Origin of the sequence: Alicyclobacillus sacchari (genome assembly GCF_004366795.1) — a bacterium.
Taxonomy (GTDB): domain Bacteria; phylum Bacillota; class Bacilli; order Alicyclobacillales; family Alicyclobacillaceae; genus Alicyclobacillus; species Alicyclobacillus sacchari.
Genome location: NZ_SORF01000003.1, coordinates 172,310 through 229,980, shown reverse-complemented (window position 1 = coordinate 229,980; position 57,671 = coordinate 172,310). Strand labels below are relative to the sequence as shown.

56 protein-coding genes and 1 riboswitch (2 of these 57 running past the window's edge) are annotated in these 57,671 nt (G+C 56.5%); of the genes, 27 read left to right on the top strand and 29 right to left on the bottom strand.

What is annotated here, in order from left to right; genetic code table 11:
- On the bottom strand, positions 1–858 hold the 5' portion of the coding sequence (locus C7445_RS04790; protein ID WP_243834949.1) for an MFS transporter. The gene continues 327 nt to the left of window position 1, outside the view; 858 of the gene's 1,185 nt are visible here — the first part of the coding sequence; the start codon lies at positions 856–858; its stop codon lies off the left edge, out of view.
- Between the two features lie 198 nt (positions 859–1,056).
- Between C7445_RS04790 and C7445_RS04785 the strand changes: the two genes are divergently transcribed.
- The gene (locus tag C7445_RS04785) at positions 1,057–1,674 is read left to right on the top strand and encodes an NUDIX hydrolase (protein ID WP_134158891.1); all 618 of its coding nucleotides are present in this window, start codon (positions 1,057–1,059) and stop codon (positions 1,672–1,674) included.
- A gap of 44 nt (positions 1,675–1,718) precedes the next feature.
- Here C7445_RS04785 and C7445_RS04780 read toward each other — a convergent pair whose 3' ends face one another.
- Positions 1,719–2,474, bottom strand: coding sequence for a pirin family protein (locus C7445_RS04780; protein WP_134158890.1), 756 nt, complete (start codon positions 2,472–2,474; stop codon positions 1,719–1,721).
- On the bottom strand, positions 2,462–3,418 hold the full coding sequence (locus C7445_RS04775) for an alpha/beta hydrolase (RefSeq protein ID WP_134158889.1): 957 nt from the start codon (positions 3,416–3,418) through the stop codon (positions 2,462–2,464). The genes C7445_RS04780 and C7445_RS04775 overlap by 13 nt, the downstream gene beginning before the upstream one ends.
- 352 nt (positions 3,419–3,770) lie before the next feature.
- Here C7445_RS04775 and C7445_RS04770 point away from each other — a divergent pair, with 352 nt between their 5' ends.
- The 6 genes from C7445_RS04770 (at position 3,771) to C7445_RS04745 (ending at position 12,168) form a co-directional block, all read left to right on the top strand.
- Complete coding sequence (locus C7445_RS04770; protein ID WP_134158888.1) at positions 3,771–5,051, top strand: sugar ABC transporter substrate-binding protein; 1,281 nt, start codon at positions 3,771–3,773, stop codon at positions 5,049–5,051.
- Between the two features lie 72 nt (positions 5,052–5,123).
- A complete protein-coding gene (locus C7445_RS04765; RefSeq protein ID WP_134158887.1) occupies positions 5,124–6,089 on the top strand; it encodes a carbohydrate ABC transporter permease in 966 nt (321 codons plus the stop codon).
- A complete protein-coding gene (locus C7445_RS04760; RefSeq protein WP_134158886.1) occupies positions 6,089–6,979 on the top strand; it encodes a sugar ABC transporter permease in 891 nt (296 codons plus the stop codon). The genes C7445_RS04765 and C7445_RS04760 overlap by 1 nt, the downstream gene beginning before the upstream one ends.
- A gap of 38 nt (positions 6,980–7,017) precedes the next feature.
- On the top strand, positions 7,018–8,043 hold the full coding sequence (locus C7445_RS04755) for a LacI family DNA-binding transcriptional regulator (protein WP_134158885.1): 1,026 nt from the start codon (positions 7,018–7,020) through the stop codon (positions 8,041–8,043).
- A gap of 12 nt (positions 8,044–8,055) precedes the next feature.
- The gene (locus C7445_RS04750) at positions 8,056–9,777 is read left to right on the top strand and encodes a glycoside hydrolase family 13 protein (protein ID WP_134158884.1); all 1,722 of its coding nucleotides are present in this window, start codon (positions 8,056–8,058) and stop codon (positions 9,775–9,777) included.
- A 51-nt stretch (positions 9,778–9,828) separates the two neighbouring features.
- Positions 9,829–12,168, top strand: a complete 2,340-nt coding sequence (locus tag C7445_RS04745) for a glycoside hydrolase family 31 protein (RefSeq protein WP_134158883.1) — start codon at positions 9,829–9,831, stop codon at positions 12,166–12,168.
- 68 nt (positions 12,169–12,236) lie between these two features.
- Here C7445_RS04745 and C7445_RS04740 read toward each other — a convergent pair whose 3' ends face one another.
- Positions 12,237–15,986, bottom strand: coding sequence for a glycoside hydrolase family 13 protein (locus C7445_RS04740; protein WP_243834948.1), 3,750 nt, complete (start codon positions 15,984–15,986; stop codon positions 12,237–12,239).
- Positions 15,987–16,221: 235 nt separating this feature from the next.
- Here C7445_RS04740 and C7445_RS14525 point away from each other — a divergent pair, with 235 nt between their 5' ends.
- Positions 16,222–16,392 carry a hypothetical protein gene (locus C7445_RS14525; protein WP_166668999.1) on the top strand — a complete coding sequence of 57 codons (171 nt, stop codon included), beginning with the start codon at positions 16,222–16,224 and terminating at the stop codon, positions 16,390–16,392.
- A gap of 3 nt (positions 16,393–16,395) precedes the next feature.
- Here the strand turns inward: C7445_RS14525 and C7445_RS04735 are convergent, their stop codons facing one another.
- The 6 genes from C7445_RS04735 to C7445_RS04715 all read right to left on the bottom strand — a co-directional run bounded on the left by C7445_RS04735 (position 16,396) and on the right by C7445_RS04715 (position 21,290).
- Entirely contained in the window at positions 16,396–17,529 is a 1,134-nt protein-coding gene (locus C7445_RS04735; protein ID WP_134158882.1) for a GGDEF domain-containing protein, read from the bottom strand.
- A gap of 89 nt (positions 17,530–17,618) precedes the next feature.
- Entirely contained in the window at positions 17,619–18,623 is a 1,005-nt protein-coding gene (locus C7445_RS04730) for an asparaginase (RefSeq protein ID WP_243834947.1), read from the bottom strand.
- A gap of 86 nt (positions 18,624–18,709) precedes the next feature.
- Entirely contained in the window at positions 18,710–18,847 is a 138-nt protein-coding gene (locus tag C7445_RS14520; RefSeq protein WP_166668998.1) for a hypothetical protein, read from the bottom strand.
- An 89-nt stretch (positions 18,848–18,936) separates the two neighbouring features.
- A complete protein-coding gene (locus C7445_RS04725; RefSeq protein WP_134158881.1) occupies positions 18,937–19,695 on the bottom strand; it encodes an amino acid ABC transporter ATP-binding protein in 759 nt (252 codons plus the stop codon).
- Positions 19,695–20,348, bottom strand: a complete 654-nt coding sequence (locus tag C7445_RS04720; RefSeq protein WP_134158880.1) for an amino acid ABC transporter permease — start codon at positions 20,346–20,348, stop codon at positions 19,695–19,697. Before C7445_RS04720 ends, C7445_RS04725 begins: the two co-directional genes overlap by 1 nt.
- Positions 20,349–20,405: 57 nt before the next feature.
- The gene (locus tag C7445_RS04715; protein WP_166668997.1) at positions 20,406–21,290 is read right to left on the bottom strand and encodes an ABC transporter substrate-binding protein; all 885 of its coding nucleotides are present in this window, start codon (positions 21,288–21,290) and stop codon (positions 20,406–20,408) included.
- A gap of 190 nt (positions 21,291–21,480) precedes the next feature.
- On the opposite strand from C7445_RS04715, the gene C7445_RS04710 reads away from it, so the two are divergent.
- From C7445_RS04710 to C7445_RS04685, 6 genes are all read left to right on the top strand, one after another.
- Entirely contained in the window at positions 21,481–22,398 is a 918-nt protein-coding gene (locus C7445_RS04710; protein WP_134158878.1) for a ketopantoate reductase family protein, read from the top strand.
- A 161-nt stretch (positions 22,399–22,559) separates the two neighbouring features.
- The gene (locus tag C7445_RS04705; protein WP_279586204.1) at positions 22,560–23,672 is read left to right on the top strand and encodes an ATP-binding protein; all 1,113 of its coding nucleotides are present in this window, start codon (positions 22,560–22,562) and stop codon (positions 23,670–23,672) included.
- A 176-nt stretch (positions 23,673–23,848) separates the two neighbouring features.
- On the top strand, positions 23,849–24,070 hold the full coding sequence (locus tag C7445_RS04700; RefSeq protein WP_134158876.1) for a hypothetical protein: 222 nt from the start codon (positions 23,849–23,851) through the stop codon (positions 24,068–24,070).
- Positions 24,071–24,175: 105 nt separating this feature from the next.
- The gene (locus tag C7445_RS04695) at positions 24,176–24,613 is read left to right on the top strand and encodes a spore coat protein (protein WP_134158875.1); all 438 of its coding nucleotides are present in this window, start codon (positions 24,176–24,178) and stop codon (positions 24,611–24,613) included.
- A 17-nt stretch (positions 24,614–24,630) separates the two neighbouring features.
- Positions 24,631–24,867, top strand: coding sequence for a hypothetical protein (locus C7445_RS04690; RefSeq protein WP_134158874.1), 237 nt, complete (start codon positions 24,631–24,633; stop codon positions 24,865–24,867).
- The gene (locus tag C7445_RS04685) at positions 24,864–25,400 is read left to right on the top strand and encodes a spore coat protein (RefSeq protein ID WP_134158873.1); all 537 of its coding nucleotides are present in this window, start codon (positions 24,864–24,866) and stop codon (positions 25,398–25,400) included. The genes C7445_RS04690 and C7445_RS04685 overlap by 4 nt, the downstream gene beginning before the upstream one ends.
- Positions 25,401–25,453: 53 nt before the next feature.
- Here C7445_RS04685 and C7445_RS04680 read toward each other — a convergent pair whose 3' ends face one another.
- The 4 genes from C7445_RS04680 to C7445_RS04665 all read right to left on the bottom strand — a co-directional run bounded on the left by C7445_RS04680 (position 25,454) and on the right by C7445_RS04665 (position 30,000).
- Positions 25,454–25,735, bottom strand: coding sequence for a hypothetical protein (locus C7445_RS04680; protein ID WP_134158872.1), 282 nt, complete (start codon positions 25,733–25,735; stop codon positions 25,454–25,456).
- Positions 25,736–25,869: 134 nt separating this feature from the next.
- Positions 25,870–27,405: a DNA polymerase/3'-5' exonuclease PolX gene (locus C7445_RS04675; RefSeq protein WP_166668996.1), complete on the bottom strand. Its 1,536-nt coding sequence runs from the start codon at positions 27,403–27,405 to the stop codon at positions 25,870–25,872.
- 58 nt (positions 27,406–27,463) lie between these two features.
- Positions 27,464–28,984, bottom strand: coding sequence for an ArnT family glycosyltransferase (locus C7445_RS04670; RefSeq protein WP_134158870.1), 1,521 nt, complete (start codon positions 28,982–28,984; stop codon positions 27,464–27,466).
- Between the two features lie 95 nt (positions 28,985–29,079).
- Positions 29,080–30,000 (bottom strand): L,D-transpeptidase family protein, encoded by a 921-nt coding sequence (locus tag C7445_RS04665; RefSeq protein WP_243834961.1) that lies wholly within the window; start codon positions 29,998–30,000, stop codon positions 29,080–29,082.
- Positions 30,001–30,147: 147 nt separating this feature from the next.
- Between C7445_RS04665 and C7445_RS14820 the strand changes: the two genes are divergently transcribed.
- Complete coding sequence (locus tag C7445_RS14820; protein ID WP_243834946.1) at positions 30,148–30,507, top strand: hypothetical protein; 360 nt, start codon at positions 30,148–30,150, stop codon at positions 30,505–30,507.
- An 84-nt stretch (positions 30,508–30,591) separates the two neighbouring features.
- Here the strand turns inward: C7445_RS14820 and C7445_RS04655 are convergent, their stop codons facing one another.
- On the bottom strand, positions 30,592–31,599 hold the full coding sequence (locus tag C7445_RS04655; protein WP_134158868.1) for an NADP-dependent oxidoreductase: 1,008 nt from the start codon (positions 31,597–31,599) through the stop codon (positions 30,592–30,594).
- 94 nt (positions 31,600–31,693) lie between these two features.
- On the opposite strand from C7445_RS04655, the gene C7445_RS04650 reads away from it, so the two are divergent.
- The 3 genes from C7445_RS04650 to C7445_RS04640 are packed head-to-tail and all read left to right on the top strand — an operon-like array spanning position 31,694 to position 34,309.
- A complete protein-coding gene (locus C7445_RS04650; RefSeq protein ID WP_243834945.1) occupies positions 31,694–32,425 on the top strand; it encodes an ABC transporter ATP-binding protein in 732 nt (243 codons plus the stop codon).
- The gene (locus C7445_RS04645) at positions 32,422–33,171 is read left to right on the top strand and encodes an ABC transporter permease (protein ID WP_134158866.1); all 750 of its coding nucleotides are present in this window, start codon (positions 32,422–32,424) and stop codon (positions 33,169–33,171) included. The genes C7445_RS04650 and C7445_RS04645 overlap by 4 nt, the downstream gene beginning before the upstream one ends.
- A gap of 4 nt (positions 33,172–33,175) precedes the next feature.
- On the top strand, positions 33,176–34,309 hold the full coding sequence (locus tag C7445_RS04640; protein WP_166668995.1) for an FAD-dependent monooxygenase: 1,134 nt from the start codon (positions 33,176–33,178) through the stop codon (positions 34,307–34,309).
- Between the two features lie 19 nt (positions 34,310–34,328).
- Here the strand turns inward: C7445_RS04640 and C7445_RS04635 are convergent, their stop codons facing one another.
- Positions 34,329–35,186: a bifunctional 5,10-methylenetetrahydrofolate dehydrogenase/5,10-methenyltetrahydrofolate cyclohydrolase gene (locus C7445_RS04635; RefSeq protein ID WP_134158864.1), complete on the bottom strand. Its 858-nt coding sequence runs from the start codon at positions 35,184–35,186 to the stop codon at positions 34,329–34,331.
- Positions 35,187–35,266: 80 nt separating this feature from the next.
- Positions 35,267–35,347, bottom strand: a riboswitch (ZMP/ZTP riboswitch).
- 122 nt (positions 35,348–35,469) lie between these two features.
- Between C7445_RS04635 and C7445_RS04630 the strand changes: the two genes are divergently transcribed.
- Complete coding sequence (locus tag C7445_RS04630; protein WP_134158863.1) at positions 35,470–36,630, top strand: aminotransferase class I/II-fold pyridoxal phosphate-dependent enzyme; 1,161 nt, start codon at positions 35,470–35,472, stop codon at positions 36,628–36,630.
- A gap of 241 nt (positions 36,631–36,871) precedes the next feature.
- Here C7445_RS04630 and C7445_RS04625 read toward each other — a convergent pair whose 3' ends face one another.
- Positions 36,872–37,999, bottom strand: coding sequence for an N-acetyldiaminopimelate deacetylase (locus C7445_RS04625; protein WP_134158862.1), 1,128 nt, complete (start codon positions 37,997–37,999; stop codon positions 36,872–36,874).
- Positions 37,996–38,700, bottom strand: coding sequence for a 2,3,4,5-tetrahydropyridine-2,6-dicarboxylate N-acetyltransferase (gene dapD, locus C7445_RS04620; RefSeq protein ID WP_134158861.1), 705 nt, complete (start codon positions 38,698–38,700; stop codon positions 37,996–37,998). Before dapD ends, C7445_RS04625 begins: the two co-directional genes overlap by 4 nt.
- Before the next feature lie 332 nt (positions 38,701–39,032).
- On the opposite strand from dapD, the gene gnd reads away from it, so the two are divergent.
- Positions 39,033–39,929 (top strand): phosphogluconate dehydrogenase (NAD(+)-dependent, decarboxylating), encoded by an 897-nt coding sequence (gene gnd, locus C7445_RS04615; protein WP_134158941.1) that lies wholly within the window; start codon positions 39,033–39,035, stop codon positions 39,927–39,929.
- A gap of 138 nt (positions 39,930–40,067) precedes the next feature.
- Positions 40,068–41,093: a LacI family DNA-binding transcriptional regulator gene (locus C7445_RS04610; RefSeq protein WP_243834944.1), complete on the top strand. Its 1,026-nt coding sequence runs from the start codon at positions 40,068–40,070 to the stop codon at positions 41,091–41,093.
- 11 nt (positions 41,094–41,104) lie between these two features.
- Here the strand turns inward: C7445_RS04610 and C7445_RS04605 are convergent, their stop codons facing one another.
- The 8 genes from C7445_RS04605 to C7445_RS04570 form a co-directional block, all read right to left on the bottom strand.
- Complete coding sequence (locus C7445_RS04605; RefSeq protein ID WP_134158859.1) at positions 41,105–42,550, bottom strand: gluconokinase; 1,446 nt, start codon at positions 42,548–42,550, stop codon at positions 41,105–41,107.
- A gap of 27 nt (positions 42,551–42,577) precedes the next feature.
- Positions 42,578–43,837, bottom strand: a complete 1,260-nt coding sequence (locus C7445_RS04600; RefSeq protein WP_134158858.1) for an MFS transporter — start codon at positions 43,835–43,837, stop codon at positions 42,578–42,580.
- A gap of 327 nt (positions 43,838–44,164) precedes the next feature.
- Positions 44,165–45,082, bottom strand: a complete 918-nt coding sequence (locus C7445_RS04595) for an alpha/beta hydrolase (RefSeq protein WP_134158857.1) — start codon at positions 45,080–45,082, stop codon at positions 44,165–44,167.
- A 116-nt stretch (positions 45,083–45,198) separates the two neighbouring features.
- On the bottom strand, positions 45,199–45,597 hold the full coding sequence (gene dhaM / locus C7445_RS04590) for a dihydroxyacetone kinase phosphoryl donor subunit DhaM (RefSeq protein WP_134158856.1): 399 nt from the start codon (positions 45,595–45,597) through the stop codon (positions 45,199–45,201).
- The gene (gene dhaL / locus C7445_RS04585; RefSeq protein WP_134158855.1) at positions 45,576–46,226 is read right to left on the bottom strand and encodes a dihydroxyacetone kinase subunit DhaL; all 651 of its coding nucleotides are present in this window, start codon (positions 46,224–46,226) and stop codon (positions 45,576–45,578) included. The genes dhaM and dhaL overlap by 22 nt, the downstream gene beginning before the upstream one ends.
- A gap of 17 nt (positions 46,227–46,243) precedes the next feature.
- Positions 46,244–47,233: a dihydroxyacetone kinase subunit DhaK gene (gene dhaK, locus C7445_RS04580; RefSeq protein ID WP_134158854.1), complete on the bottom strand. Its 990-nt coding sequence runs from the start codon at positions 47,231–47,233 to the stop codon at positions 46,244–46,246.
- A gap of 230 nt (positions 47,234–47,463) precedes the next feature.
- A complete protein-coding gene (locus C7445_RS04575; RefSeq protein ID WP_134158853.1) occupies positions 47,464–48,714 on the bottom strand; it encodes an aminopeptidase P family protein in 1,251 nt (416 codons plus the stop codon).
- A gap of 27 nt (positions 48,715–48,741) precedes the next feature.
- The gene (locus tag C7445_RS04570; RefSeq protein ID WP_134158852.1) at positions 48,742–49,149 is read right to left on the bottom strand and encodes a methylglyoxal synthase; all 408 of its coding nucleotides are present in this window, start codon (positions 49,147–49,149) and stop codon (positions 48,742–48,744) included.
- A gap of 120 nt (positions 49,150–49,269) precedes the next feature.
- On the opposite strand from C7445_RS04570, the gene moaA reads away from it, so the two are divergent.
- The 3 genes from moaA (at position 49,270) to C7445_RS04555 (ending at position 51,143) form a co-directional block, all read left to right on the top strand.
- On the top strand, positions 49,270–50,304 hold the full coding sequence (gene moaA / locus C7445_RS04565; RefSeq protein ID WP_134158851.1) for a GTP 3',8-cyclase MoaA: 1,035 nt from the start codon (positions 49,270–49,272) through the stop codon (positions 50,302–50,304).
- A 57-nt stretch (positions 50,305–50,361) separates the two neighbouring features.
- A complete protein-coding gene (locus tag C7445_RS04560; RefSeq protein ID WP_134158850.1) occupies positions 50,362–50,571 on the top strand; it encodes a hypothetical protein in 210 nt (69 codons plus the stop codon).
- A 137-nt stretch (positions 50,572–50,708) separates the two neighbouring features.
- The gene (locus C7445_RS04555) at positions 50,709–51,143 is read left to right on the top strand and encodes a hypothetical protein (RefSeq protein WP_134158849.1); all 435 of its coding nucleotides are present in this window, start codon (positions 50,709–50,711) and stop codon (positions 51,141–51,143) included.
- Between the two features lie 279 nt (positions 51,144–51,422).
- Here the strand turns inward: C7445_RS04555 and C7445_RS04550 are convergent, their stop codons facing one another.
- Entirely contained in the window at positions 51,423–52,229 is an 807-nt protein-coding gene (locus C7445_RS04550; RefSeq protein WP_134158848.1) for a hypothetical protein, read from the bottom strand.
- A 147-nt stretch (positions 52,230–52,376) separates the two neighbouring features.
- Between C7445_RS04550 and C7445_RS04545 the strand changes: the two genes are divergently transcribed.
- Complete coding sequence (locus C7445_RS04545) at positions 52,377–52,619, top strand: hypothetical protein (RefSeq protein ID WP_134158847.1); 243 nt, start codon at positions 52,377–52,379, stop codon at positions 52,617–52,619.
- Between the two features lie 87 nt (positions 52,620–52,706).
- On the opposite strand, the gene C7445_RS04540 is transcribed toward C7445_RS04545, so the two are convergent.
- On the bottom strand, positions 52,707–53,897 hold the full coding sequence (locus tag C7445_RS04540) for a pyridoxal phosphate-dependent aminotransferase (RefSeq protein WP_134158846.1): 1,191 nt from the start codon (positions 53,895–53,897) through the stop codon (positions 52,707–52,709).
- A gap of 61 nt (positions 53,898–53,958) precedes the next feature.
- Positions 53,959–56,007, bottom strand: coding sequence for a transglycosylase domain-containing protein (locus C7445_RS04535; RefSeq protein ID WP_243834942.1), 2,049 nt, complete (start codon positions 56,005–56,007; stop codon positions 53,959–53,961).
- A gap of 150 nt (positions 56,008–56,157) precedes the next feature.
- On the opposite strand from C7445_RS04535, the gene speE reads away from it, so the two are divergent.
- On the top strand, positions 56,158–56,991 hold the full coding sequence (gene speE / locus C7445_RS04530; protein WP_134158845.1) for a polyamine aminopropyltransferase: 834 nt from the start codon (positions 56,158–56,160) through the stop codon (positions 56,989–56,991).
- Positions 56,988–57,671, top strand: the 5' portion of a protein-coding gene (speB, locus tag C7445_RS04525; protein WP_134158844.1) for an agmatinase. The gene runs 204 nt beyond the window's last position; 684 of the gene's 888 nt are visible here — the first part of the coding sequence; it begins with the start codon at positions 56,988–56,990; the stop codon falls past the right edge of the window. The genes speE and speB overlap by 4 nt, the downstream gene beginning before the upstream one ends.

Below are 57,671 nucleotides of genomic sequence, written 5' to 3'. Positions count from 1 at the left end.
CAACATCACGACGAGCGTACCACCGGTTGCCAACGTGAGATATGGACGATATGGCAACCTGCGAATCACCCAGCCTGTGGCCATCCGGCCGACGACCATGGCGATCCAGAAGAGGCTTACGGACAGCGACGCAGCGCTTGCGGATAGGTGCAAGTGATTCGCGAAAATGGCCGGAAAGAAGTTGTTCACACACGATTCAACGCCGACATAGACGAGGATTGCGAACATGAACAGCCCAAAGAGTGCCCATTTCTCGGAACGGCGGGCGATGTCCACGGCTGCTGTCGGCGCGTCGATGGGGCCGCTGTGGTGTTCAGGCTGCGCGATGGGTAAAGCGAACGTGACTACAGCAAGTAGAACGGCGAGGGCGCCGACGACGAAGAAACAGAGGCGCCAGTCGCCGGCGCGGATGGACCAACTGGCCAAAAGCGGCGTGATGACGCAGCCAAGACCAAAGGCGGCTTCGGTGCGACTCATCACGACGGCGCGACTGGAGGGGAACCATTCTATCAGCGATGTCGAAATGGTCGCTTGCAGTAAGGACATGCCAACGCCGTTGATGAATGACATTGCCATGCACAACCAAATAGTCGGCAGTGTGCCAAAGGCGATTTCTGCGATGCCAGTCGCAGCCGCAGCCATGGCAATCGGCGCGCGGTAGCCGGAGGCTTTGACTAGAATGGGGGAGAGTGGGACGCCGATAAGATAACCAATGAACTGTGCAAGGACGAGATCGCTGCCAAGCATGTAAGACGATTGATAGTGGTGGATGAATACCGGTAGTACGCTGCCAAGTGCGACCGTTGCCATCCCGTTCATGAGATACATACCGCACGCGAGCCAAACATAGAGAGGCAACAGAACAACCTCCTTCGTCAAGTTGCAGCAAATTGAAGCACTGAGATTCATCGTACTCCACTCGCGCGAACCGGGCTAGATGAGTCATGGCCGACATATGGGGCCGCGGGTGGCTCTGGACTAGGCGGCATGCTATGGTGACATGTCAGAGGCGGATCTGATGGGTCTGGCACGAAACTGCGAAATGGGAGTGATACGATGGACGAGTTGCTCGATATATTCGACGATCAGATGATCCACACGGGGGCGGCCTTGCGTTCGCAAGTGCATCAGGCCGGGTGGTGGCATCAGACGTTTCATTGCTGGCTGTACGATGACGTCGCCGGCGAGGGTATGCTGCTTCTGCAAAGGCGACACCTAGGCAAGGACACGAATCCTGGCAAGTTGGATGTGAGTTGTGCAGGGCATCTGGCGGCAGGCGAATCGCCAGAAGACGGTGTGCGTGAACTTCAGGAGGAGCTGGGAGTGGCTGTATCACCGCAGCGACTTCTGAAGATTGGCGTGGCACGGCACCAATTTCGCGGAAATGGTGTGATCGACAACGAGTTTAGTCATGTCTTCGTCCTGCGCTGTCATGACGTATGCGACTTGCATAAGTTCAACGTCGCGACCGATGAAGTGAGTGGATTGTATCGGATTTCGGTGCGCGACTTGCGCGGATTGGTCGAGGGCGAGGTGCAGAGCACTGAAGTCGCAGGAATACGGTGGACAGACACGGGATGGGAGGATGATATCAGGATAGTTCGGGAAGCCGATCTCGTCCACAGAGAGCCCAGCTACTACCGCTTATTGTGGAGGCATTTTGGAGTTCTATGAAAATAGGTGGGGGGTGGATTCATTCTTGAGCCCCCACCACCAGCTTAGTCGACAAACGGTCCATGAAAAATGGGGCGTTCGCCGACAGGCTCGCCGAACACGAATACGACGCGTAAATTGCCTCTGGCTCGGACGGGTGCATCCGTCATCTGTTCGGCTTCGTCGGCAAGCGCCCAGATGAGCAAATCTCCTTTGTTCAGTGGCGTTTCTTCCTCCCCGAAATGGCCGTCGCCTTCGAGTACATAAATAAACCCTTGGAAGCCGGCAGGCACTTGTAGCGTGTATGTTTGGTCGGAAGCAATGACCACGTCTTCAAACCGCATCGTTCTGCGCGTTTTCACCGGTGACGATCCGCCGACAATCCATGTCCGTTCAACTCCCGGTGCGATTTGTTCGCGCGGTAGTGCAGCCGGCATGATGTCCTCGTAGCCGGGATCGATAGCTTTTTCACTGCGCGGTAGGTTAATCCAAAGCTGCAATCCGCTGTCGATCCCATCGGTGCCAGGCATCTCCGAATGGACAATGCCCTTGCCAGCGACGACGTGTTGTACGCCTCCCGCAGGAATGACGCTCTCGTGGCCTGCACTGTCGGCGTGAGCCAGGGCTCCCTGCAGAACATACGTCACAATTTCGAATCCGCGATGCGGGTGATCCGGGAAACCGTACGGCTTTTCAACAGCGAAGTGATCGAGCAGCAAAAAGGGATCGATGTAGGGCGTGTGGCGAGTGGGAAAGACACGGGCGTGTTCTTGGCCCATGTGTGCAGCACGCCCTCCGTCTGGGTATTTCATCCATGCCATGATACTCTATCTCCTTGATGCAGAGCATCGCGTAATACTTGTGCACACAACTCCAGCGCTTGTGTCGCGCTTGGTGATACACCGTGGAATTGCGCAAAGCCGTGAATGAGATCGTCGAAGTTGTGATATGTGACCGGCACACCGCTTTCACGCAGCGCATCGGCGTACATCTTGCCCACATCGCGCAGGGGATCGTATTGAGCTGTCGCAATATAGGCGGGGGGAAGGTCGCTTAAATCGGAATACAGAACGGGCGCGAAGTATGGATTGACCAGATCGGCCTCGCTGTTTAGATAGTGATTTCGGAACCAGGTCATGAGTTCAAGGGTGAGCAGATAGCCTACGCCGTTCTCGTCCATCGAGGCGGGTGGATTTTCTGGGTCGTAGCCTGTGGATGGGTACAAGAGCCATTGGTATGCGATTTTTGGGCCTTTGCGTTCCTTGGCGAGGATACATGCCACAGCAGCTAGGTTGCCACCTGCGCTGTCGCCGCCTACGGCAATTCGCGCTTGATCAAGTTGTAAGGATTCTGCGTGATCCGCAATCCAAACGAGGGTGTCATATGCGTCGGCAACCGCAGTGGGAAACTTGTACTCTGGCGCGAGACGATAATCCACCGACAAGACGACACAATGGGCGATATTTGCAACCGCACGGCACACCGGATCGTGAGATTCGAGGCCGCCAAGTACCCAGCCGCCGCCATGGTAAAAGACAAGGGCGGGATAGGGTGCACGCAAGTCTGCGGGTCGATACATACGGACAGCTAGCGCCCTATCTGGGAGTTCGATGTGAAAATTGCGCACTTCCGCAACCGGCATACCGGGCACGAGACTCATCGCTTGTCGTTGGCGGTATTCCTGCGCGGTAACCGTTGTCAGCGGAGGTGTGGGGATGGCGTGCAAATGTTCAAGGAACTGGCGGATGACCGGATCGAGTGGCACAGAGGCAACCTCCTTAGCAGACATCTTCGGTATCAGAAGCCATTCTCATGCCATTGTACCAGTTGTTATTGGTGGATAGAAATGCAGTTCACCACGCCTATTCAAGAGTGGTGAGTGCAGGGGGACGTCATGATTTCAGTGGTAACGTTTGAACATGGATCAACCGCTGCGTCCCGGCAGGCTTGTATACGGAAAGATAGCCGTTATGAAAATATGTTTAGGTCATATGAACGCACAATTTTGCTCTTGATCAGATCACATGTAAGCGTTATACTATGCGCAAACGTTTGCATCATAAGTCAGTCAGAGCTATTGAAAAAAGAAGTATGTTCAATCAAGGGGGAGTTTTGAGATGAAGAAGTGGCAAGTCGTCACGACGGGTGTGGCAGCGTTTGCGTTAGCTGGCGGTGTTTTGGCTGGTTGCGGAACAAATAGCAGTGCCAATTCATCCAACGCTGCAAACACCGGCTCAAGCCAAGTAGATACAGGTGCTGCGAGCACATTGCCGAAGGGGGAAACCATCACCGTCTGGTCGTGGGCAGGTGGTCCGCAGTTGGTCGATGTGAAGAAAATCGCACAAGCATGGGCGAAGCAACATGGAGACACGGTCAATGTCGTCGATCAAAGCTCAAACCCAAAGGGGTTCCAGTTTTATGCGACGGCGGCGCGGACGGGCAAAGGGCCTGATGTCGTGTTCGGCATGCCGCATGACAACAATGGCACCTTCGCCGAAGAAGGTCTTATGGCGCCAGTGCCAAGCGGAATCATCAACACAAGCGCATATGCGCCCAATACATTGGACGCTGTCAAAGTGAATGGCACGACGTACTCGGTGCCGGTCTCTGTGCAGGTTGCAGCCCTTTACTACAACAAGAAGTTAGTGCCGCAAGCACCGACGACGTGGGCGGCATTTGTCAAGGACGCGAATGCGCACGGCTTCATGTATGACCAGGCCAACCTGTATTTCGACTACGCGCTGATTGGCGGCATGGGCGGTTACGTGTTCAAGGACACAAACGGCACGCTCAACCCCAACGACATTGGTCTTGACAACAGCGGCTCCATCAAGGCCTATACGCTGATGCACGACATGGATAGCCAGTACAAGTGGATGACGCCGAGCGTCAATGGCTCCATTGCAAAGGCGCAATTTTTGGCTGGGAAGATTGGCATGTACGTCAGCGGTCCGTGGGATACGGGCGACATTGAGAAGGCGAAAATCAATTACGGAATTACGCCATGGCCGACACTGCCAAACGGCAAGCCGGCGACGCCTTTCCTTGGTGTGATTACCGCGTTCGTCAACAAGGAAAGCAAAACGCAGCCAGCCGATTGGAGTTTGGTGCAAGCCCTGACCAACGCGAGCGCTCAGAAGACGTATTTCTCGGATTCACAGCAAATTCCAGCCCTGGTGAGCGTGCAGAAATCGTCGGCTGTCCAAAGCAACCCTGCGTTCAAAGCATTTACGGCGGCTTTGAAGAACTCGGTGCCGATGCCGAACATTCCGCAAATGCAAGCCGTGTGGACGGCAGACACCATCCTGCAAAATATCATTGCCGGCAAGGTGTCGCCGCAACAGGGCGGTAAGGACTTCGTCCAAAACATCCAAAAGGGCATCTTGGCCCAAGGATAATCTGTCGCTACGTACGGTTTCAGGAGCCGGCCGTCCGCTGGTCGGCTCTTGTTATATCTGGAGGTGGTACACGTGGCTGCTGTTGCACAGACGGGAACGACATCGGTTGTTCGCAAGCGGCGCCGCAAAGTGGATTGGGTGGCGTACGGATATCTGTCTCCCGCGCTTGTAACGATATGCGTTTTGAGCATTGTCCCGATCTTCTATACAATTTATATATCCTTCACAAACTTTAATCAGATGCACTTTACGTCCTATCAGTTTGTGGGACTGCAGAACTACAAGGAACTGCTCAATCCGCACGATCCGCTGTCCAACCTGTTCATTCCGACGCTGGTTTGGACCATCATCTACGCGTTGTGTGCCACGGGTTTCAGTTACCTAGTTGGGCTTGCTCTCGCGGTGCTATTAAACAACAAGCATATGCGGGAGGCGACGGTGTATCGAACACTGCTCATCATTCCCTGGGCCGTTCCCACGCTGATCACGATGCTGGCTTGGCAAGGCCTGCTCAATGACCAGTACGGCCAGATCAACGGTTTACTGCACGGCGTCTTCGGTTTGCCGCGCATTCCGTGGCTGACCAACGCGACATGGGCGCGAGTGGCCATCATTATTGCGAACGTTTGGGCCGGTTTCCCATACATGATGACCGTATGTCTAGGTGCGCTGCAGTCGATCCCGACTGACCAGTACGAGGCTGCCGAGATCGACGGTGCCACGTGGACACAGGTGTTTCGGTACGTGACCATGCCGTCCGTGTGGCGCATTTCGCTGCCGCTTTTGATTCCGTCGTTCTCGTTTAACTTCAATAACTTCAATGCGACCTATCTACTAACAGGCGGCGGTCCACCGAATTCGAACAATCCGTTCCTCGGGCAAACCGACATCTTGGCCTCTGCCGCATACAAAATGACGCTATCGTTTAACCGCTACGATCTCGGTTCGGCCATCGCCGTTTTGCTGTTTATTCTCGTCGCGTTTATCAGTTGGCTCCAAATGCGCTATACCGGGGCGTTTCAGGAGGTCGATTCCTAATGGCGGTCACGCATCACAGCTTTCCACAGTCGGGAGCCGCGCCGCGCCATCGCAAGCGGAACTTGCAGCCAGGGCAATGGTTGCGCCTTTGGATATCGCGCGTCATCATCTGGTTCGTTATCATCGTTGTGCTCATCCCGATGTGGTTCGTGTTCACCGCGTCGTTCGATCCGTCAAACTCCTATATTTCCGTGTCGTTTTTCCCGGCACACGCGACATTTGCGAACTACAGAGCCCTGTTTCAAGGCGGTCAATTTCTCGTCTGGGTGCGCAACAGTCTGCTGGTCGGTCTCACGGTCGCGATCGCCCAGTCGTTCATCACGGCTCTGTCTGCATTTGCGTTCTCGAAGCTGCGGTTTTACGGGCGCAAATACGGGTTAATGATGCTTCTGTTGTTGCAAATGTTCCCGAACATCCTGTCGATCGCCGCGTTTTACTCGGCGCTCGCCAAATTGAACATGATCGACTATCTTGGATCCTATATTCTGGTGATGTTGGGCGCGAGTGCGTTCAATGTATGGTTGTTAAAGGGGTTCATGGATTCGATCCCGAAGGAACTCGACGAAGCAGCCCTGATCGACGGTGCGAATACGTGGCAACGATTCATTCGGGTGCAGTTGCCTTTGTGCTTGCCGATGCTCGTCGTCATCTTCTTCCTCACCATTGTTGGGGCGTTCGGCGAATATCTGTTTGCGGGAACCATTTTACAATCGCCCAGCAACTACACGCTCGGTGTCGGCATGTACAATTTGATCAGCGGCCAGTTCGCAAAGAACTGGGGTGAGTTTGCGGCTGCAGCACTGTTGTCGGCGATTCCACTCGCTGCCGTGTTCGCGTTGGCCCAAAAGTATTTGACAACCGGTTTGGTCGCAGGATCGGTGAAAGGGTAACGACAAGCCAATTTGCGTTTTGAGAGGGGATCATCGCCATGGCCACCATCAAAGATGTTGCACGCTTGGCCAATGTTTCACCATCGACTGTATCGCGGGTGCTCTCCAATTCGTCACGGATTTCGGAAGAGACGAAACGGCGTGTGCGCGAGGCCCTCGAACAACTCGATTACCACCCAAACGTGTTTGCACGCGGCTTGGTGACCAACAGCACGGGCGCGATCGGGATTCTCATCCCACCCTCGATGAACCAGTTTTTCGTCAACCCGTTCTTTGCCGAATGGATGAGCGGTGTTTCAGAGGTAGCGCGCGAGCACGGCGTTGATACGGTGCTTTCGACATCTGCGCGGGACGAGGAGGAGGTCGTTGACCGCATGGTGCGCGGCCGGCGTGTCGACGGACTGTTGCTCTTGGGTACGCGCCCGGGCGATCCGGTGTTGCGTCGGGTTTCGGATCAAAAATTCCCAGCTGTGCTGCTCGGTCGGCCTGCTGACCCCGTGCCTGTGAGCTGGGTGAACAATGACAATGTGCAGGCGGCACACTGCGCCACCAAGCATTTGATCGATCTCGGGCACCGACGCATTGGTTTTCTTGGTGGGGCATCTGAAATGGTTGTCACGATCGATCGCGTCACGGGATACCGCAACGCGTTGTTGGAAGCGGGGATTGAACCGGATCCGAGACTTGAAGTATCGAGCTTTTTTCTCGAACAGGGCGGCTATCTTGGCATGATGCGACTACTCGCGATGTCGGATCGGCCGACGGCTGTGCTCGCCTCCGACGATGTGCTCGCATTCGGCGGCATGCGTGCCGCAGCCGAGCTTGGCTTCCGCATGCCTGACGAGTTGGCGATTGTCGGATTCAACGACATTCGTCTGGCGGAGTTGGCCAATCCTGCATTGACGAGCGTCCGTGTCAACATGCACGAACTTGGCGTGCGCTGCGCCGAGTTGTTGTTAAAACAGATTGAGACCGGGAGCCCGGCTTACAATTCTGAAATTGTGGACTTTGAGTTGGTCATTCGCTATTCCTGCGGCGCTCACGCCGCGGCTCGCAACGGGTAAGGAGATGACCCGATGGACATTTGTTTGCAACACGAATCGAATCCTCCCTTCGCGTATGCGCTTGAGCAGAAGGCTGTTCGCCTGATTGTCAAAGTGCTTCGGCCTGGTTCGGTTCGCCAAATCAGAGTGCACTACGGAGACAAGTATGAGACATCCTATACCGATGTGCTGATCATGCAATGGGCGGGACGAGGAGTACATTTCGACTATTTCGTCGCAGATGTGCGTGTGCCGACGCGGCGTTTGAAATATGCATTCGAGGTTACGGCGGAAGATGAGGCATCACACTGGTTCGGTGAGATGGGGTGGGCGCGCGACCTGAGCGAGGCGGTGCCCTTTTATATTCCGTACATTTGCCCGCGCGATGTCTTCACCGTGCCGGAATGGGTAGATCAGGCGGTTGCATATCAAATCTTTCCGGAGCGATTTGCGAATGGCAATCCGTGCATCACGCCGGAAGGTGCGTGTGACTGGTACGACTCGCCCACGCCCACCAGCATCCATGGCGGGGATTTGGCAGGTATCCGGCAACGGCTTGACTACCTGCAAGACCTGGGGATCAATCTCATCTACCTGACGCCCATTTTTCGAGCGGGATCGAACCATAAATACGACACGACGGACTACTTCGAAATCGACCCGCAGTTTGGAACCAAGGACGATTTGCGGGGCTTGGTTGCGGACGCGCACGACCGCGGTATACGCGTTGTGCTGGATGCAGTATTCAATCACTGCGGCTATTTCTTCCGGCCGTTTCAAGATGCCATTCGCCATGGCCGGCAGTCTCGTTATTGGCACTGGTTTTTTATCGAGGGTGACGAGATTGACACGGAAACGGTGAATTATGAAACGTTTGCGACCAAACTGCGCTACATGCCAAAGCTCAACCTCGCCCATCCAGAGGTCGAACGCTACATGTTGACGGTGGCCGAGTACTGGCTGAGCGAATGTGACATTGACGGCTGGCGTTTGGATGTCGCGAACGAGATCGATCACGTCTTCTGGCGAAAGTTCCGCGAAACGGTGAAGCGCGCGAAGCCAGATGCTTTGATCATTGGCGAAGTATGGCATAACAGCTTGCCTTGGTTGCAGGGAGATCAGTTCGACGGTGTCATGAATTATCCACTGCGCGAATGCATCCTCGACCTGCTTGTCCGTGGCAGGCTGTCCACGGCCGAGTTTGCAGAACGCGTGACAGATTGGCAGTTCGCTTATCCTGCACAGGCACAGCGTTCGATGTTCAATTTGCTAGGGAGTCACGACACCGAGCGGATACGAACCATGGCGGGCGGGATGGTCGCGCCAGTGGTGCAGGCGATGGCGTTGCTGATGACGGTGCCGGGCATCCCCATGCTTTATTATGGCGACGAGATCGGCATGGAAGGCGGGGCAGATCCCCTGTGCCGCGGCGGTATGATGTGGGAGGATGAAGGCCGGGACAAGGATCTGCTTGCCATCGTCAAGCGATTGATCGCGATTCGAACCACGGAACCGGCTTTGGCGGGGGGACTCATGATGGTTGAGCGCGCTGAACCAGGGTTGCTGCGCTATGTCCGCGAAGGGCAGGCCGGAGAGCGCATATGGGTTCAGTTGGCGACGCCAGATCATCCTGATGCTAGGATCCCGGATGGTGCGGATATTCTCTTTGCTGAACAAACGAAACCATATGTCGCGCAAACCGAGGACGCTTCGGCGTTCAGCGGGGGTTGTACGATGGTGGTTTGGAAAATATAGGGTCATGACGATGGTTTCACGCGGAGTGAAAGCTAGAGACGAGGTGCAGACATGCAGACAAGCGAATCGATCAAACCGGATCGAGTGAAACAACAGGTATTTAGGGAGCGAGCGCTTGCACCTTTGGATGATTGGCAGGTACATGCCTGGGGTGTCACTGTGACTTTGGGGCATCGCAGAGTGGCACTGCAGGCGCTCGGACAAGACATATTGCGTTTGGTACTGTGTGATGAACATGGAGATGTCCCGCTTTCCACCGTCGGGGTTTTACCGGACGCCATACAGCCCGAAGGGGAAGTCAGGGTGGCGGCCGAGGAAACGGGGCGGACAGTCACGTTGCGCTTGGGGACATGGAAGGTCAAGATTGACCGCGACACCGGTACACTCGATGCGACAGATGGAGCTGGCCGGGTGATTGCGGCGGGCATGCAGTTGTTCTCGCCGGCCGCGGGGGGCGTCGGCGCCGTATTCGAGGCGGCGCCGGCCACTCGCTTTTATGGGCTGGGAGAGGAGCCGGGGGGACTCGACAAACGGCACGAAGCCTACACCATGTGGAATTCGGACGTGTACGCTCCGCATGTCCCAGAAATGGAGACCTTGTATGTTTCCATCCCGTTCGTCATCCGCTTCGACGAGGGAGGGGCATCGGGTCTGTTCCTCGACAATCCAGGGAAGACCAAGTTTGATTTTCGGACGCGGTTTCCCGCTTACGAGGTGTCGGCCGCCACAGGTGGGTTTGATTGCTATCTCATTGCAGGTCCGACGCTCAAAGACGTGATTTCGGCATACACGCGTTTGACAGGCCGGATGCCGATGCCACCGCGCTGGGCCTTGGGCTACCATCAGTCTCGATATAGTTACGAGACTCAGGAAGAAGTGCTGGCGTTGGCCCGCACCTTTCAAGACAAGGACATTCCGCTTGACGCCATTTACCTCGACATTCACTACATGGACGGCTACCGGGTGTTTACGTTTGATCGAAATCGGTTTCCGTGTCCGCAGCAGATGTGCGATGAACTTCGGGACATGGGCGTACGTGTCGTGACGATTGTCGATCCGGGTGTCAAGCAAGACCCGGAATATCGGGTGTATCGCGACGGAATTGCCAACGACGTGTTTTGCAAATCGGTCGAAGGCGACCTGTTTATCGGTGATGTTTGGCCGGGGGCCAGCGCGTTTCCCGACTTTACGGACGATCGCGTCGGCCGGTGGTGGGCAGATCAACACGATTTCTATTTGCAACAAGGCATTCGGGGCATCTGGAACGACATGAATGAGCCAGCGGTCTTCAACGAGACCAAAACGATGGATGTGGGGGTGCTGCATCGCAACAACGGCCACCCGCGCACGCATCGGGAATTGCACAATCTGTACGGCATGTTGATGTCCAAAGCGACGTATGAAGGCCTTGCCGAGAAGCTCGGCGGTGAGCGCCCCTTCATTCTCACGCGTGCGGGATACAGCGGCGTACAGCGGTATGCGGCAGTCTGGACCGGGGACAATCGCAGCTTCTGGGAGCATATGGCGATGGCGATCCCGATGGTTCTCAACATGGGTTTGTCCGGTATCGCGTTTGGCGGACCGGACGTTGGTGGATTCGCGCATCATGCGACCGGCGAATTGTTGGCCAGGTGGACCCAAATGGGAGCGTTCTTCCCGTTTTTCCGCAATCACAGCGCGATGGAGACCTTGCGGCAAGAACCCTGGTCGTTTGGCGAGGAAATCGAGCATATCGTGCGCAAGTACATTCGCTTGCGCTATCGCTTCATGCCGTATCTATACACGTTATTTCGCGAAGCAAGCGAGACGGGCCTACCCATCATGCGGCCCTTGGCGCTCGAATATCCTGACGATCCTGTGACCCACAATCTTGACGATCAGTTTCTCGTCGGCCGCGATATCCTCGTCGCACCTGTTTGCCGTCCGGACGTTCGCTGTCGCGCCGTGTATCTGCCGTTCGGAACTTGGAACAACTACTGGACAGGTGAACAGCTTGAAGGTGGCCGGCACGTATTGGTCGATGCTCCGCTTGCCACATTGCCGCTTTTTGTGCGGGCAGGGGCCATCCTTCCGGTCGATCTCGGCGAGACCAATCGCCCCGGTCAACTGGCGTTCGAGGTCTACGAAGGGACCGCGGGCGAAGTCGGGGAAGGGCGTCTATATGAGGACGACGGCCTGACATTTGAGTATCGCGACGGGCACTATCGGGATCGCAAGCTCACGGCGGAGTTTCACCACGACCATGTGCGCGTAAAAGCGGCCGTGATCCATGACGGTTGGGGGCATGCGAACGCAGAATATCTCATTCGCGTGCACAGGCGCGTTGGTTCCGTCACAGAGGCCGTCGCCCGGGGCTTATCGTTCGAGGTCAGGGTGAACGAACCGGACTAATTTGGGCAAACTGACGACAAGGCGTACGCGGCCAGCCAGCGGCTGCGTACGCCTTGCTTTTTGTGAATCTACCGTTGTGTTTTGGCTGTTGCCTGCGTTGCAATGACGATCGGAGCGGTCACTGCCTGGCTGTCGTCATTTTGTGCTGCGACACGCACCGTGATCGATTGGTTTCCCGGCACAACAGGCAACTTCAGGTTCACATCGCCATGTGCGGATGCGTCAGCGACGGCCTGGTACGAACCATCTGGTTGTTGCACATAAACGACGTATTGTGTTGCGTTCGGCACCTGTGTGATGTGCAAATTCACCGTATCGCGATGAACGTTTGCTTGGACTTGGGGCGAAGTTACGGATGCCGCTGGCACCGTGACGGCGTTTTCCTCTTGGCCGATCGCAAGACCGACGCCTGGCGCGACGGCTGGTAAGGCGACAACCGCATAGTCCACAGCGGTTGCGCCCTGGGTAATCGGTGCAGACAGTGTGTTCACGGAGAGTGGCGGACCAGCTGGTACCCATGGGCCATCGCCTTCCCGCCGCAGCAACATGTACCGTGTCGCCCCAGGGGTCGGCGTCCACGCAATGGACGTTTGCCCGTCGTTCGTCTGCAAGTATGCAACAGGATTCGCTCCGGGCGTGACCAGGATAGCACCTTCGTATGGTGCCAACGTCATCTGCACGGATCCGTTTTGCACGGTATACCATTGGTTGTTCAGTTCGTCCAGAAGCTTCGTCCCATCGGCGATCACGCCCGCAACCGGGAGACTCACCGTTTGTGCTTGATTCTGGTTATTTAGCGCGACAATCGCCGACGCGTCAGCTGCCGGCTGACCAAATACATCCTTGCTGTCGCGGATGGTGCGTGCAAATGCATACACCTCGCCCTGCGCGTACACCGGCGTAAAAGTCCCGGTTTGCAGAACCGGATTCGCGGTGCGAATGGCTCCGAGCAAGCGATAGTGGTTAAGCAGAGTCTCATTTTCATGACCCCAAGGGTACGTGTCACGTGACAACGGATCGCTATAACCCGACACGCCGGCTTCGTCGCCATACCAGATGGTCGGATCGCCTGGGAAGCCAAACTGAAGATCGGATACCAGCTCCATGCGATGGATGCCAAGTTGTTGGTCATCTGGCGTTGGTTTGTACGTCGCTTGTTGCAAGGCACTCATCGAGCCTGGTTCAGGTGCATCTTCCAGCACAGTCAGAATGCGCATCGTGTCCTGCGAGTCGACCAAGTTCATCATGGCGTAGAACGATTGCAAGGGATACTCGCTGTACAGCCGCATGAGTTCCTGGTTGAAACCAGTCGCATCGACCGCGTGATGCTGGACCGATCCATCGTTATACGTTCCGCGGAAAAAGTCGATCACGGCATTGCGGAATTGGTAGTTCATCACGCTGTCGAAGGTCGATCCGGTCAGCCAGTCCGTACCATTATCGTTGGTTGCGTTACTCCATATTTCCCCAACGATTGCGGCATTCGGATCGATTGCTTTGACAGCGTTGCGAAAGTTGCTCCACCATGTCACGTTATAGTTGCTGTTATCTGCCGAATCGAGGCGCCATCCATCGGCCCCCAAGGCCAACCAATGTTTCGCGACCGCGTCTTGGCCGCCGTAGATAAACTGCTGGAATGACGGATTGTTTGTATCGGTCTGCGGCAATGTGTCGTTGTTCCACCAACCGTTGTACGGGTTTGTGGTATTTCCTGTCCATTCGTACCAACTGTAGTACGGAGAGCGATTAGGTTGGTTCTGCACATACGCTTGCCAGGCCCCGAGGTTGCCCATGTTTCCAAACTTGTTGAAGTAAACGCTGTCCGATCCGGTGTCTTCAAACACGCCATCCAACAGAATATGAAACCCGTCCGCATGTGCGGCCTTGGCTAAATTGAGCCAGTCCTGCGCAGTGCCAAACCCAGGATCGATCTTCATATAGTCGGCCGTGTCGTACTTGTGGTTGGACTCGGCTTCAAACACAGGCATGAGATAAAGCGTATTGACACCAAGGCTTTTCAGATAATCAAGCTTATCCTCAATTCCCTTCAAATCCCCGCCAAAAAAGTCGATGTTCCACTGGCCGTTACCACGCAAAGCTTGGATGGCCGGATTTGCGGAGGCCGGAATATTGGGATCGTAAGGTTGACTGTTCCAATCCTGGTGGAATTGAATAGGCCCCAGCGTTTCTTGACCGGTAGCATCCGTGTAAATGCCCTTCTGTGTCTTCGGATTTTCGTCGTTCGCGATGTCGCCGTTATAGAACCGATCTGGCATGATTTCGTAGATGACCGCGTGTTTCAACCAGTCCGGTGTCGTAAACCCTTGGTTATAGACAGACAACTGGTAACTCGGCCCGTTGGAAGAAAAGCTGGGTTGGCCAGCACCCTCGAGTTGGTTTCCATTGTCGTCGTAATACACCGTTTGCCCACTTGCAAGCTGTCCTTCAAACTGGTACCACATGGTCCCGGCCACGTTCATGTCCGAGGCGGGGATGGTGACTGTCCACCAACTGTACTGTGACGCGTCCGTTACCCCGGTGGCTTGTTCGATATCGGCAGCAGACATGGTGAGTGGCTCCATCGGCAAATCAAGCTCTGCCCCGTTCCCATTGGCACCCCATAGCCGAAGTGTGGCCGATTTGAGATCCACAGGTGCACGCAGGCGCAGTGTCACGGGAGTTCCGGTTGCCACCGCACCAAATGGGTTGCGATAAAAGGAATTGTACGAATCATGATAAAAGCTTTGCATCCAGGCTGGTTCGGGGCCGACCAACAGTGGAGTCTGTCTATCGAGAGAGACATTTGTCACGCCATCGGCGTCTTTCGCGGTCGTATCGAGATCGACCGTATAGAGCCCGTTTGCCAAGTCTTTTGGTACTGAGAAATCGACACTTGACCAGCTTGCGTTCCATCCTGTTGTGGTCGCAACAACATTGCCGTTTTGGTCGAGGAAGCTGACGGTGGTTTGGCTTTGGCCGCTGCCGGAAAAATCGCCGACCGGATCAGAAGCCGTTAGTGTGTCTCCGGGGCTTGCGTCAGATGTGGAAAGCGTTACAGCGCCAACGGGAAGAGGGAAGTTCTGATTTGTATCGTCACTTGTGTGCAAGCCATCTCCGGAGAGACAAGCGAAGTTATCGCCGTCATACAGGTCAAATCGGTAGTACACGGTGCCGCCATTTGACGCTGGTACAGTCGCTGACCACAACTGGTAGGGTCCAAATGTGGATGCAGGTGTCATTTCGACGTCGAACGACTTGCTCTGTGCGGTATCGTAGGCCTTTAAGACAACTTTCGTCAGATTGCCGCTGTAGGCGCGAAGACGAATCGTGACATCCTGACCAGGGCTTGGGCTGGGGATAGAAACATAGGACGAGGAATCATCCGTGTAGATACCATCCCATTGAATGGTGGTCGCGTTTGTATACGGCTCAACGGTGAGTGGTGCCGACGCGCTGACGTCACCAGCGGCGACCGTCAAGGTGTAGGTGCCCGCGCCTAAGCCATTGTCCCCCATGGGCAATTCGACATGCAGAGTCGAGCCGTCCGCGACAGCGGTATCCGTCGTAAGATTAAGTATCGATCCGCTACCGTCTGTCAGTGTGACGTTTGGAGTGGATGCTGTGATATCCATCCCGTTGACGGCAACGGTGAGCGTATCGCTCGGGGCGCCTGCCCGGACGTCGTTTCCTGACGTAATTTCGATAGATGGTGTCGAACCGTTTGCACTCGCAAGCACTGGCTTTACGGTGCCGGCTGCTGGCCATGCAGCGGAAAGGACAATGAGCGTTGCTATGGTCGTTTTCTTGATTTGTCCCACGAAAATCCCCCTTTGCCTTGTTCATCACAAGCATCGTCTCGGCTGCGCAACGAGGTGCTTATAGCATATTCGCTATGCAATCGTTTGCACAATCGGGCGACACTTATGAAGACTGTCACAGATTAAGATAGCATAGAGATGAAAGTGCTTACAACCGTATTGTTTTATGCGTATGATGAGGAAAGGTATGGCGTGGAAAAGGTTTGTAAGCAGCTAGGACTAAGGAGGGCGAAACATGAGGATATGCGTTGGAGATACCGTCAAACACCCTGATCGTCAAGTATCCGGTCAAATTGTCGGCATTATGACAAATCCGGCCTGTCTGCTTCGAACATTGGTGATTGAATGGGACTCTGGTGAGACCGAGGAATGGAGCGAGATAGAATTTGGCCCGCTGCAGGATTGAGCGTCACATTCTCGCGATGGTGCGGTTCTTCCCCGATTTTTTCGCTTGATAAAGACATTCATCAGCACGCTGGAACAGGGACTGAGCGTCTTCGCCGGGCACGTAGGTGCTCAGTCCGATGCTGACGGTTGCGCGTTGGGAGTCCAACTCGGCATGACCAATATCCGCGATATGCTGGCGGATTTTTTCCATATGGGCGACCGCTTCGTCATGGCTCATCTCGGGGATGATGAGGGCAAATTCTTCGCCGCCATAACGTGCAAGGAAATCCGCGGCGGCTAGATGTTGTTCGATGGCCCGCGCGGTGCGACGCAGAATTTCGTCTCCAACCAGATGGCCATGGCGATCGTTTACCTGCTTGAAATTATCAATGTCGATCACGGCCAAGTGCAGTGGGGTGTCGGTCTCTGCACTAATGCGCAATGCAAATTCCAGATACTCGTTAAACGATTTGCGATTGTATAGGCCCGTCAAGGCATCCGTTTTGGCATCCTTTTCGGAGACGATTTGGCGGACCAGAAGTTCTGTCTCCAAGCGGCCGCGCTTGCGAAGCTCGTCCCAGATTTCCGCACCGCGCGCAATAATGCCTTGGCAGACTATGGTTTCGCCGATAAGTGCCACGATGAACGTAATCAAGTCGTACGGGGTTGTTCCCGACTCGAGGCCGTGAAAGGGATTGAGGAAGTAGAGAACGCATTCTGCAATGATGGAAAGCCCGCCTGCGAACCATACCTTTTTCGGGCTAAGGAAAAGTACAGAAGCTAAAATAGGGAGTAACAGAATGGACTCAATGGCATGGAGTCTCGGATTGAAGTAAATGGAAATTCCAGCGAGCAGGACTCCTGTGACAATCAGCAGATTTTGCCGTCCGCGTCGCAGGCGAAACAAGATCCATTCAATACAGCATTCGACGATGGTGAGCAACACCAGCGGATATAACAGGTGCGATTGCAGGTAGGAAAGAAAGCTCGAGCGTGCAATCAGCCAGGTGACGGGCAGGGTGCTTGCTCCCGCCAGGGCATATAACCCAATGAACATGCGATACCCAACCGCGATTTTGCGTTCCCAGCGACGCATTTGCTGATCGTCCCGATCCACTACCACGGCAATCACCACCAAAGCAACGATGTTCGACACCCATCGACAAATTCCTGCTTATCTTGGAAGAGCGAGTTAACCGCCTGCAGCTGGGGCGAATGAGCACAGTGCTGCAGGCATCTCACCCATCACGCGCGTTTCAGATCAAAGTCCGCAATGATCTCACCGACTTGGATACCTTGTGTATTGCGCACCGCAGGTCTCTCGTACGGCTCGAGCTCGGCCCGCTCCGTCGGCGCGAGGGCGTCCAAGGAGAGCAGCACGCGGAGCGCGATGGGCGGGATCGCACGGCTACTGCCGTCGAGAACCTTGATAACCACAGACGTGCGATTCTCTGTATCCACCATCATGAGAAATCCCTCGGCACCACCTTTGGCCACGATGCGCCCCGATGTCGCCCGCATTAAGTCGGTATCAAACCGTTCCTTCGTCCCGCCGACCAGTTCCGGATGAAGCCCCATGGCTTTGAGGATTTCGCGCATCGCAGGTGTGTGTGCACCGTCGTCGCGGACAAACTTCGCGAAGGCGAGCCCCCACGCAGTCAGCGGCATGGCATGCACAGGAACGCCGCAGCCGTCGACGCCGACGACGATCTCATCTCGCGGAACTTCGGCGAGATCGGCGAGCGTTGTCAGGATACTTTGCTGCAGAGGATGTGCAACGTTGGCGTAGGTCGCCGGATCAGAGCCAGTTGCCGCGCAGTATGCGAGCATGCCGGCATGTTTACCCGAGCAGTTGCTGTGTATGGCAGTCAATTCTCCGCCTTTGCGGACAATCTCCTCGTAGATCTCGCGGCTGTGCGGCGGATGAGGACCGCAGACGAGCAGAGAAGCATCGAGGCCGATCCGCTCAAGGATGGATTGCACTCGATCCGTATGGATATGCTCACTGCTGTGTGAAGCACAGAACAAGGCGAGATCGGCCAAATCCAGGCCGTAGCGGGCAAGTGCACCTGTTTCGACGGTCGGGATTGCCTGAATGGGCTTGCATGAACTGCGGGCAAAGGTCATGAAATCGACGTGGCCGGCGTGCGCCAAACGACGGCCGTCGGCGTGTGTGACGACGACGGCACCGTCGTGCCAACTTTCGTCGATGGCACCGCGGGTAACGCGAACGAGGTGGGACATGTTCATCACGCTTCCTCTCTATATAGAGCGCAAAGTGAAGATGTGATGAGTGTACCACAAGGAGAGGTGCAAAGAGGCAGAGCCCTTGGGGACTATGCCTCTTCCTCCTCGCAAGGACGTTCGGCAGCGGCTGCGAGGTTACCCGCCGCCTGGGTGTCTGACGGAAGCTCACGCGCCTGTATGCGCTGTATCGTTTGCTCAATGACGAATTTTGGGGTATCCTCGTCCATCTGCAAAACCTCCTTTTTCTGTAAGGGATACCCCAGAAGGCGAAGAAATATGAGCATGGGTTGTAGAAGTTCATAAAAAGTTCGGCCCGTCACATGTGTGCGGGCCGAGCGACGTTTTGCAGAAATTGTTGAGTGCGCGGCGATTGTGGCCGATCGAACAAGGCCTCTGGCGGGCCCTCTTCGACGATTTTTCCGTCTGCCATAAAGATGACCCGGTCAGCCACGTGGCGGGCGAACGCCATTTCGTGTGTAACGAGAAGCATCGTCATGCCTTCGCTGGCCAAACCTTGAATGACCTGCAAGACCTCGCCGACCAGTTCGGGATCGAGCGCCGACGTCGGTTCGTCGAGCAACATCACGGCCGGCTCCATCGCGAGGGCCCGCGCGATCGCGACGCGTTGTTGCTGGCCCCCTGACAGTTTCGACGGGTAAGCATTTGCCTTGTCCCGCAACCCCACCTTCTCGAGCAGCATGTAAGCTCTGTCCATGGCTTGTCGACGGTCCATTTTCTTGACCGTCAGCGGGCCTTCCATCACGTTTTGCAAGGCCGTGAGATGTGGAAACAGATGGAATCGTTGAAACACCATGCCGAGATGCTCGCGCTGCTTGGCAAGTTCTCGGCGGTTGCGGCTAAGCGGCTGTCCGGCCACCTCGATGGTGCCGCTCGTCGGTGTCTCAAGTCCATTAAAGCAGCGCAGCAGTGTCGATTTGCCGGAGCCGCTGGGACCAATAATGGCGACCACTTCGCCTTTCTCTACGGCGATATCAATGCCGTCAAGCACGACGAGCTGGCCGAACGACTTGCTCACAGCGCGGCCGCGCAAGACCACCGATTCGTCCATGGGCATTACCCACGCACCTCCAGCCAGCGTTCGAGTTTTCCTGAGAAGAAGACGATGATACTGGTCATGGCCAAGTAGAATAGGGCGGCTGTGATATAACTTTGCATGGGCATAAAGGTGGAGGAGCTCACCGTTTGGCCGATGCGCATCAACTCAGTCATCGAAATGGTCGATACGAGTGACGAATCTTTCAGCAGCGCCACGAATTCATTGACAATGGGAGGAAGCAAGCGGCGATAAGCTTGTGGAAAGATAATGCGCCGCATGGCTTGACCATAACGCATGCCGAGCGATTCGGCAGCCTCCATTTGCCCGGGATCGATGGACTGGATGCCAGCTCGGATAATTTCCGCCACGTAGCCGGCAGAATTCAATCCCAGAGCGATGATGGCCGAAAGGAATGGCGTCAATTGGAGGCCGACCTGTGGCAGGCCGTAGTATACGATGAACAATTGCACCAATAGCGGCGTACCGCGAACAACCCAGGTGTATAAACGCGCAAACCAACGAAACGGCCAGATGTGCGACAAATTCATCAACGAAACGAGGACGCCGAGAATCAGACCGATGATCAGGCCACAGAGGGTCAGCTCGACCGTGACAAGAGCACCCTGGGCGAATGTTCCTGCGTATTTCGATAAAAATTGAAAGAAGTTCATACTACACTCCTTCAGCAAACGCTCGCCCGCGCCAGAGCGCGGGCGAATCGAGCGGCATTATTGGGCGCCAAACCAGTATGTGTAGATTTTTTGGTACGTCCCGTCCTTCTTCATTTGCGCGATGGCCTTTTTGACCTTTGCATCCAGGCTGACGTTCTTTTTGTTGATCCCAATGCCAACAGGTTCAGAGAGGAACGGTTTGCCCGCAATTTGATAGTTGTTCGGCTGAAGATTCACGTAGTAGCGGCCGACAACTTCATCGACGACACATGCCGCCAATCGCCCGTCGGCCAGATCCTGGAATGCATCCGGGAACGTGTTGTACTCCTTGACGTCGATGCCGCCTTCTTTTTGTAGAGCATCCTGACTGGTGGTACCAATTTCGACGCCAACCTGCTTGCCCTTCAAATCAGCAATCGTCTTGATGTTGCCTGCGTGCCCCTTTTTCACGACAATCACTTGGCCAAAGCTCATATAGTCGACAAAGTCGATTTGTTTCTCACGTTGCGGCGTGTCGTTGAGGGTTGAGATGACCATGTCGTATTTACCTGCCTTGAGGCCTTCGACGATACCGTCAAAGGACGTAGGTTTCCATACGACTTTTTCGTGCAGGTACTTGGCCAAGGCGTCACCGAGATCGATATCGAAACCAATCAGCTTGTTCGGGTTGCTTGGGTCGGTGTACTCCATCGGCGGGTATGTATCGTCAACGGCAATCACGACCTGACCAGGCTTTGGCATCGCGTTTGGGTCGACGACAGCATTGAGACCGAGCGCGGTTGTTTTTGTGCCTGAAACCGAAGCAGCACCGGTATTTGCGGTATTGGAAACCGTATTTGTGGAACTGACCGTATTGTTGGACGAATTGGCCGTACCACAGCCTGTAACAAGCGCGCAGACGAGGGCAGCAGCACTCGTTAAAGAAATGACTGATTTTTTCACATTTTCACCCCTATAAGTTCTGGTCTGAAAAATTATAAATACAACCTTCGGTTTTATGCAATTGCCTACGTACATTATCCTGACACAGCATGCCGAAAAACATGCGGTTGCAGGATGCACCCAACCTAATCTGTACATGTTTGGGCTTGCACCGTGTCGTATGCTAGAAGTGGAGAAAGGTGAGTTGAGAATGGAGCGCATTCGTCGCGTTTCACTAATTGGACTTGGGGCGGTTGGGGCTGCTTATGGCAGTCGGCTGCTCATGGCTACGGAGACAGAGTTGAGTGTGGTCGTTGATCGAACACGCAAAGATCGATACCGCGAAAGGCCTGTTGTCGTCAATGGCCAGGACATCGCGTTTTCTTACGTATTGCCGGATGAAGATGTGGAGCCAGCTGATCTTGTCCTGATTGCGGTTAAATACGATGGTCTGGCTCAGGCGCTGAAAGACATACGCAGGCACGTTGGTCCCAATACCATTTTTATCTCTCTATTAAACGGTATTGCAAGTGAAGATGACATACGGGATGTTTACCCGAACAATCCAATCTTGCATGCGGTTTGTATTGCCATTGACGCTGTTCGCAGTGGCTCAGATGTGACGTTTAGCAGCCTTGGGTATATCAGCTTTGGGGACGCCTCAGGTCAGCAACCGGACATTGTGGAGCGCGTGCGTGAGCTCTTTGAACGTGCGGGTATTGGCTATGAGGTCCCCGCCGACATTTTACGCACGATGTGGTGGAAATTTATGATCAACGTCGGAATCAATCAAACATCGGCCATCCTGCGCGCGCCCTATGGCGTTTTTCAGCAATCGACAGACGCGCATACCGTGATGGCGATGGCCATGCGCGAAGTCATTGCCATCGCCAGGCAACTTGGTATTGAACTGAGCGAAGACGATATTGATCGTTTTGATGATGTGTTATACGCTATGGCACCAACTGGGAAAACATCGATGTTGCAGGATGTCGAGGCCGGGAGGCCGACTGAAGTCGAACAACTGTCTGGACGAGTACTTCAGATTGGGCGCCAGTTAGGCGTACCTACACCGGTCAACGAGGTTTTGTATCGCGCGATTCGGGCGATCACGCCAGCGTCTCCGTGAAACGGTCACAGGTAGATCGCAGGGTGCCAGCGGTGTACATAGTGTATTTTGTCGTTGCCGCACTCGTGTGGCATTTTGGAGCGAACGGTATTCTATATAGCATCTACGGCAGGCAACTGCCAGGCTATGCGGTTTGAGTTCGGTTTCTCGGTCTTCTTACAATAGGTTCCGTCTGTGCGTACAATCTAGCACGTCAAGCACTTCGACTTGAATGGGAGTATCGAACATTCCTGGACAATGCGCCGTTTCCCATATTCGTTCATGCCGACGGTCATTGGGTATATGTGAATCGCGAAGCGGTGCGGATGATCGGCGCGTTCTCCGAAGATCAAATCTTGGGTAAGTCCATTTGGGATGTCGTTCATCCAGATGACGTCGAAGATATCCGATGCGAGATCGATCGAATTATGCGGACCGGGGAAGCCAGCAGCCCGTTGCTTGAACGGCGTATGTGCACCATTGACGGGCGTGAGATTGTGACGGAACTGATCGCGCGTAGTATACGTTACCGCGGACAGAAGGCCATCATTTCGGCTCACCTCGACGTCACCGATCGCAAACGTGCAGAGGCGCAACTTGCGAAAGCACAACAGTTGCTATATGACTCGGAGAAACTATCCGCATTAGGGCAATTGGCCGCGAGTGTCGCACACGAAATCCGCAATCCGTTGACGGCGCTCATTGGCTTCACCAAGTTGATGCCACAGGCGGCACCCGAGGATCGTGTGCGTTATTGCGAAATTATGGAATCCGAATTGCAGTCTATTCAATCCGTCGTCGGGGAAATGCTGTTGTTTGGGAAACCACAGCCCATCACACACGGTCAACTGGACGTCCGCAAAGGATTGGAGGAGTCCATTGCCTTGTTGCATGCGCAGGCGAACATGCATGGCGTCGAGATCATCCGTCAGATTGCCGATGCTTCGTTGTGGACGACCGGGGACGCCAACCAAATCAAACGTGTCTTTATCAACGTCATGAAAAATGCGATTGAAGCGATGCAACAGGGTGGGCGCCTATTTGTGCGTGCGTTTCAGCACGACGGTCAGGTGGTCGTCAAATTTACCGATGAAGGCCCGGGCATGACACCGGAGCAATTGGAACGGATTGGTAGTCCATTTTATTCGACGAAGGTGAACGGCAATGGGCTCGGGATTCTCATTTGTCGGCGCATTCTTGAGGATCACAAGGGATCGCTCGAGATTGTGAGCAAGCCTGGCAAGGGGACGACCGTGGTGATTCGACTGCCCGTTTCAACCTTGGTTTCGAGATGAGTCAAATGCGTTACGTGCGGTTCCGTCAGGGACCGCATTTTTATGTTTACAATGGACATCTCGTCTTGGCAGGTTCACGACCAACCATTTTACTTGGCCGATGGGACGGTCGTCGTGGACAGGATGGATGCGGTTGCATACTGTAGCTCGACATCCAAGTCCAAGGAGGAACTCTCATGAATGACATGGACGATGTGACAAAAAACCTGACCGATCTACTCATTGAGGACGTGTTTCGCAAGCACAACATCTCGAAAGAAAAGCGCAAGCCCATCTCAGCCGAAGAGCGGGAAAAGCTGCGCGACCTCATTAACACACTGCAGGCACAGGTCGAAAACTTCTTACAAACGCAGAAGCCAGTGCCAAATGAGAAGGCAGAGGCAAAGCGGAAGAAGTGATCGGCTGCATGGAATTTTGGCGAGTCTGTCCTAGGAAACCTGTCCTTTACCACACGCCAGGAGACTCCATACAGTGTGGTAATTCCACAGAAGGAGTGAGGAAAATTGGCAGCCAACACAACATGGTCTGCACTTGACCCACAACAGGCACACCCGTGTGCCACAGCTCTTGGCGGTGTCTCACAAGCAGCTACGGAATCAGCGCGCACGGAGCAAGTCAACGATGAGCACATTCTGATTAAGGATTCGTGCGAAATCACCGTCACCACCGTGGACACGCAGGCCGCCGTTAATCTCCAGGTCGCTATTCAACTGGCCATTGCGCTCGTGTTGAGCATTGCGATCGCCGATGGGAATGAAGCCAACAATGTTGCGCAGGAGTTGATTGAACGGATTCGCACGCGTCAGAGCATCAAGCAGCGGACCGTCATTGAAAATTCCCGCAATGTGACCGTCACGGCGACAGCAACTGAAGCAAGTGTCAACATCCAAGTGCTGTTGCAGGTGCTGTTGGCCATCATTGCAAAGCTCGAGATCCTGTGATGGTTGGAGGGGAACGTATGCACGAGGCGGAACCGAACCAAAGGCTCGAGCGCGTCCGCGCTGTGCTGGATCAGGCGTACCACGACGCCATGGCGCGCATGGGAATGGGCGAGGCCCGTGCGGAGGAACTGGATGCCGAGGCGTCCGCCGCGGCACGCGAAACGAAGCCAACGAGACGGCTCGTTTGGGCTTTTCAGAAGCAAACCCTCGCGAAAGGCAGCGCAAGCGGTCCAGAAGGAGGTATCGTGAGGTGAAAGGGAAAAACATGCATCGGCATGTTCGGCGTCGCCGACATCATAACCGAATGCCGCTGATCAATGCACGGAACACCGCCGTACGCTCTTTGGCATCAGGTTTTGATTATGATGTCGAGAAACAGTGCGAGTTGCCACAGGCCGAATTGCCGTTGGAGAATGCAGAGATTGCACAGAATGCGATCCTCGAAATCGACGACGATGAGTCTTCGATCCTCGATATCATTGTCAAAGACTCGGAAAACGTCGAGATTGCCAGCCACGACTTGCAAGCGGCCCTATCGTTGCAGGCGGCTCTCGAATTGGCCTTGGCGATTGTTCTCAGCGTATCAGTCGCTGATGGAAACGCGGCTTCGCAGGTGAGGGATGACCTGCTTGCACGAATCTGCACAGCACAGCGGATTCGCCGCGTGATTCGCGTCGACAACGCGTATGCAGTGCGCGTTCAGGTGGTTGCAACCGAGCTGGCTGTTCAGCTGCAGTTGCTTCTTCAGGTGTTGGCGGCCATCGTCGCCAAGTTGGAAGTCGCCTGATGCTTCGACGCGTGGCAATGGCCGTCTCATCGCGGGCGGCCATTGCCGGCGGCTCAGTACTTGTCGTCCACTGGCATTTGCAGTTCCCCGCGCAAGGCCAGTTCGACATCCATCTTAATGGCATCGTCAATTCCACTCATGCGGTTTTTGTAGAACTTCCGGCCTACCGCATAAATCTGTTGCCGCAGCGCGTCGTCGTCGGGATGAGTCTGCAGTTTTTCAAGTAAAGTGAAATAGTCATCGCTTGGCTTGTCGGATCGCCGCAACCAGTTGAATAACCACCAACAGCCTCCGATGATGATGATGCCGGCAATCACCCAGTACACGAACTTCATCACAAAGCCCCCTAGCTTCATTGTCTATCCGCTTATGGCGGCTCACAACTGCTAGTCTACAGGTTTTCCATCTGCAGGTCAGGAGCTATCATGCGAAGTTCGGACATCTGCCACACCTTGATGGCGAGCAGCAACTATCGTTTGACCGCTATCTGCCGTCGACGCGCGTCGAGTCGTTGTTTTAACACCGCATAGGGCAACGTGTTGGGCACCTGAGTCTTGGGCAGCCATCCGCGAATACCCATGCGGACACCGTATGTGATGTTGCCCATTTCACCCGGTTCGTGTGCATCCGTGTCGATGGGGATGGCGATGTGAAGCTCTAGAGCCTTTCGAATCCATTCATCCCAGATGTCGAGGCGATTCGGATTTGCGTTCAACTCGACCATCACGCCATGGCGAGCTGCAGCTGCAAGCACCTGTTCCGTATCGACCGCATAGCCGGAACGCTTGCCGATCAGCCGGCCGTGCATGTGGGCCAAGATGTGCACGTGTGGATTCGCCAAAGCGCGCAGGATGCGCTGCGTCATCGCCTCTCGGGATTGTGTGAACGCGGTGTGGATCGAGGCGATCACGATGTCGAGATCGGCAAGTACTTCATCAGGAAAGTCGAGTCTTCCATCAGATAAAATATCCACCTCGCTTCCATGCAAGATATGGACCTTGGCGCGGCGACGCACTTGTTCGATCTCGCCGCGCTGGCGCCGCAAATCATCCGGCGTCAAGCCGTGTGCAATGGTGAGCGACTGCGAGTGGTCCGTCACGGCGATATATTCGTATCCCATGCGCTCGGCGGTTTCCGCCAATTCCGCAATGGACAGCGAGCCGTCGCTCCACGTACTGTGCATATGTAGATCGCCGCGGATGTCAGTTCGCTGAATGAGAAAGGACGGCGATTGCAGCATACTTTCGCCTTCCCGCAACTCAGGCGGCAGCCACGGCAACCCGACGTGGGCGTACAGCTCAGCTTCCGAGGCGACAGGCAAAGTCTTCGTTCCGCCGTGCACCAGGCCACTTTCGCTCCACGTCAAAGACGCTTGTGCCAACAGCCTGGTCATGACCTCGACGTGGGTCGTGTCGCCGGTGCTTTGCAACAGAGCCGCCGAGAAAGCCTCCGGCAAGGCGACATGAACAAGCACTGGCAGAACATCGGCGCCGCTGCCGGTGGTGAAGCGGATCGTTGCGATAGCCGAAGGATGGTCAGCCGGCATGCGCGTTACCGCCCCAGCCTTCTGGCACCACACATCAAGGGCGGATCGATCCGCACACGCGACCACGACCTCGATGCATCGATTCATGGTTGCCAGGCGTCGCACGCTGCCAGCGACGCCTGCGGCGGTGATGCCGGGGAGGTTCGCCAACTCCGCACAGATGGCCTCTGCCTGCGGGGCGGCAAGGGCAATCGGCCAGCTGTGGCGGCGTTCGAGCAGGACAGGGAGATCGCGTTGCCAGCGATCGACCGTGTTGGTGCCATAGGACAAGAATGGACGCAGTGAACGATGGAGAGCGGTCGCAAGATCCTCCAACGATGCAATGCTGTGGCGGCGGTACAAATCGGCGGCGATCTTCGGACCGACCCCGGGGAGCTGGCACAGTTCTGCGACTTCGCGAGGGACACCAAGGCGCTGTAAGGCCTCAGTTGGATCCGGGTGGCGGTGGCGATTGGGCATACAGCACCTCCGATAGGCGAGTGTCATGCTCATGAGGTTATAAGCGAGGCGGAAGCACTCACTTGTTTCGAAATGTATTGTAAACGTGGCCGTCGCTCGCCATTCCATGCGCAGGGAGCCACGCCACCAGGCTGCCATCGCGGACTTGCGTGGCATAGCGCTGTGTGAGCAGCTCAGTGACGCTTGGGTATGCCTTGGGGTCTTCGATCACGGCGACACCAGCCCCCTTGTCCCAAGTTCCACGCAGCCACTGTTTAAACGCGGCGGCCTTATCGCCGCCGTACCAACGCCAACCGCCGCGCTTTGCATAGTCGAACAGAACCGGGCTTGACGCGACCAAAGCGATGCCCTCGCTGGCTGGAAGATGCACTTGCAAATCGGCTCCTAGCCGATACATCGGCGCTTCGGCAGGTTGATAGTACGCCGGGGTCGCCACGACACTCATTGTCAAGGCGCCGCAGGCCACGACGGCGGCCATCAGGCGCGATACGACGCTGCGGCATTGCCACAATTGCCACGTCCCCAAGGCGGCCAGTTCCGCGGCGGGCACGGTGAGGACAATGTAGTAGTAGTGCAGCGCGTTGTGTGTAGCGACCCAGGCGGTGAATAGAAACGCCGCGACAAGCCAGGCTGCGAAGGTTCGGCGCAACGGGACAAGGGGGCCGTCGCACGGGCAAAAACATCCGTAGAATGCCGCTGCGGCGATGGCGAAACCAATCGCCGTCGTCGCTCCGAACCAACCTGCTTGTAGATAGATGTGTGGCGAGAGGGTGTCGTCGAGATGTTGCAGCAAATAGGCGTGTGCATCGCCTGCGATGAATGCGTGTACGGCGTGGCTGCCTTCGTATTCGGTATACAGCCAGGTGATGGCCAGGGCGGCCGCGACGGGTAACCAAGTTCGTGTCGAGGCGAGTGTGCGCCAGCCCTGTTTGCCGATCACGACCACTGCCAGTGCGGGCAGGGCTGTTGCGGAAGGAAGCTTGGCAAGCAGCATCAGGCAGACGGCCAGACCAGTCACCATCGCCCGCTGCCAGGTCGTTTTCATCGCATAGCGCAATGTCGCCCACAGGGCGAGCAACATGCCCGTGGTCATCACGACTTCCGGCATGAGCGCTTGTCCATAGTAGATGTCATAGGGGATAAGCAAGTAAAACACGGCAGCCAAGCGAGCCATCCCGACCGGGGCAGAGCATGCTCGCGCGACGCGATAGCACAGCCACACGTTGCAGGTAAAACAAGCGTCTGGAACGATATGTAGAAGCCATGTGTGCCAGCCGAATATGTGGACCAAGCAGGCAGTGAGCCATGGGATGATTTGTAGTTCAAGTTGCACGCGCTGTGGGCCGAGACCGTCGTAAAAGACCGCCGGATCGAGGATATTCATGGTATGGTGAACAAAGTAATAGACGATGCTCTCTTCGTCTGTCTGTCGCCAAGCGTCAATCGAGACGAGCGGCATGTTGAGAGTGGGCAGATGCACCAGGACAGAGATCAAAAGCAGGACAGACAACGGCCAGTCGAGTGTTTTTTCGCTGTGCATGCTGCTCGGCTGGCCTTGGACGAGGGTTGTTGTGGTCATGGTTGGCTCCTTGGGCGTATGGACACGTTCGTGTCAAACATCTGAAAAGGATTGCACCCATTCTACCAAAACAACCAGTTATCTAGGGAACGAATCTAGCTTTGGATGGTGACCAGTGTGCCGATACGGATGTACGAAAACACCTTGCCTGCGATAGCGAGCGGCAACTCGACACAGCCAAGGCTTTGCGGAAATCCGTAGCTGGCGCGGACAAACCCGTGAATCGCGCAGCCTCCATCGAAGTAGCTGACATAGGGTACATCCGGATCGTTGTAGGGAACGCCGTTTGGATCCTTTCCTTGCATGTCTTGCGAGAGATACTGTGCATAGACAGGGAACGTCCCGATGGGCGTTGGTGACGCAGAGATACCGGTATTCGCCAGTGTCGTCAGTACCACGTTTCCGTTTTGCCAGACGCGTAGCGTCTCAGGTCGTGTCTCGCTGACGGTGATGTACGTATAAGGTCGTGATCCAACCGTCTGATTCGAGGTCAAGGTTTGCTTGAATGCCGCGTATACCTGTGGGCCCGCGATGCCATCGACAGCGAGACCCTGCGCCGCCTCAAACGCCATGATGCCACTTTCCGTCACGGGTGACGCAACGTTTGGGTTCCACAACTGCACCAAGCTTTGAGGCTGTGGCGTCTTCCATGTCCATGAGCCAGCCACCGGTATCAGTGTACCAGCGGCAAGCGAGGCCTGCAGCGCCTTGCATACGGCCAGAGGGCTTTCTCCATTCGCGGGTTTGAACGTCAAGGGCAACAGATTGAACTCGGCCAGGGCTTCGTTCATCCAAAGCGCTGCATCGCCCGTGGTTCCGACGGCGACAACAGCTGGCTTCGGTTGCTGCGGCAGCTTTGTTGGTTGAGGTTTGCTATGGGTCTGATTCGTCGCGTTGGTCGATATACTCGATGCGCTCTTTGTCGATGTCGCTTGGGCTGCAAGGACGGGTTGTAAGGAGGCATTGTCGTTTTCCGACATACCCCAGGGGGTGAGCCACACCGTGGCTGCTATCACCGCTGACAAACAACGTGTCCACCAAGTTTTGCACATCTGCCATCTCTCCATCCCAAGGCCGATCTGACCGGCAACAACTGTATATTGTGACGCATCGCTCATCCGTGAAACACTGCAGTTTTCAGTCTAGCAAGGTCTACAGGTCACATGCTGTCGAACGCCGCGCCCTCCAACGCTTATTTCTATTCAGTGACGCTCGGCCATTTGCGTGCTATAATCATATCCTCGAAAGAACGTGTGGTCGTTTGGGGGGCATTTGCGATTCGCACCATGTCCAGAGTTACCAAAGGTCTGTTGACGCTATTGACCGTCGGCATTCTGTTTGCGTTCAACTTCGAATTGGTTGGCGTCGTTGCGTTTCGCTATTTATATTCACCGCATCCGGCTCTCGGAAAAAGCGTGTTTCTTGCGCTTCACTGCGCACTCGCTGGGGTGCTTACATGGTGGATGTATCGTCAGTTTTTTCATGACCACCTGTGGTACGGTTCCAACAAGGGGCACAGATGATGATATGAAGTGTTCCAAGACAAACAGGGCAAGCCGCACACTGACGGCTTGCCCTGTTTTTTGGCGAAATCCTGCGCAATGAACTTATTCAACTTCCACAATGAGTTTGCCAGTGTTGATTCCAGTGAATAGCCCCAAGAATGCCTCAATAGTCCGATCGAAGCCTTTGATGATGGTTTCTTGGGACTTCAATCGGCCTTCCGTGTACCATTTCGATAGTTGTGCCATGCCCTCCGGAAAACGGGTATGGTAGTCGCCGACGATAAATCCTTGCATCTTTGCCTTGCGTGTGAGCAAGATGGGCGCGATGCGGGGGCCAACGTCTGGCTCGGAAAGATTGTACAATGATATCTGACCGCACACTGAGATACGTGCGAAATCGTTAATCTGCTTCATCACGGCATCGGTAACCGGGCCACCCACGTTGTCAAAGTACACGTCGACGCCGTCGGGACACGCCTTTTTGAGGTCTTCATAGAAAGTCGGCGATTTGTAGTTGACGGACGCATCGAATCCGATCTCGTCGGTCAGGTATCGATTTTTTTCGTCCGATCCGGCGATACCAACAACCCGGCAACCGAGGATTTTTCCGATTTGCCCGACGACCATGCCAACCGCACCTGCGGCACCAGAGACGACGATGGTTTGGCCAGGTTTCGGATCGCAGATATCAATGAGGCCAAAATAGGCCGTCAGCCCGGTCATACCGAGCAGCCCAAGAGCAAGGGTCACAGGTTGTGGCACTGGATCGAGTTTGCTGGCCTTTTCAGCCGCGACCAGGGCGTGTGTCTGCCAACCCGTCTGGGTGAGAACGAGATCGCCCGGCTGTAGGTGAGAAGCGCGCGAAGCGACGACTTCGCAGATGGCGCCGCCAGAAATGGGTTCATCGAGGCGGTAGGGTGGGACATACGATTTGACGTCATTCATACGCCCGCGCATATAGGGATCGACGGAAAGGTAGCGAGTTTTGACGAGGACTTGCCCGTCGGCGGGTTCGCCGAGGGAGACCGTTTCCGTGCGGAAACAATCGTCATCGGGCGTGCCGATAGGGCGTTTGGCCAGGACGATACGTGTGGCTTTTGTATCAGACATCAGGAACACCTCCATTTGACGTGCACGACTAAGTTGTTTCCAACAGTCTTGCACCGAGCCAGTATACAACATGCAGAGGACGGAGGAGAAATCTGTGAGCGAAGCGGCGATACAGATGATGGACGTCGGCTATCAAAGCGATGGCGATACGTGGTTGTTGCAAGGTGTCAGCGCAACGTTGGAAAGAGGGCGTACGGCGGCCGTGATCGGCCCATCTGGTGCAGGGAAGAGCACGTTGTTATCGCTGTGCAACCTGCTGCGGACGCCATCCACAGGGCGCATTGAAGTGGCAGGCAAGGAAATTCGTGACTGGCCAGTGCAACTGCTTCGACAAAAAGTGGGGATGGTCTTTCAGGCGGCGACCATGTTTCCGGGCACTGTTGAGGACAATGTGCTGTTTGGTTTGCGGTTGCACAACCGTCCATTGACCGATGCGGGACGGCTGCTTGAACTGGTCGATCTGCCGCGGGGGCTGTTAACCAAACCTGCGACGGATCTTTCCGGCGGGCAACAGCAACGGGTCGCTTTAGCGAGAACGCTCGCCATGGAACCGGATGTGCTGCTACTGGACGAAGTGACCTCGGCGCTCGATGTCCATGCCAAACGAGAAGTGGAGGAAACGTTGCTCGAAATTCGCTCCCGTCTGAATACCACAATGCTTTGGGTGACGCACGATTTGCGTCAGGCTCGTCGTGTGGCGGACGACATTTGGTTCTTGGTTGCGGGCAGGTTGGTGGAGGATGGCCCTGCAGAACGCCTGCTTGTGGAGCCTGCAACTTCGGAATTGCGGTCGTTTCTCGCGCAGGCGAAGGAGGGAGAAGCATGAGTTATCTGTCACTCTCGTTCACATTGTTGTTCGTCGTTGTCTCACTCGTGCTTTCGATCTGGCTGCGGCTTGGCGTTGAGCGCGACATCGTGATCGCGGCGGTGCGTGCGGGGATTCAGTTGCTGGTGGTCGGATACATATTGAAGTTTGTCTTTGCATCGCAGCAGACGATTTTTATCTTGCTGATGGTCGCCCTCATCATTGCGGTGGCGGCGTGGAATGCGAGGGGGCGGGCGAAAGCGATACCCGGTGCGATTTGGGCGATTTTGGCGGGTCTTGTCGTCACCGAGATCGTTACGCAAGGGTTGTTGCTGGGGATTGGCGTCGTTCCTTTTCAAGCGAGATACATCATCACCATCACGGGGATGATCATCGGCAACTCGATGGTGGCGGCAGGCCTTCTCCTCAATCGATTGCAGCGCGAGATCGAAAATGGGCGGGCCGAAATCACGGCTGTGCTCGCGCTTGGCGGAAGCCCCAAACAGGCCGTGTATCCGCGGCTTAAACAGGCCATTCGGGCTGGCATGATTCCGACAATTGATTCGACAAAGACGACCGGCCTCGTTCAATTGCCTGGCATGATGACGGGTCAGATCATCGCGGGGGCGGATCCGGTGCAAGCCGTTCGCTATCAATTGATGATTCTCTTCTGTATCTTGGCGGGATCGGCGATTACGAGCATTGTCATCGGATTCTTGACGTATCCCAAGCTGTTCACACCACACCAGCAATTGCGGGAGGGGTGATCCGTTGGCCGCTCGTTTAGGCATTGTCGGTGCGGGGATTGCGGGCCTTGCAGCTGGGCTTGCCTGTCGTCAACTTGGTATCGATTTTCAACTGTTCGATGCGGCCGAAGATCCGTTGGCTGGAGGGACAGGGATTACGCTTTGGCCAAATGCCCTATGCGCACTGTCAGAGCTCGGCATGCGCAATTTCGTGGATGTCGTAGCGTCCAACGCCATGACCAACGGCGGGATTGCGACGGATCGGGGAGCCGTGTTGTACTCCTTGCCGCTTGCTTGGATACGCAGGCAATATGGATACTTCCCGGTGTGCGTCCGGCGCGATGTTTTGCAACGGCGTATGTATGAGGCGCTTGACGAGCCAAAGATTGTTCGCGCGCAAGTGCATCGCGTGCTCACATCCAAAGATGGCGCGGTTGTCGTCGGTTCGCATGGGCAGCTATGGTATGACGCTGTCATCATCGCGGATGGAATCCATTCACAGGCGCGCAACTGTTTGTACCCGGTACAGCCGAGGCCGACTCACTACACCGCGTGGCGTGGAATGACGCATGGGGCAGTGGTCGATCCCGCGACCATGTGGGAGTATTGGGGTTTGGGCGTGCGATTCGGATATGCATCCGTATCGCCGCAATCAACCTATTGGTTCGCGACGGTGAATCAGAGTCACCTCAGGGACGGCGACAGTTGGACTGTGGCTCGCACACTTTTGGAGCGATTCCCGCCACCTGTGCAAGCGTGCATCGCGGCCACAGCAGATTCGGATATCTTGCACCATCGCGTTCAGGATCTCCCGCCAGGCTGCCCAATGGCGATGGGGCATATCGCCCTCATGGGTGACGCGGCGCACGCCATTACGCCGAACCTGGGATTCGGAGGTGCCTTGGCCATCGAGGACGCGGCGGTGTGGTTGGAAGTTGTCCGGGATGCCGGTGTATCGCCAGCGGCTTTCGGCATCTATGCGGATCGACGCCGGCGCAGGGTTCGCCAAATGGCGTATGTCACGCGGCAGTTCGGCGACATCATGCAGTGGCAAAGCAAAGGCGTGGCGTGTTTACGAAATGCACTGTTTTACATGACAGGGCCAGTGTTCGGCCGTGTGATGTGGCGGCGGTTGTTGGGATCACGAAGCAGGCCTTGACGCAGGCCCGCTGTGCCATCTACAACACACCCGCATCCTCTTGCAGCTTCATCCCGTGCATCAAGTTGGCGAAAATCTGTACCGTCGTCACGGCGCCGACCCCGCCGGGCGTCGGCGTGTATGCTTTGGTCAGGGCTGCCGCATCGGGTGCGAGGTCGCCCTGTACATCCCCGTCGTCGCTTTGTGAAATGCCGACGTCGATGACGGTCAGGCCCGCGTGCACCATATCAGGGCCGAGCAGTCCGCCTTTGCCCACCGCCACGATGGCGATCTCGCTATTTTGCAGGTGACTCTTCACGTCGCGCGTGAACTCGTGACACGCGGCGACGGTTGCGCCTTCGGCGATGAGCAGGTGCAGGAGCGGCAAACCGACGGTCTGGCCGCACCCGACGAGCGTCACGTCAGCACCTTGGAGTTTGTAGCCATAGTGCTTCAACAGGCGAATGCAGGCCAGTGGCGTGGCCGGGTAGAGTGCAGCCTCCGGTGTTGGTTTCGCAATGGAATGGCATGGTGATAGGCCATCGACGTCTTTGAGCGCATCGATCGCACTGACGATCCGCTGTACATCGACGCAGCCGGGCAGGGGCATCTCAATCATGATGCCGTGGACCGATGGATCGGCGTTCAACGCTTCGACCCGGCGGACCAGCTCGTCTGTGTCACACAGTTGTGGCAGGTGCATGATTTCGAATTCGACGCCAAGGCGTTCTGCCGTGCGGCGCTTTTGCGCGGCATAGACGCTGGAAGCGGGATCGTCACCGACAAGCAGCGTTACCAGTTTCGGTTGAATGCCACGGGCTTGCCACGATGCGGTCTCAGCCGCGACATCTTCGCTGAGCGCCTGTGCGACAGGGCGGCCGACTAACTGTTCTGCCATGTCTACCCCTCCTGCAAAGGTATATCCGAGTTTGTCTATGTTCAGTATGCCTATATACACGCAAACGACCGCCTGGGTCACTTTTCTGCCCAGGCGGTCGACTGTTTTCGCTGTGCTTCCTCGTGGTGCTCCACGCAAAGCCGCCAGTTACACAGCGCTGTGATTGTCGTTTCGTGTTACGCTATTCACTGTGAATATAACAGCGATCGCGCCGGCCTGCAAGCTCCCGGAAACGGTCCAAGCAGCCAATGGCAGGAACCGGCGCCGCTGAGGAGGATTTGACGTGGAGTTTCAATCGCGCACGCAAGCCATCCAAATTTCGGGGATTCGTAAATTTTCTGAGCTAGTGTCCCAATATCCCAATGCTTTATCGCTTACCATTGGCCAGCCGCACTTGCCGACCCCTGAACACATTCGGATCGCCGCGCAAAGGGCCATCGGAGAAGGGGATACGGGTTATACGCCGAACCGCGGCACGCTGGCGTTGCGCGAAGCTGCCGCGACGTACTATCGCCGCCTCATCGGGATCGATTACGATCCCGCAACGGAAATGTTGGTCACTGTCGGTGCGACACACGCGCTGGACATCGCCATGCGCACACTTTTGCAGCCGGGTGACGAAGTCATCATTCCTGCGCCTGCCTACCCAGGCTACGAGGGCATTGTCAAACTGCTCGGAGCCGAGGTGGTCTACGTCGATACCCGGCAGGATGGTCTCTTGCTGACAGAAGACGCGCTGCGGCAGGCCATCACGCCGCGCACCCGGATGGTCATCCTCGCGTCGCCGGTCAACCCGACCGGCGTGGTCTATCCCAGAGAACGTTTGCAGGCCTTGGCTGAGGTATTGGCCGACACCAAAGTTTGGGTGATATCGGACGAGATTTATTGCGAACTGCAGTTTGCCGGAAGTCCAACGAGCATCTCGCTGCTTCCGGGTATGCGCGATCGAACCATTGTCATTCATGGCCTGTCCAAATCGCACAGTATGACCGGCTGGCGCATTGGTTTTGCGTTTGCACCCGCAAACGTCTCAGCGGAGATGGCGAAGGTTGTCCAATATGGCGTCAGTTGTGCCTCTTCGGTCAGTCAGCGCGCCGCGCTGGCTGCGCTCAGAGAAGGTGCCGACGACGCCCGACCGATGCGCGAGTTGTACCAACATAACCGCGATGTCGTCGTGGCGCTGTTCGCCGCCATGGACATCCCCCTCGTTCGCCCTGATGGTGCATTTTACGCATTTCCCGCGCTCGCGGATGCGCTTGGCGATACCTCGGAACACATCGCGCACCGATTGCTCGCCGAGGCAGGCGTTGCCGTCGTTCCGGGCGACGCCTTTAGTCCGTTTGGGGAGGGCTATGTGCGCCTGTCTTACGCATGCGATCCCGATGTTTTACGCGAGGCACTCCGCCGCATTGAGGCGTTCGTGGCCCACGCTGGCCGAGCGTGATCGCCATTAGCAGAAGCCAACCCCGGCGTATGAAACGTACAGGGTTGGCTCAAGCTAAGCGCGAATTCCGATCCGGTTGGGGGCGAAGCGATGCGATCCAAGTCGAGAAAAACGCAAGTCGCCGTCGGCGCCGTGATTTTTGCCTTACTTGCCATTCTCGTCATGCTGTCGAGCGTGCACCGATACTTCATCGAACATTGGATGTGAGTGTGACGCCCGCAACGAGTAGGCATGGATGCAATCAACGGTAGCCGCGCTCGCTGAAATACGGTATGAGGACGCGCAGCGCCGTATCGATGCACCGTTCGTCGGGCAGCATGTTTTCATGGTGCAGTCCGTACGGCGTCTCCGCGCCCAGCCAAAACAGAAAACCAGGAATCTCCTTCAGGAAATAGCCAAAGTCCTCGCCCGTCATCGCAGCCGGTACCTCGCGAACGACAGCCAGACCTCGCGCGCTGACAAAATCCATAAATGATTTTGTGAGTTCCTCATGGTTGAACACCTGATAGTAATTTGCACCATAATCGATCTCGGCCGCGCAATCAAACATCTCGCCCACGCCCGCCACGATGGATTCAATTCGCCGTTTCACCTGCGGCATCGTTGCCGCCGCAAGCGTGCGAATGGTGCCTTCGAGCCGCGCCCGGCCCGCGATGATATTCTGCTTCGTGCCGGACTCCAAGCGGCCAATCGTAATTACCGCTGCGTCGAGCGGATCGATATTACGCGCGACCACCGATTGTAAGGCTGTGACCAAATGAGCGCCGGCGACGACCATATCGTTTGCTTGATGCGGGTACGCCGCATGACCGCCGCGACCGATGAGATCGATAAACAATTCTGACGTGTTGGCAAACAGGATACCGGGGCGGATGCCGATCTCGCCGACCGGCAAATCCGGCTGCACGTGCAGAGCGAATATCTTCTCCGGCCGAACGGCTTGGAATTCCGGGCTGGCGAGCATCGGCTGTGCGCCGCCTGGGCCTTCCTCCGCCGGCTGAAAGACGATAATCAAGTCGTCTTTCGGCTGCGTGTGCGCGAAGTGATCGACAAGGCCCAAGGCGATGGCCATGTGCACGTCGTGCCCGCAGGCGTGCATCATCCCCTCGTGGATCGAAGCAAAGTCGCACCCCGTCTCTTCGCGAATGGGCAGGCCGTCGAGGTCGCAACGATAGCCTATACGCGCCTCAGGCTCTGAGCCGCGGATGTGGACGATGATACCTGTGCGCCACGTCGTCACCGACAAATGATCCGTTGGCAGCCCATTCAATAGCGAGAGCAAGTACTTTTGCGTCTCGTACTCCTGAAAGCCGAGCTCCGGAATGCGATGAAGGGCTCGCCGCGCAGCGTGAACGTCGATGCGGCTCATAGGCGACGCAGTTCCTCTTTCAACTCGATTTTTTTGCTATCGACGTCTTCAATCCGCTTGATCACGCGTGCGGGCACGCCTGCAACCACCGTTCCTGGCGCCACGTCTTCAATGACGACCGCACCCGCGGCCACGACGGAACCCTTGCCGATGCGCACGCCCTCCAAGACGACGGCATTCGCGCCAATCAACACGCCATCTTCGACAATGACAGGTTGTGCGGAGGGCGGCTCGATCACGCCTGCCAACACCGCACCCGCACCGATATGGCAGTTGGCGCCAACGGTGGCGCGGCCGCCGAGAACGGCTCCCATGTCGATCATCGTGCCAGGACCGACTTCTGCGCCGATATTCAGGATGGCGCCCATCATGATGACCGCATTTTCGCCAATTTTGACTTTGTCGCGAATGATGGCGCCGGGTTCGATGCGTGCCGGCGTGTCCTTGATATCGAGGAGTGGAATCGCGCTGTTGCGGCGATCCGCCTCGATTTCAAAATCCTCAATCACTTCGCGGTTGGCTTCGAGGAGTGCTGAAATCTCGTTCCATTCGCCAAATACCACACCGGTCTTGTCGTCGACGAACGGTCGCACCGAAGCGGGGAACTGAATTTCGTCCAATTTGCCGCGGAGGTAAACCTTTACAGGCGTCTTTTTTTTGCTTTCTGCGATAAAGCGAATGATCTCTTCGGCTGTTTGCATGGTTTGAACTCCTTTGTCAGCTTCTTCAGAGGCGTGCGGAAGTAGCCGCGCGCCGCATGTGGTATGATAGAAGTTGTGTGCAGGAGGAAGCGCCAGGGGCGTTCACAACGGCACAGAGAAAGAAGCGGGCCAAATGCATTCATTGTATTGGATTCGCCACGTGCCAAGTATATCGCGCAAACCTGCTTTTGGGACAGCGTTTGTTGCAAGTACATAATCGCGTGATCGCAAATCGGCGCTTCTGTCCAGTCGGCCGTTGTATAGGGAGAGGATGCGGCCGGGACACTGAAAGCAGAAAGACAGCTGACTAGGAGTAGGAAAGGGTGTTCTCTATGCAAGTCGGGCTTATTGGGCTTGGCAAGATGGGGCATAACTTGGCCCTGAACATGATGGATCACAATCACAAGGTGGTTGCGTTTGATCTCGACAAGAACGCAGTTGCGCGCTTGGCTGAGGCGGGGGCGACGCCGGCTGAATCGATTTCCGATTTGGTGTCCAAATTGGAGTCTCCGCGCATTGTTTGGTTGATGGTTCCGCACGGCAAACCGGTCGACAACCTGATTGACCAATTGAAGCCGCTGCTCACTAAGGGCGACATCATCATCGAGGGCGGCAATTCGTACTACAAGGAGAGTGTCCGTCACGCTGAAGAATTGTCCAAGCAGGGCATTTACTTCTTCGATGTCGGCACGTCCGGCGGTATGGAAGGTGCGCGCTATGGCGCTTGTTATATGATTGGTGGCGACGCCGAGGTCTTCAAGACCATCGAACCTATTTTTCGGGATACGGCCGTGCCAAACGGCTATGTCTACACCGGTCGCGCGGGCAGCGGCCACTACTGCAAAATGGTGCACAACGGCGTCGAGTACGGCATGATGGCCGCCATCGGCGAAGGTTTCGAAGTGCTCGAAAAAGGTCCGTTTGATTATGATTTTGCGGAGGTTGCACGCTGTTGGTCGAACGGTTCCGTCATCCGCGGCTGGCTGATGGAGCTCACCGAAAAGGCATTCCGTGCAGATCCGCGCTTGGACCAAATCAGAGGGGTCGTACACTCGTCCGGCGAAGGTCAGTGGACGGTGCAAGAAGCTCTGGACATTCAGGCTGCTACGCCCATTATCGCCATGTCCTTGCTGATGCGCTACCGTTCACAGGAGGACGATACGTTTACAGGCAAGGTGCAGGCGGCACTGCGCAACCAGTTCGGCGGGCACGCGGTCGAAAAGGCGTAAGCCTGCAGCGAGATCGTATAGATGCGCGTTTGCAAGAGGCGTGTCAAGCCACGCTGCAAACGGTTTGATCGGGAAATGCAGGCGGTGGAGCCATTCTACCGCCTGTTGTCATAGGGTCTGGCGATGGGGGAGCTTGACGTGGAAAAACGGGTGACCATTCAAGATGTGGCCAATCGCGCCGGTGTCTCGATCACGACTGTCTCTCGCTATGTCAACGGTCGCTACGAGTCGATGAGTGCGAAGACACGCGAACGCATCCGCGCTGTGATCGAAGAATTGGGGTATCGGCCGAATGCACTCGCGCAAGGTTTGAAGGCGAGCCGCACCAAATCGATCGCCGCGGTCGTGGTCAACATGAGCTATCCGTTTTGTGTAGGATTCTTGCGTTCGCTCAGCCTCATTTTGACGCGAAGCGGATATCATCTCATCGTCAGTGAAACGGGTGGCGACGCCGACATTGAGCGGGACGTCGTGCAGTCGTTGCTGGCGCAACGCGTCGAGGCCATGGTGTTACAGACCGGGGGAGAGAACGGCGACTTACTCGCGGCGATCGCGGAGCAAATGCCAGTTGTGCTGGTGGATCGAGCCTTTGCCGTCGCCGGTGCGCACACCATCGCGACCAACAACCGCGAGGCCTCCCGCGAGATGGCTTTACACTTGTTCGATCGCGGTTATCGCCATGTGATATACGTGACTGAAGACGAAGCTGGGATTCCAACTCGGATCGAGCGGCTTCAAGGCTATGAGGACGCTTGCGCGGCCCGCGAAGTCGCCGCAACGGTGGTGCATGTCAACCGGCAGGATGTTGGCTCCATGGAGCGAGCTGCAGGCGTGGTGAGCGAGTTGGCGCAGGCGGCGAAGGGCGAGCCGATTGCCGTCTATACGGCAAACGGCCTGATTATGATGCCATTGTATCGTCTGTTGCGCCAACTGCCCTTGGCGGTACCCAGCGTGTTTGGTATGGCCACATTTGACGAGCCGGATTGGGCCCAACTCGTCGATCCAACCTTGACATGCGTGCGTCAACCGGTTGAAGAGATGGGTGCAGAGGCGGGGCGCCTGCTTCTCAAGCGCGTCCATGGCAAGCCGGCAAGTGATGGACGCGCGGAGGTCGCCCGGATCGTCCTGCCATCGCACATCGTCCCGGGCGGATCGACCAAGTAGCGCGCTTTGTCTCAGCTGCGTTTGCGCACCAGTTCGCGCCACTGCCGGTAGCGGCGGTGTATTTTTTCTGCTGCCTCCGCATCGACCTTCGTGGACAGTGGTTGAAGCGGCGGCGCGGCCAACGCCAAACCGGCACGCCGAGCGGCCAGCATGGCGGCACCATAGGTCGCACCATCCATGTCAGCTTGCGTCGCCAGCGGCAGTTCAAATAAGTTGGCGATCCACGCCAGTACCCATGATTGCTGAAACAGTTTCCCCGATACTAGCAGCCGATCTGGCTTGCCTCGTTGCTTCATCAACTGTTGCGCGATCCAATACGCGTTGAAGAGAACGCCCTCGATGGCGGCCCGCATCAGGTGCGGCTGTCGATGATACACTTTCAAGCCAACGAAGGCGGCGCTTGACGTCTCATCCCAGATGGGTGCTCGTTCACCGGTGATGTAAGGGATGCAATATAAGCCGTCCACCTCCACGCTCCCGGCCTCCGCACAGAGAGTGGGAAACCGCTCCGCAAACCCTTCTCCGTCTTCCGACAGGACATTTCGGTACAGCCAATCGAGAACGACGCCACCGCTGTTACTCGGACTGCCCAGAATGAAGCGATGGTCATCTAAGATGTAGCAGAACGAACGGCTCTCAATGTCTGTCGAGGGCTCAGTGTGGCCTGTACGCAAGGCGAGACTTGTGCCAAGCGTCAATACCATGACGCGGCCATCGGTGGCACCGGCTGCCAACGAAGCCAGGACACCGTCCGAACCACCGATGACACACAGGGCTCCATCAGCAAGTGGCAAGGCGTGCGCAAAAGGCAGATCGGAAGCAGGCCTGGCGAAGTTCACGGGGACCAGTGTCGACAGGGCGGTACTGCGAATGCCCGCATACGCAAGTGCAGGTTCGTACCATGTGCGCGTTGTCACGTCGAGCAAGCCGGTCGCAGAGGCCATGGCGAAATCGACCTCCCATGTGCCAAACCAACTGTGCCAAACGTATTCCTTGATGGAGACAAACCGCTTGGCCTGCGCAAACACCTCGGGTTGGCTCAGGCGCAACCAAGCAAGTTTCACGACCGGTGCCATGGCGTGGACGGGCGTGCCGGTGTGCCGGTAGACATCCTTGCCCAAATCGCTTTGCCACAAGGCTTGCGCCTGGGCATGCGGGCGCGCGTCCATCCACGTCATGGCCGGGGTGAGGGGATGATTCTGATCGTCCAAGGCCATCAGGCTATGCATCGCCGCACTCAAGCCGATGGCCGCGATGACATAATCCTGGGCGGCGAGATCCGCCCCCAGTTGTGTCAGTGCCTCATTTGCCGCCTGTACAATGGCCGCGGGATTTTGCACCGCCTGCCCGTCCAGATCGGTATGCGTCTCCATCAACGTCGAACGGCTGGCGAGTTCCTCGCCAGCCAGCGTGTATGCGACAACTTTGAGCGACGTGGTGCCCATATCCAGACCCACGATACACAGGTTGCTGTTCAGTTTGGGTCACACCCTTTGTTCTGGGATCTGCTCAATCTTACCGAGCATGAATACATAGCACAAGATACCTAGCACGAGTACGAGACCGGCAATGACGAACGCCGATTCGAACGATCCTGTACGCTGTACGACGAAGCCGGTGACGATGGGCGCAATGATACTCATCAGATTGTTGATAAAGTTCATGATGCTGCCGACGGTGCCGACCGTACCTTTTGGCGCGATCAACGATGGAATGCTCCAGCCAACCGGTGCGGAGAACGCGAGGCCGCCAAGGGCAATGGCAATCCAAATGACAGCGACGTTCGGATTCGCCGTGAATGCGGCCGGGATGACGGCCAGACCGAGAATCATGCCGATGACCAGGACGGTTTTGCGTACGCGCGTGACATCGTGGCCGCGTTGAATCAGTTTGTCGACCAACCAACCGCCAATGAGCAAGTCGGTGATGGTCGCGACGAGCCACGGACCAGCCGTATACCAGCCGGACTTGAGGATGGACATATGCATTTGCTTTTCAAGGTAGCCTGGCAGCCAGGTCAGGAATAGGTAAAACGAGTAGCCGTAAGCGGCGAAGCCAAGTGTCAAACCCCAGACTTTGCGTTGACCCAGCAAGTATGCCAGATTGCGGCCGACGCCGCCTTCCGCTTCGCCGACCTCTTGAGCGCCGCCTTCGCGCAACAGTTGCGCTTCTTCAGGAGACAGTCGAGCTTCTTTTGGATCGCGATAAAAGATCCAGTACGCAATCAGGTAGAGAACACTCAGGATACCGGTGAACCAGAAGCCGCCTCTCCACCCCCACTGTGTAACTGCCCAAGCGATGAGCGGTGTGCCAATGACGTTGGAGAACTTGGCAGCGGCATCGAAGAGCGATGTCGCGAGTCCGCGCTCACGCACTGGGAACCAGTAGCCTGTCGCTTTGGACGCCGCAGGGAACACAGGTGCTTCGGCGACGCCGAGCAGAACGCGGGCGAGGATGATAAGTCCCATACCGCTGACAAGGGCAGTCATAAACGTCGCAATGGACCAGATGATCCCGCCGATACGATTGAGCCACTTGACGCCAACTTTGTCGAGCAATGCGCCAACCGGCAACTGAAACGCCGCGTACGACCAGCCAAATGCAGAAAGAATAATGCCCATTTGCGCATCGTTTAAATGATAGAGATTGGACAAGGGCTGTTGCGCGACGGACAGGTTGGTCCTGTCAAAGTAGTTGATGAGGACGCCAATGCCAATTAAAAGGCCAATACCCCACCTTTTCATGAAATTCCCCCTCTTTCATTGCGCCTTGTTGGCGCTTTCTTACAGTTTCCTCAAGGCCGCCGCGACATCCGCAAACGCAAACTGCGCTTTGGCCTGACTGCAAATGAGCATACATGCTCAAATAAGGAAAACGTTTTACGAAAACGTTATACATAATCTACGACAGTTTGTGGACAGATGCAATGAGATTTCGTGGAAAGGGCTTTCCGGGCGATGACGAGTGGGGGTTCGATGTTGGCGGCGCCGTTTGCTTCACCGGGGACTGCGCGAAGCGTACGTATGTCAGATTAAGCGCCGCCGTTTACCAGCTTACGTGATGCCCGCACTTCAACGCGCACGGGGCAAGTAGGTTGAGAAGAACTGTACAACGCGGTGCAGATATGGACTGGGTTCAACGTCATAAGCGCCAACGTGCACGGCCTTGGGGACGATCCACAAGCTGTCGTCAGGGTTATGTTTGAGCTCCGCATATAATTCTTCGCTGTTTTGCATCGGGATCGTCGTATCGGCCTCGCCCGCAATCAACAGGATGGGGCGCGGTTTTGCGGAAGCGAGATCTTTCAAGGGATCGACGGCTGCCGCATCGAGGTGGAAGATGTGTTGAGCCTCCCAGAAAATCTCGGCGTCAAACGGAAAGGCTGGCAACTTGGTCCACGTGCCCATGTTTTGCTGTAAATAGGTTTGCAGGTTGGCAAATGGACTGTCGGCAATCGTTGCATCGACACGCGGATCGAGCGCGGTCGCTTCCAGCGCCGTCGCGGCACCCATGGAATAGCCAATCACGCCAACTTCCGTGTATCCCTGCGCATGCGCATAATCGATGGCGCCCAACAAGTCCCGAACTTCGTACTCGCCAACGCTCACTTCGCTTCCAGGCGAGTCGCCTTCGTCACGGAAGTCGAACATCAACACTGCGAACCCAGCGTCGTGCAACGCTTTGGCGACTGGCAGGGCAGGGTGGTCAAGAACGCGGTTTTGCCTGTATCCGTGCGCCTCGATGACAATTCGATCCGTCTTGATTGCGGCCGGAATGAGCCAGCCAGAAAGCGATAGGTGATCCACGCGGGAAGGGAACCGGATGCTTTGATAAGCCAATCCTTCTATCGCAGGCGTTTCGGTAACCGGCTTGCGGGCAGGGTGCGTAAGTTGACGGCAGACCACGTAGGAAACCACCATGGTTGCCAACCATGCGACGAATGCTATAGACAATATGACGATAGTCGATATGCGGATCACCCTTCGCACATCGTCACCACCTGTTTCTCTTCATGATCTTGGCCGCGCCCGGCCGCCAGGCCGGGCAGCCTGTTCTGGGACAATGGTCGAGCGGTCCACGTGCCAGAAGCGAGTGCTTGTTGGGGTCAGCTCAGGATTTTCGGCACGGTCCGAGCCGCCTCGGCTTGTTGGATGACATCGGCGACTGGCAAGCGGCTTCTCGCTGCGACCGCCGCAGCGACGGCCCCCTCGACGAGTGGAGCATCGACGATGTGTGTGCGCCCGGCCACAGATTGCGGTGTCAATTCCAATGCCATCTCTGCATTCATCGCGGCGCTTCCGAGATCGAAAAACACGAGGATGTCGTTGGTCTCGGGGCACTGTTGAAGCGCCGCTGCAACGGCCGTCGCATCGGTCCCAAGTTCCTCGCCAAGGCCCGCAGCCTGGTGGAGATCGACTCCGGGAGCCAGTTGTCGCAGTAACTTGACGAGGCCTTCCCCAAGTTGCCTGCTGTGTGACACGACTACAATGCTGACGTCTGCCATGTCGTTTTGGTCACCCCTCCTGCAATGGCATCGGCCAGTTCTTCGAAGAACATGGCACTTGAGATGCTTCCAGGGTCGCACGTTCCCACACTGCGCGCGCCCAAGTACGCGGCACGGCCCTTTGTGGCTGCGATGTCGCGCGTGGCAAGGGCAGCGTTCGTTGCACGCGAGACGGCCTCGCGTAGGCCAGTTTCATCGGGATGTGCCGCGATGGCATCAGCCGCAGGCGTCCATACGTCAATCATCGTCTTTTCGCCCACCTCGGCTTTGCCACGGGCCCGCAAGCCTTCGAGGGCGGCGGCGACGCCTGTGGCCAGCTTCGCGTAGTCGACATGCGTGCACACGTTCCAACTTTGCGCAAACCGCATGAACGCAGTTGCATACAGTGGTCCCGACGCACCGCCGACGCTCGAAAGAAGCGCCATGGCGACGGTTTGGCAAAGTGCGCCCAGATCCTGAAACGTTCCGCTTGCAGTTCGATCCGCTGCCGTACGGAACCCGCGGGCCATGTTTGTGCCATGATCCCCATCTCCGATACGGTTATCGAGATCGTCCAAAACTGCGCAGAGCTCTTCCAGACGCGCGGCGTACGCTTCAATGAACGCCTGCATGCTCTCGATGGTCAACATCTATCCCACCTCCGTCGTCAGCGTTGGCGATGTGCGGGTGTATCGGCTGGAGCGTCGAGCAGGCGCGTGAGCTCGTCGTCCAGTTTGAGGAGCGAGATTGAAAACCCAGCCATTTCGAGCGATGTCATGTATTCGCCAACCAGCGTCTTGTGTACTGCGATTCTTCGCTCGGCCAGGCGTTCGGCCACCCGGCGGTATGCGATGTACAGCTCGCTCTGCGGCGTTGCACCAAGGCCGTTGAGCATCACGGCGACTCTGTCGGGCGGTGCGATGCCGCTTTTTGCAAAGATGCGCTCGAGTAGCGTGTCGACGATATCGTCAGCGGATCGTAGGCTTTCGCGATGTGTTCCCGGTTCTCCGTGTATGCCGATGCCAATCTCCACTTCATCCTCGCCGAGCTCAAAACTTGGCTTGCCGCTCGCCGGTACGGTACACGGGGATAGGGCCATTCCCATGCTGTAGACGTTTTGAATGACCTTCTCTGCAATCCGCTTGACCTCCGCCAGTTCAAGTCCCGCTTCCGCCGCCGCACCGGCTATCTTGTGCACGAAGACGGTTCCTGCAATGCCGCGCTTACCAACCGTGTAGGTGCTGTTTTCGACGGCGACATCGTCTGCGACAATGACTTTTTCGATCGCAATGCCCTCCATGCTTGCGAGATCGGCCGCCATCTCGAAGTTCATGACGTCACCGGTGTAGTTCTTGATGACGAGAAGCACGCCCTGCCCCTGATCGACCGCGCGAATGGCCGCCAGCACCTGATCCGGGGTCGGCGATGTAAAGACGGAACCCGATACGGCCGCATCGAGCATGCCATCGCCGACATAGCCAGCGTGCGCCGGTTCGTGGCCGCTGCCACCGCCGCTCACCAGCGCAACCTTCGCTTTCGGATGCGCCCGGACAATCACCTGCGTTCCGGGAACCCGTTTGAGCTCTGGGTGAGCTGCGACGATGCCGTCCAGCATCTCGTCGACGTAGCGATCCGCTTGGTTCAGTAACTTTTTCATAAGTTCAGCCTCCTTGGGCAACGCTCATCGCAATAGGTACAACAATGGCCACAGAGCGTCCGTCTCATATCCATAGAGGCGAAGCAGTGTGGCCATTCCCGTCCTCAAGCCGCAAATGAATGAACTTGTTTGGGTGCGCTTTCATCACTATCTCAAGTCTAAACTGGCATGCCAGAAGATGCAACTCAAGGGGCAGGGGCATGGGGCGGCGGTGACCACCCCATACACCTTCAACGCAGTGTCATCAACCGTTCAACGTCTTCGACGCGCTTTGGGATGTCTTCCGAGAGATTGACATATCCGTCGGCGGTGACCACGACGTCGTCCTCGATGCGGATGCCGATACCTTCCTCCGCCACATATAAACCAGGTTCTACCGTGATGACATCGCCAGGCTGCAAAGGCCATTTTGGCGATCCGACGTCATGCGTATCGAGACCCAGGCGGTGACTGACGCTGTGGTAGTAGTAACGAGAAACCTCGTCGTCCTCCTGGATGAGGCCAATTGCCTTCAGCTCCCGCGCGTACGTGGCTTTCGTCACGTCATTGAGTTCTGCGAGCGTAACCCCCGGTCGGATGGCGGCAAAGGTTGCCTCCATCGCTTTGAGTACAATCTCGTACAACTGCCGTTGGCGATCACTAAATTTCCCCGTAATGGGGAACGTGCGCGTGATATCGGCGGAATAGCCGCCGAAGGCCGCGCCGAGATCGCAAAGTACCAAGTCGCCCTCGGCAATGGCTTGGTCGTTGGTCACGTAGTGTAATACGGTCGCCCGTTCACCACCTGCGATAATACTTGGAAACGCATGCTCGCGAACGCCTTGGGAACGCAGGGCGTAATCGAAGTGCGCCTCCAATTCATACTCTTTCATACCCGGTTTGGCATGTTGCATCATTCGCAGAATGCCGTCTTTTGTGATGCGCAAGGCTTCGCGAATCTGCTTGATCTCACCGTCGTCCTTGACGGTTCGGAGCCTGCAGATGAGAGGATAGGGGTTGCGTATGGACACAGCCGGGTATTTGTCGCGGAACGTACGTGCAAAGCGGTGTGCCGACGTCTCCGTCTGCGCCCAGTTGTCCTGTTCAACATCCAGGTAGAGTTGCTCGTACTCTCCGGTCCGCAGAAGTCTTCCCAAGGTTCCTTCAAATTGTGCGATGTCCTGAATGGTCTCAATGCCGGAAACAGATCTTGCCTGGTCGTCGGACAAGCGCTTTCCCGTCCACTTTTCCTCCGTGGGAGATACGTGTTCGGTGAACAATACCATTTGCTCCTGCCCGTCGAGTTTCGCGAGTAACAAAATGGAATGCTCCTGAGCAATTCCGCTCAAGTAAAAGAAATTGCGGTTGACGTGAAACGGACTATACGGATGATCGCCGGACATGTAAGGCGCTTGGCCGGCAAAAAGCAGGGCGAACGACCGCTCGGGCAACAGTTCCAACAGTCGACGGCGGCGTTCAATATACGCCTGCGGTTCTGTCATGCTTTCCACTCCCTTTTGCGGCCGTACTCAGCGGCCGGTTTCGAGGCCGCGCGGCTTGAAATCCACCAACCCCTGTTCCATCGCGCGCACCAGTGCTTCCGCCGTCGCAAGGTTCGTTGCGACCGGCACGTTATGTACATCGCAGATGCGCAAGAGCGCGGTAATGTCGGGATCGTGCGGTTGGGCGGTGAGTGGATCGCGCAGGAAGATGACGAGATCCATCTCATCGTTTGCAATCATCGCGCCGATCTGTTGATCGCCGCCATACGGACCGGATTGAAAGCGATGCACAGGCAGGCCCGTCGCCTCGTGAATGCGGAGACCCGTGGTTCCGGTTGCAAACAGATTGACATTTTTCAAAATGTTTTGGTACGCGATGGCCAAGTTTACAATATCGTCTTTCTTGTTGTCATGAGCAATCAATGCTACGTTCATCATCTTGCCTCCTCGGCGATGCTTCACGCTATCAGTGTACCGCAAACAGCAGATTGGGGGAATGATGGAGGATTGCGTATCGCGTGGTACACTGGTGGTGAAAGAATGGGGGATTGGCAGATGACCGAAACGCGGGAAGGTCAGCAGAAGCTGTTTGATGCACTGTCACGTCCCTTGCGCGATCTTCGCATGTCGCTGACCGATCGTTGCAACTTTCGCTGCCCCTATTGCATGCCGATAGATGAGTTCGGACCCCATCACGCCTTTCTGCGGCGGGATGAGCTTTTGACCACACAAGAACTGGTTCGTACGGCGCGGCTTCTCGTGGAGCTTGGCGTCGAAAAGATCCGGCTGACTGGCGGGGAGCCTTTGTTGCGATCGGAAATCATAGATATCGTCGGCGCCCTTGCGTCTCTCGACGGCGTTCAGGATATGGCACTTACGACAAATGGGAGTTTGTTGACGAAGGCCCGTGCGCAAGCCTTGGCGGATGCAGGGTTGCAGAGGGTGACCGTGAGTCTGGATGCACTTTCGAGCCATATTGCAACGCGGATGAACGGCGTCGGCTTTCCCGTTGATCGCGTGTTGCGGGCTGTCGATGCGGCGCTTGCGGCTGGGTTGTCACCCGTGAAAGTGAACGTGGTGGTACGCCGCGGATGGAATGAAGAGGAAATCCTCCCGATCGCAGAGCGCTTTCGCGGCACAGGCGTGATCGTGCGGTTCATCGAATATATGGATGTCGGGACGAGCAATGGCTGGCGGTTGGAGGATGTGGTGCCTGCGGCTGAAATCTTGCGTAAGATTGGCGAGGTGCACCCATTGGAACCTGTGCCGCCGCGCGTGCCTGGCGAGGTGGCGACGCGCTATCGATATCTCGATGGCATGGGTGAGATCGGCGTCATTCACTCGGTCAGTCACCCGTTTTGCGGGGGATGTAATCGCCTGCGCCTGACGGCCGATGGCGAACTGTACACGTGTCTGTTTGCCACAAACGGCAAGCCGCTCAAGCCGTTATTGCGATCCGGAGCTTCGGATGAGGAGGTGCGTGCGTTCCTCGCACAGGTTTGGCACCATCGCCGCGATGCGTATTCGGCTGTCCGCACGCGCGAGACCAAGCGGATTGGGAAGGTCGAAATGTCTCGCGTTGGCGGCTGACGATGCTGTATAAACGATCACGTGAGCGATTGCAACTTGCTATGGAGGGAATCGACAATGAAGGCGGTTCAACGTGCGGGACGGACGTTTGTATTGGCGTTCGTGGGACTTGGCTTGTTGATGCTCGTGGGCTTCACGCTTGTCCTGGCGGCGTCGAGCAAGGGCGTCCTTGCTTGCGCCGGCGGGGCCATGATGGTCCTGGCGATGATTCTCGCCGCGGCAATCGATATTCGGCTTCGCAGCCCACATGTCCGCAAGGTGCAATGATCGAATCGGCTTAGGCGAGTTTCTTGAAGTCGCTCATTTTTGTCGTGTTCGGGCGTTTCGCTGAGACATCCTGCGGCCTTTCAACATAGGTTGAGGAGAGGCTCCGCTAGGAGTGAAACGGAGAAGGAGGATGCGACATGGCGGCTTCATCCAATAAGCGAAACCGCAAAGGCTCATCGCGGCCAAAGCGGCAGACTGCGGCTCCTGCGTCGCCGGCACCGGAAGCGCAGCCAGTGGCGGCGGCTCCGTCGGGATCGCTGGACACGCTGAAAAACAATCTCGCTGGCAAGCGCAAAGCAATTTTCCAAATCCTTGACGACGTCAAGAAGGTGACGCCAGATCAATGGCGTGATCCGAATGAGGTCGAGTCGCTGGCGAAAAACTTTGCAGATAAACTTGGCTTGCCGGTTCCAGAACAACGGATCAAGCAGTTTGTCAAGGCCTATTCGGACGCGACGAAGAATGGACCGAACGCGAGCGTCGACGAGATTGTCAAGAAGTACGGCAAGAACGTCGACGATAAGACACTCAAGGAAATCAAGAAATTCGTTCCGAAGAACACAAAGGACTGAGCTGGCAATCGCCTGGGGATAGGCATCCCTGGGCGATTTGCGCATTTGGGTGGAGACAAGCGCCACTTCAGGTCCGGCCACCGTATTCCTTGTGTTCAGGACGATGGATCAATACATTTGGGCAAAGATCCGATCCGCCCGCAACTGACCTCCATTCTGGATTGCTGATGGCCTTTGCTCATCAGTTCACCTCTTCCAGCAAAAAAAATAGCTGCCTGCCCCCTGGGCAAATGACAGCTATTTTCTGGGCAATTGCCATGGTTTCATCGCATGCACCGCCTATTCGCCCTCAGGCTGCGGCCTCTGGGGCTGACCATTTGCAGGAGGCAGCGCCGGAGTGTACGGCTGCGCAGGACCGTACTGTGGCGCTTGGTAGGCGCCAGGTGGCCCGTAGGGGGCTGGATAACCCGGAGCTGCATTTGGCGGCGGGTACCCGTACCCGGGTGCAGCAGGTGGCGCAGGGTAAGGCTGTGCTCCCGCGTACATCTGCGCAGGTTGTTGCTGCGGCTGGGGTTGTTGCGGCTGAACAGGCTGCTGGTTGTTCGTCTTCGTCGGTTGACTGTTTTCGTTGTCGTTCGATCCGCCGAGCAGACCCGCCCCTAGCGGAGAAGCCATCAAAGCCGCCAAAATGCTGGTAAAGTCCTCTGTGGTCAAATTTTTGCCGCGGTGCTTCAGCAGTTTATCGAGAACGCCGCTCTCCTTGAGCGTGCCTGTCGTGATATAGACCGTGTCAAGCATTTTGTCCGCCTGTTGCAGATAATTGAGCCAGTTTTTGACCGTATTCCGCAGATTGCCGACTGTTTTCAAAGTATCCTGCATGTTTTTCGGCGATAACAGCTGCGAAAGCGAAGGCGATTTTTTACTCGGGTTGGCGATCGATGGCGATCCGCCCTGGCTTGGCCGCGGTTGTGTTTTACGCGTACCGTTGCCTCTCCCTTTTGGGCCGGTAGACGTACGAGTGCTTCTGGTTTTGGCGAGCACCGCGTCGGAAAGCCGTAGTACAGATCCTTGCGCCGTTCTGTGACCAGGCTTTGTCGCCCCTTTTCGCGGTTGTGCTGTTCTCCTCGCAGCGCGATCGGAATTCATCGGGGTACACCTCGCTTCCCCATGGATGCTCCGATATCGTATGGCAATCGCCGCGATTCTGTGCGGGCGAACGCGCGTGTGCATAGCCAGTGTCATGACGCGCAGACTACGGACGAAGTGTGCAGTGGGGGAAAGGAGTTGGCGCGTTTGACCTATCGCAGGGATCTATATGCGAAGTATGGCGGGGTTCACTTTGTGCAGTTGGCGCCAGGACAGGATATCAACAAGTTTGTCAGATCGTTGCCCGAGGCAAAGCGCGATAGCCTGTTTGAGGTTTTGCACGAGCTTGATCAGGCTGGCCTGATTTCCATTCAAAATGATCATCAGATTCTCGATCACGAAGGTGAAATCCATCCTGCAGAGCCTGGCTCGTCAAGCGAGCCAAGATGACGTTACGCGTTCCAGATGAGCTAGTTCCATGATGGAACAAAAGCCGCCCACCGGGCGGCTGATGCTTGTCGGCTGACGATAGGTCTGTCAGCGGCTCAACTTTTGATGGAACGCACGCATCCGGTCGATGGCTTCTACGACATCGCCGTCTGCTACCGCGTAGGAGAAGCGTACATAGCCTGGGGCACCAAACGCCTCGCCAGGTACGCTGGCCACGAGCGCATGCTCAAGCAGCAGTTCGCAATAATCGCTGCTCGATTGGATGGTTTGGCCTTCATACTTGGATCCAAATACGCCCGTCACGTCGGGGAAAGCATAAAATGCACCTTCCGGCATCAGGCAGCGGACGCCATCCAAGCTGTTTAAGCCCGAGACCAAGGTATCGCGCCGGCGTCGAAAGACTTCGACGACGCTGGGATCAAAGTGTTTGAGCGCCTCGAGACCCGCATACTGCGACATCGTCGCCGGGCTGCCGGTGGAGTGGCTCTGAAAGCTCGAAATGGCCTTTGCGACATCGGCGGGGGCGGCGACGTATCCAAGGCGCCAACCAGTCATCGCGAACGCCTTCGAAAAGCCGTTCACAACCAGGGCGCGATCGTGCAAGTCCGGGCACACGGCCGCGAGACTGACCTGTTTGACGCCGTACACCAGACGCTCGTAAATCTCGTCGAGGACGATATACACGTCGTGTTGGCGCAATACCTCGCCGAGAGCCGCCAACTCGTCTTCGTGATACACGGCACCTGTCGGATTGGACGGAGAATTGAGCAGAACGGCCTTGGTCTTGTTTGTGATGGCCTTCTCCAGGTCATCTGCAGTCATTTTGAAGCCTGCCTCTGCACCGCACTGCACGATGGCCGGTTTACCGCCAGCGACGCTGATTTGCTCGGGATATGACGTCCAATAAGGCGCTGGTAAAACGACCTCGTCGCCCTCGTCGAGAATGCTTGCAAAGACGTTGTACAGCGTATGCTTGGCGCCGTTTGAGACGATGATTTGCTCAGGCGCGTATGACAGGCCATTTTCCGTCGCCAGTTTTTGCGCAATCGCCTTGCGCAACGCGATGGTGCCGGCCGCTTCGGTGTACCGGGTTTGGCCGTTGACGATGGCTCGCACACCGGCAAACGCCGCCGGCACAGGTGTATCAAAGTCGGGTTCGCCGACACTCATGTTGATGACCGGCTGTCCCTTTGCCAGCAATTGCTTGGTCTTGCTGTCGACGGCCATCGTTGCCGATGGTCGAATATTTCGTACTCGCGCGGACAAACGTTGTTCCACAGGTCACGCCTCCCACATGTGTTGCCGCCATTGTAGCACACAATTCCGGGCTCTGGCGCGCTTAGAACAGCTTTCGCAGCCAACCAAACAAACCAGACTTCGGCACAGCTTTCTGCGGCGTCGCTGAGCTGTGCAGCGGGCATGGCTCTGTCGGTTCTGTCCCTGGACGGAAGTAGTCCGTTTCTGCGATCCGGCACTCGGGTGTCGCCACGCCGCCCGACAGCGGATCGATGCGCACCGCCTTTAAATCGGCGGGCGCCGCGAACCAGCCGCCAGGCATGTGCACCTGCGCAGTTCCCATGAACTTCCCCCAAATCGGCGCGGCCATGTGTGACTCCTGCACCGAGAGTGGGCGGTTTGAATCGTATCCCACCCAGACGGCGCACACCAAATTTGGCGTGTAACCCACCATCCAAGCGTCCGTATCTGTCGTGCCTGTTTTCGCGGCTGCGGGTGCGTGCAGATACGGCCTTGCCCCATAACCTGTCCCGCTGTCTCCCAAAACGCTTTGCATCAGATCGGACATTTGAAACGCCACATCTGGCGACAGGGCGCGCGTGATCGGCGCATCCACGGTCGTCCTGCCATCCGGCGTGTCGATCTCGGCCACGGCGTGCGGCGTCACGCGCAAGCCGCCGTTGGCCAACGCAGCGTACGCACCCGCCATCTCGACGGGCGAGATCGGGAAGACGCCCAAGGCGAGTGACGGATACGGCTTCATCTCGTCGGCAATGCCCAAGCGATGCGCCATATCGATCACGTGCTGTGGGCCAATCGCGAGGTTCGTATGCACCGCATACACGTTGTCCGATCGCGCAATCGCTTCGCGCAGCGTCAACGGTCTGCCAGCATACACGTCTGCGTAATCGTGCACGGTGTACCTGTCGGCGGGGGACGCTCCGTAGACGAACGTCGTCAATTTGCTGTCGACTTGCTTAGCCGGTGTCCAGCCGTGTTCGAGGGCGGCGCTGTAGACAATCGCCTTAAATGTCGATCCCGGTTGGCGCGGCGCCAACGCCCGGTTGAACGGGCTGGTTTGGAAGTTGCGGCCGCCGACCAAGGCGCGGATGGCGCCGGTCTTGGGATCCATGGCGACCAAGGCCGCCTGGATGCCGCTGTTCTTGGGCAGGGTCGAGGCGATGGCGCGCTCGGCCGCCTGTTGCAAGAGCGGATCGAGTGTCGTCTTGATGCGCACGGCGCCTGCGTCGAGATCGGAATCGCTCAAGTGGGCCACGCGTTTGGCCTCGCGCACGGCGAGATCGGTGAAATACGGCGCGGTGACCACAGGTGTGTGGTGCACGGCGACATGGATCGGTTCGGCGGCTGCCGCTTGTGCCTGTGCCTGTGTCAAGTAGCCAGTGGCCACCATGCGCTCAAGCACCACGCGCTGGCGCTGTTTTGCCCTATCAAAGTGATCGATGGGCGAGTAGATGGACGGGCCTTTCGGCAGACCGGCGAGCAATGCACATTCGGCGAGATCGAGATCCTCCACCGGTTTGTTGAAATAGAGCTTTGATGCGGCCTGTACACCGTATGCGCCGTGGCCGTAATACACGACATTCAGATAGCGGCCCAAGATCCAATCTTTTGATTTGTGCAGTTCGAGTTGGATGGCAAACATCGCCTCGCGAAGCTTGCGCGATATGGTGCGATCCTGAGATAAATACAGGTTTTTCGCGAGTTGCTGGGTAATGGTCGATCCGCCTTCCACCACGCCGCCGTGGCGCAGGTTGACAACCAGCGCACGCGCCGTCGATTTCAGGCTGATCGCGTGATCGCGATAGAAGTTTTGATCTTCGACGGCGATCGTCGCTGCGACCAGAGGCTCCGGGATGTGATCCAGCGGAACATTCTGCGGCGCTTCGCCGGTGGTCGTCCAGTTCGCAATCCGCGTGCCGTCGGCGCTCTCTATTTCCGTAGGCATGGCACTGCCGCCCTCTGGCAAAGGCATGATCCGCAGCCCAATCAAGAGCAAGGACATGCCGCCAAAGCCGATGCCGAGCGGGATGAAAAAGGCTGACAGCAAAATCCGCGCCGTCGACTTACGGCGGCGGAACACTTTCGTTGCCTCGCGCTTGTCCGCTGCGAGCGAAGGCCAGGATCGGCCCATGCTGCCACCTCCAATAACGGGAAAAGGTGTTGTTTCCGGTATTGTGCATCAACGTCAGGAATACTATTCCATATACCGTGGGATCGCGTACATTCGTTTACCCGGACTGTGAGTTTGGTATAATACCGTCGCGAGAAAGGGTGGATACATATGGCGCAATCGAATCTGTGGTTTACAGAGCTTCAAAATGAAAATCTTTCGATTGGTTTGCGGATAGAAAAGACGATTCACAGTGAACGCACCGAGTTTCAGCAGCTCGATGTCTATCAGACGGCGCAGTATGGCAAGCTCCTGGTGCTCGACGGTTGTGTGATGACGACCGATCGAGACGAGTTCGTCTACCACGAGATGCTTGCGCACGTGCCTTTGCACACGCACCCGAACCCCAAGCGTGTGTTGGTCGTGGGTGGCGGCGACGGCGGCATCATTCGCGAGGTCATCAAACATCCGTCGGTTGAGCGCGCCGTGCTTGCCGAGATCGACGGGCGTGTCATTGAGGCCTCCAAGACGTACTTTCCGCAGATTGCCGCAGGGTTGTCGGACCCGCGCGTCGATGTGCAGGTGGTCGATGGCATTCGCTACGTGGAAGAGCATCCTGGTGAATTCGACGTCATCTTGATCGATTCCACAGATCCGGTGGGTCCGGCCGTGGGCTTGTTCAGCAAGTCGTTTTATGAGTCGGTTTTTGCAGCGCTGAAGCCGGACGGGTTGATGGCGGCGCAAACGGAATCGCCATTTGTCAACCAAGAGCTCATCCGCCGGGTCTACGGCGACGTCGCGCGCACGTTCCCAATTGCCAAGCTGTATCTGGCATTTGTACCGACGTACCCGACAGGCATGTGGAGCTTTACAATGGGCAGCAAAACGCACCGTCCCGAAGATGTGAAGGCCGTTCGCGTGGAAGACACGAAGTACTACAATTTAGGCATTCACCATGCGGCATTCGCATTGCCGAATTTTGCGAAGGAGCTTGTCGGCGAATGAGCTTCCCATTTGATGTGAAACAGCCGTTTCTTCCCGCATATAGCGGCAACGTGTTTATTGGTGCAACCCACGATTTCGATGAGGCACAGGCCGTGATTTACGGCATGCCGATGGATTGGACGGTCTCGTTTCGCAGCGGCGCCCGCCTTGGACCTGTGCGCATTCGCGAGGTGAGTCTTGGCCTTGAGGAGTATAGCCCGTATCTCGACCGCGATTTAAGCGACATTCGCTACTTTGACGCGGGGGATATCCCGTTGCCCTTTGGCAACCCACAGGCGAGCATCGAGCGAATTTACGCCTACGTCAAGGCGCTCTATGCAGCGGACAAGCTGCCCATCGGCCTCGGCGGCGAACATCTCGTCTCCTGGGGAGCCATTCAAGCGGCCATCGAGCACCATCCCGATTTGCGCGTGATTCACATCGACGCGCACACCGATTTGCGGGATCACTATGAGGGCGAGCCGTTTTCGCACGCGACCGTGATCAAGAAGGTTTGCGACGCCATCGGGCCGGATCGCGTCTACCAGTTTGGCATTCGCAGCGGTACTCGCGAGGAATTCGCTTGGGCTCGGGCAAACACGCACTTTGCACCATTTGAGCTTGCCGAGCCGTTGCGTTCCGTGCTGCCTGAACTCCATGGCAAGCCCGTGTATGTGACATGGGACATCGACGTCTTCGAT

Excerpts from the sequence above, each read along its gene's own strand:
- C7445_RS04785 (WP_134158891.1), top strand. The coding sequence starts at position 1,057 with ATGGACGAGTTGCTCGATATATTCGACGATCAGATGATCCACACGGGG.
- C7445_RS04780 (WP_134158890.1), bottom strand. The coding sequence starts at position 2,474 with ATGGCATGGATGAAATACCCAGACGGAGGGCGTGCTGCACACATGGGC.
- C7445_RS04770 (WP_134158888.1), top strand. The coding sequence starts at position 3,771 with ATGAAGAAGTGGCAAGTCGTCACGACGGGTGTGGCAGCGTTTGCGTTA.
- C7445_RS04760 (WP_134158886.1), top strand. The coding sequence starts at position 6,089 with ATGGCGGTCACGCATCACAGCTTTCCACAGTCGGGAGCCGCGCCGCGC.
- C7445_RS04755 (WP_134158885.1), top strand. The coding sequence starts at position 7,018 with ATGGCCACCATCAAAGATGTTGCACGCTTGGCCAATGTTTCACCATCG.
- C7445_RS04750 (WP_134158884.1), top strand. The coding sequence starts at position 8,056 with ATGGACATTTGTTTGCAACACGAATCGAATCCTCCCTTCGCGTATGCG.
- C7445_RS04745 (WP_134158883.1), top strand. The coding sequence starts at position 9,829 with ATGCAGACAAGCGAATCGATCAAACCGGATCGAGTGAAACAACAGGTA.
- C7445_RS14525 (WP_166668999.1), top strand. The coding sequence starts at position 16,222 with ATGAGGATATGCGTTGGAGATACCGTCAAACACCCTGATCGTCAAGTA.
- C7445_RS04730 (WP_243834947.1), bottom strand. The coding sequence starts at position 18,623 with ATGAACATGTCCCACCTCGTTCGCGTTACCCGCGGTGCCATCGACGAA.
- C7445_RS14520 (WP_166668998.1), bottom strand. The coding sequence starts at position 18,847 with ATGGACGAGGATACCCCAAAATTCGTCATTGAGCAAACGATACAGCGC.
- C7445_RS04725 (WP_134158881.1), bottom strand. The coding sequence starts at position 19,695 with ATGCCCATGGACGAATCGGTGGTCTTGCGCGGCCGCGCTGTGAGCAAG.
- C7445_RS04720 (WP_134158880.1), bottom strand. The coding sequence starts at position 20,348 with ATGAACTTCTTTCAATTTTTATCGAAATACGCAGGAACATTCGCCCAG.
- C7445_RS04710 (WP_134158878.1), top strand. The coding sequence starts at position 21,481 with ATGGAGCGCATTCGTCGCGTTTCACTAATTGGACTTGGGGCGGTTGGG.
- C7445_RS04700 (WP_134158876.1), top strand. The coding sequence starts at position 23,849 with ATGAATGACATGGACGATGTGACAAAAAACCTGACCGATCTACTCATT.
- C7445_RS04690 (WP_134158874.1), top strand. The coding sequence starts at position 24,631 with ATGCACGAGGCGGAACCGAACCAAAGGCTCGAGCGCGTCCGCGCTGTG.
- C7445_RS04680 (WP_134158872.1), bottom strand. The coding sequence starts at position 25,735 with ATGAAGTTCGTGTACTGGGTGATTGCCGGCATCATCATCATCGGAGGC.
- C7445_RS04675 (WP_166668996.1), bottom strand. The coding sequence starts at position 27,405 with ATGCCCAATCGCCACCGCCACCCGGATCCAACTGAGGCCTTACAGCGC.
- C7445_RS04670 (WP_134158870.1), bottom strand. The coding sequence starts at position 28,984 with ATGACCACAACAACCCTCGTCCAAGGCCAGCCGAGCAGCATGCACAGC.
- C7445_RS14820 (WP_243834946.1), top strand. The coding sequence starts at position 30,148 with ATGCTGTCGAACGCCGCGCCCTCCAACGCTTATTTCTATTCAGTGACG.
- C7445_RS04655 (WP_134158868.1), bottom strand. The coding sequence starts at position 31,599 with ATGTCTGATACAAAAGCCACACGTATCGTCCTGGCCAAACGCCCTATC.
- C7445_RS04645 (WP_134158866.1), top strand. The coding sequence starts at position 32,422 with ATGAGTTATCTGTCACTCTCGTTCACATTGTTGTTCGTCGTTGTCTCA.
- C7445_RS04635 (WP_134158864.1), bottom strand. The coding sequence starts at position 35,186 with ATGGCAGAACAGTTAGTCGGCCGCCCTGTCGCACAGGCGCTCAGCGAA.
- C7445_RS04625 (WP_134158862.1), bottom strand. The coding sequence starts at position 37,999 with ATGAGCCGCATCGACGTTCACGCTGCGCGGCGAGCCCTTCATCGCATT.
- dapD (WP_134158861.1), bottom strand. The coding sequence starts at position 38,700 with ATGCAAACAGCCGAAGAGATCATTCGCTTTATCGCAGAAAGCAAAAAA.
- gnd (WP_134158941.1), top strand. The coding sequence starts at position 39,033 with ATGCAAGTCGGGCTTATTGGGCTTGGCAAGATGGGGCATAACTTGGCC.
- C7445_RS04600 (WP_134158858.1), bottom strand. The coding sequence starts at position 43,837 with ATGAAAAGGTGGGGTATTGGCCTTTTAATTGGCATTGGCGTCCTCATC.
- dhaM (WP_134158856.1), bottom strand. The coding sequence starts at position 45,597 with ATGGCAGACGTCAGCATTGTAGTCGTGTCACACAGCAGGCAACTTGGG.
- dhaL (WP_134158855.1), bottom strand. The coding sequence starts at position 46,226 with ATGTTGACCATCGAGAGCATGCAGGCGTTCATTGAAGCGTACGCCGCG.
- dhaK (WP_134158854.1), bottom strand. The coding sequence starts at position 47,233 with ATGAAAAAGTTACTGAACCAAGCGGATCGCTACGTCGACGAGATGCTG.
- C7445_RS04575 (WP_134158853.1), bottom strand. The coding sequence starts at position 48,714 with ATGACAGAACCGCAGGCGTATATTGAACGCCGCCGTCGACTGTTGGAA.
- C7445_RS04570 (WP_134158852.1), bottom strand. The coding sequence starts at position 49,149 with ATGAACGTAGCATTGATTGCTCATGACAACAAGAAAGACGATATTGTA.
- moaA (WP_134158851.1), top strand. The coding sequence starts at position 49,270 with ATGACCGAAACGCGGGAAGGTCAGCAGAAGCTGTTTGATGCACTGTCA.
- C7445_RS04560 (WP_134158850.1), top strand. The coding sequence starts at position 50,362 with ATGAAGGCGGTTCAACGTGCGGGACGGACGTTTGTATTGGCGTTCGTG.
- C7445_RS04555 (WP_134158849.1), top strand. The coding sequence starts at position 50,709 with ATGGCGGCTTCATCCAATAAGCGAAACCGCAAAGGCTCATCGCGGCCA.
- C7445_RS04550 (WP_134158848.1), bottom strand. The coding sequence starts at position 52,229 with ATGAATTCCGATCGCGCTGCGAGGAGAACAGCACAACCGCGAAAAGGG.
- C7445_RS04535 (WP_243834942.1), bottom strand. The coding sequence starts at position 56,007 with ATGGGCCGATCCTGGCCTTCGCTCGCAGCGGACAAGCGCGAGGCAACG.
- speE (WP_134158845.1), top strand. The coding sequence starts at position 56,158 with ATGGCGCAATCGAATCTGTGGTTTACAGAGCTTCAAAATGAAAATCTT.